Genomic DNA, 56230 nt, shown 5'->3' on the forward strand with positions numbered 1-56230 from the left:
GCCCCGGTAACCACGTCGACCCAGCCCTCAACGAGCGCGAGGGTGGTCTCCAGTCGAGCCAGCGTCGCGAGTTGAGCGTCAGTCTTCGGCGGAATCAGCGACCCGTCGACCATTGCCTGGCGCAACTCTTCGGGGTTGGCGGGGTCAAAGCTGTCGGCGAGTCCCTCGAGACGTTCCGTATCGATACGGATGCCACGGGCAAACTCAGTGATGGACGAAATCAGGTGCAACCGCAACCAGCGTGCGTGCCGGAAGAGTCGCGCGTGCGCGAGTTCGCGCACCGCCAGATAGATCTGCACCTGGTCATCGGCAATGTCGAGACCTTCGCCGAACGCCGCGACGCTTTGGGGGAGGAGCGCGGCCTGGTTGTCGTCGAGCAACGGAATGCCGATGTCGCCGCCGGAGACCACTTCCTTCGACAGCTGGCCAACCACCTGTCCCAGCTGCATGGCGAAGAGCGCACCGCCGATGCTGCGGAGCAGGCTGCTCGCGCCCTGCACCATGCTCTGCATTTCCTCGGGCGCCTGCTCACTCAACACTCGAGTGAGCGCGTCAGAGATGCTCGTGGCAACGGGCTCAGCGAGCTGGGTCCAGACCGGCATCGTGGCTCGGACCCACTCGCCGCGGGTCATCAGCTTGGGAACACTCGTGAGCTCGGTGATCTGGGTCACATCGTCGAGCCAGAGGGCTGCGATGTGGAAGGCCTGGTCGAGCTGGGCGCGCTGCTCGGGCGACGTGGGAACAGCGCTCGCCGTCGCGATCTGAACGGCCTGGTCGGTGGCGACCTGCCAGTTGATACCGCCGTCACTTGCTCCGCGCATGGCGTTCTGCAGCTGGCCGAGCATCGCCTGGATGCTGGCCGGATCGGCGGGCAGGCCTGCGGCGCCAGCAAGCTGGCTCGGATCGACCCCGCCCTTCCCGGACAGGAAATCCCGCAGCATGTCGCGGAACTCGTCCTCGGGATTGTTGTCAGGTACGTCGGGCACTGAGGCCACCTTTCAGACATCGTGCGGTTGCTCGATCTACGCTAGTGCGTGAACCTCTGAGTTTCGCGTGGCTTCCCCCTGCTGGTGTCCGCCCGCCGCGAACAGCACGAAAGGCCGCAGTGACCCTCTTTCCCCCGACGCCATCGGACACCGACGAACAGCACGCGGCAACTCCCGCTGAGCGCGCCCGAGCCGAGCGGGCCCGCATCCGCTCCCGCCGAGGCTGGCTCGCTCTGGGCATCTCGTTCCTCGTGGTGCTCGTGCTGGCACTTTGGCCAACGTCGTACGTGATCCAGCAGCCCGGTCCGGTTTTCAACACCCTGGGCAGTGTCGAGGTCAAGGACAAGACGGTCCCGATGATCACGGTGGACGGCGCCGAAACCTTCGAGACCGATGGTGCACTCGATATGCTCACCGTCCAGGCGGTGGGTAACCCCGAGCAGCGACCCAACTGGTTTGAAATCAGCCTCGCCTGGTTCAACCCGAGCAAGACAGTAGTGCCGCTTGAGGCGATTTTCCCGGTCGGCGAGACCACCGAGGAACGCGATGCCGAGAACGCGGCACTCATGGTGGACTCGCAACAGGACGCCGTGGCCGCCGCGCTGTCGACGCTCGGCTACGACTTTCCAGCCCAGCTCACCGTTGGGCAGGTGGCCGAGGGCACTCCCGCCGATAGCCAGCTCAAGGTCGACGACGAGCTCGTCAGCGTGAACGGGGAAGCGGTCTCCGATCTCCCGTCGCTCCGTGCCGCCATCGCCGCAAACGGCACCGAAGCAGCAGCCGTGTTCGGCATTGTGCGTGGGGGAGTCCCGATGAACATTTCGATCACGCCGACGCCGGCCACCGCCGCCGACGGCACTGAGACCGGCATCATTGGCGTCGCCACCAAAATGGTCTACGACTTCCCGATCGACGTGACCATCCAGCTCGACAATGTTGGTGGACCAAGCGCCGGAATGATGTTCGCACTCGGCATCATCGACAAGCTCACCGAGGGCGAACTCAACGGCGGCCAGCACGTTGCGGGAACCGGCACAATCGACGCCAGCGGAACGGTGGGTGCCATCGGCGGCATTCGGCAAAAGCTGTTTGGGGCCCGAGACGCAGGAGCACGCTACTTCCTTGCTCCCGAGTCGAATTGCACCGAGGTCGTTGGACATGTCCCCGACGGCATTCGGGTCTTCAGCGTGGGCACGCTTGAGCAGGCCGTCACCGCGCTCGATGCGATCGCCGACGAGTCGGGACTTGACGCCCTGCCTACCTGTGAGTGAGCGGTGACCGTGCCCTTCCCAGCTCGGGCCGGTGAAAGTGCCCAATAGACTGGAATTCCGACCGAGTATCGACAGAGGCCAAAAGTGACTTCCGCTACATCTTCCAACTCCACAGCACCGAATAGATCTCGAGCGCCCCTGGCGATCACCGCAGCGGTGGTCGGAGCGCTCGTCGTGGCGTTCTTCATCTTCGCCGGGCTGTACTCAGACTTCCTCTGGTTCCAGCAGGTTGGCTTCACGAACGTCCTCACCACGCAGTGGTATGCCTCAGCGATCATGTTCGTCGTCGGCTTCATCGGCATGGCCGTCCCGGTCTATGTCGCCATCCAGCTGGCCTACCGCCTGCGCCCGGTTTACGCGAAGCTCTCGAGCCAGCTCGACCGCTACCAGGAACTCGTTGAGCCGCTGCGCCGCGCCGCAACCTACGGCATCCCCGCACTGCTCGGACTTTTCGCCGGATTCTCAACGGCCACCCGCTGGGAAACAGTCTGGATGTGGTTCAACCGCACCTCCGCAGGAAGCACCGACCCTCAGTTCGGCCTCGACGTGTCGTTCTACATGTTCGAGCTGCCGTTCTACCGGGGCCTCGTGGGCTTCGCCTCCGCCGTCATCCTGCTCGCCACGCTTCTCACCGTTGCGGTCTGCTACCTCTACGGTTCGATCCACGCCTCGGGCCGTGAGCTTCGAATCTCGAAGGCCGCCCGCATCCAGATCGCTGTGCTTGCCGGGCTTTACCTCGCTCTCCAGGCTGTCTCGATCTGGCTCGATCAGTACGTCACGCTCAACCAAACCGGTGACCTCATCACCGGTGCCAACTTCACCGACGACAACGCGACTATTCCGGGCCGGGTCATTCTTGCTGGCATCGCCGCCCTCGTCGCGGTGTTCTTCTTCATCACGGCCTTCATCGGCCGCTGGCGCCTGCCGGTCGTCGGTACGGCACTGCTTCTGGTCGCCGGCCTGCTCATCGGAACCGCATACCCCTGGGTCGTGCAGAGGTTCCAGGTTGACCCGAACGCGAAGAGCCTCGAGCAGCCGTACATCCAGCGCAACATCGACCTCACCCGTGATGCGTACGACGTCGATGACGTCGAAGAGATTCCTTACAATGCATCAACGGATGCCACGGCTGGCGCGCTTCGTGAAGATGCCGAAACCACTGCATCCATTCGAATCATCGACCCGGCTCTCGTGAGCCCGTCGATTTCGCAGCTCGAACGGTTCAAGAACTACTACGCGTTCTCGGCGGACCTGGACGTTGACCGGTACTCGATCAACGGCGAGAGCCAGGACACCGTTATCGCCCTGCGTGAGCTCAAGCAGGACGCCACCGACAACTGGGTCAACAACACGCTCGTGTACACGCACGGATACGGTCTGGTGGCCGCTTATGGAAACCAGCGTTCCGTCGACGGTCAGCCGGTCTTCCTTGAGTCCGGTATTCCGACCACCGGTGCCCTCGGCGACTTCGAACCGCGCATCTACTTCGGCGAGGCCTCTCCCGACTACTCGATCGTTGGCGCTCCCGCTGACGCATCGCCGGTGGAACTCGACTACCCGTCGGGTGACGAGGGTGCATCGGAGACCTACAACACCTTCGATGGTGACGGTGGTCCGAAACTCGACAGCGTACTGAACAAGCTCGTCTACGCCCTGAAGTTCCAGTCAGAACAGATCTTCCTTTCCGACGCAGTGACCGACAAGTCGCAGATTCTCTACGATCGCGACCCGTCGACCCGCGTGCAGAAGGTCGCGCCGTACCTGACGCTCGACTCCGACCCGTACCCGAGCGTTGTTGACGGTCGCGTTGTCTGGATCGTCGATGGATACACCACGTCGGATGCGTACCCCTACTCACGTACGGTCGGACTCTCGACGGCCATCGCCGACAGTGAAAACAACGACCAGCAGTTCGCGCTCGACAACATCAACTACATCCGCAACTCGGTGAAGGCGACAGTCGACGCTTACGACGGTTCCGTCACGCTGTACGCCTGGGACACCGAGGACCCGATCCTCAAGACCTGGCAGAAGATCTACCCGTCGACGATCGAGCCCATCTCCAAGATGAGCGGTGACCTGATGAGCCACGTTCGCTACCCGGCGGACCTGTTCAAGGTTCAGCGGTCGATCCTCGGTCAGTACCACGTGACTGATGCAGGCAAGTTCTACTCGAAGACTGACGCGTGGTCGACTCCGGCCGACCCGCAGTCTGAAGCAGCTCAGAACCTCCTGCAGCCGCCGTACTACCTGACCCTGCAGATGCCCGGCCAGGAATCGCCGACTTTCTCGCTGTACTCGACCTTCGTGCCCCGCGGAACCGGAGACAGCGCATCGAGCGTGCTCACCGGATATCTCGCGGTGGACGCTGACGCCGGTGCGACCGACGGTACGGTCGGGAAAGACTACGGAAAGCTCAGGCTTCTGACGCTCCCGAAGGAAGCGACGGTTCCCGGTCCGGGCCAGGTGCAGAACGCGTTCAACACCGACCCCGAGGTGTCATCCCTCATCAACCTGCTGAAGCAGGGGCAGTCGAAGGTGCTCAACGGTAACCTGCTGACGCTCCCGGTCGGTGGCGGACTGCTTTATGTTCAGCCGGTGTACGTACAGTCCACGGGTGAGACCAGCTACCCGCTGCTGCAGAAGGTACTGGTCGCATTCGGTGACCAGATCGCCTTCGAGAACACCCTCGACGAAGCCCTCGACTCGCTGTTTGGCGGCAACTCGGGAGCGACCGCCGGTGACACCAACACGCCCCCGAGCGAGGAACCCGTCACTGCGCCGGACACGGACGGTGGCACTGACACAGGCACCGACGCGGGTGACGGAAACACCGACGGTGGTTCAGGAACCGGAGACCCCGCCCAGGACGCCGCACTCAAGGCAGCACTGGATAAGGCCAAGACCGCCATGACCGACCGCGACGCCGCACTGCAGGCTGGCGACTGGACGGCCTACGGCGAGGCCGACACCCGGCTGTCCGAGGCGATCGCTGAGGCAATTGCCCTGATCAACGAATAGCGGTACGCGATAGCGTGGGGTGGTGATCGAGAATTCGTTCCCCACCCCACAGTCCGTTAACCCGCGCGCAGCGTCCGTCACTTCGCTCGATGGCGCTGATGAGCCGCACGCGGTGTCCATCAACCCGCGCGACGGCGAGTGGCTGGACGCCAACCGAGCCCAGTGGGACGAGCGCGTTCCCCTTCACCTGGCCAGCGACTTCTACGACCAGTCCGCGCTTCGGGCCGGGGACGGTCGACTCACGCCTATCGATGAAGCTGAGCTACAGGGACTGTTCCCCGGCGACGACGGACGTTTCCGGCTCGACGGCAAACGGGTGCTGCACCTTCAGTGCCATTTCGGTGCCGACACGTTGACGATTGCGCAACGCGGAGCATCCGTCATCGGTCTCGATTTCTCCCCGCCAGCGATCCGAGCCGCCCGCGCCCTGGCAGCGGACGTGGGCCTCGCCGAACGGACCCGCTTTCTCATCGCGAACCTCTACGACGCGCGACATGCGCTCCCCGAACCCGATTCCTTTGACGTGGTCTTCACGACCTGGGGCACGATTGGGTGGCTGCCAGACGTGGCCGAGTGGGCCCGGATTATCGAGTGGTTTCTCGCGCCGGGAGGAACCCTCTACTTCGCCGACGGCCACCCTGCAGCGATGGTGTTCGACTCGACCAGCTCACCGTCGGCTCCTCTGCCTGAATTTGCATACCCCTACGGTGATCGCAATCCCCTCATTCTTGATCAAGCGGATGACTACGCTGACGGCGACGCCGTACTCACGCACACCCGATCGTGGGAGTGGGCGCACCCCACCAGCGAGATCGTCGGGGCGCTGCTCGAGGCCGGTTTGCAGATCGACAAGCTGGGGGAGCACTTCGAAGTGCCGTGGAAGATGTTCGACCAACTCGTGCCGACCGGCGACGGGATGTTCGGCTGGCCGGACGGTACGCCGTGGCTGCCACTCGCACTCGAGGTCGTCGCGTCGAAGCCGGGCGGAGAGCGCTGATGCGTGCCGTGCAGTTCAACGCGCCAGGCGACGTGAGCGTCGTCGACCGCCCCGAGCCGACCCCCGTAGAAGCGACCGACGCGATTGTGCGGGTGGTGGCGACGTGTGTCTGCGGGAGCGACCTGTGGCCGTACCGGGGCGAAACGGAACGGCTGGCGGGAACGCCGATCGGCCACGAGTTCGTCGGTGTGGTCGAAGAGATCGGCCGCGAAGTCTCGGTTGTCCGCCGCGGCGATTTTGTTATCGCTCCGTTTCAGTGGAGCGATAACACCTGCGCCAACTGTGTGCATGGGTTCTCGAGTGTCTGCATGCACGGCGGTGGTTGGGACGCAGCGACCGGAGGCGGGCAGGGTGAGTTCGTGCGGGTGCCTCTCGCCGATGGCACCCTCGTGACCGTTCCCGGTGGGCGACCGGACGAAACGATGATCGCGTCGCTCCTGTCGCTCTCGGATGTCTTTGCGACAGGCCACCACGCCGCTGTGTCGGCTCGTGTGGGGCCGGGGGCGACCGTCGCGGTCGTCGGTGACGGTGCAGTGGGCTTATCCGGTGTACTGGCCGCACAGCGTTTGGGGGCGGAACGGATCATCACTTTTTCGCGGTACCCCGACCGGCAACGGCTCGCCATGCGGTTCGGTGCCACCGACATCATCGCCACGCGAGGGGATGACGCGGTCACAGAACTGCTGGATCTCACCGGTGGCGTTGGGGCGGACGCGACGCTCGAGTGCGTGGGCACGGGTCAGTCGATGACGACCGCTTTCCGCGTGGCGCGGGCTGGATCCATCGTCGGCTTCGTCGGGGTCCCGCACGGCGTCGAGGTTCCCGTCGGGGCCATGTTCCGACGGAACGTTGGACTGGCAGGGGGAGTCGCGCCGGCACGATCCTATGCCGAGCAGTTGTTGCCCGACGTCCTCGCCGGCTCAGTCCGCCCGGGCGAGGTTTTCGATTACCGAGTGGAGTTTGATTCGCTGCCCGAGGGGTATCGGGCGATGGACGAAAGACGTGCAATTAAGGCCTGGTCGATCGTGTCTTGAGCTCTCGATTGGCGCCGTCGAAAATCCCGTGCTATAGTCATTTCTTGTGCCGCGGGGTGGAGCAGTTCGGTAGCTCGCTGGGCTCATAACCCAGAGGTCGTAGGTTCAAATCCTGCCCCCGCAACAATAAAGGCCCGGAATCGTGAAGATTCCGGGCCTTTTGCTTTGCTCCCGAGCGCCCAGTCCGGCAATGCGCAGGATGTCGCAGTCAGTCGGATCATCCGGTCACAGGATGCGCGCAGTTCTGACAACGCACCGTGGTTATTGGAAGTAGGGCTTGCGGCGGATGGTTTCGGCGATGGTGATGATGGGGGTGCCGTTGACCATGGTGACGGTGAAGATTCCGGTTTCGACCATGCGGTGGTGGAACCAGCAAAACAGGACACCGTTGTCGATATGGGTCGGGCCGCCTTGGCTGTGTTCAATGACGTGGTGTGCTTCGCACCCGGTTGCGGGGATTTGACAGCCTGGCATGGCGCAGGTGGGGCCGTCTCGGGCGATCATGCCCATGCGTTGGGTGCGGGTGAACTCGCGTTGTTTGTTGCCAAGTGCGACGACGGTGCCGTCGGGGTCGAGGAAGACGGGTAACACGGCGCCGTCGCAGAGGATTTGCCGGATCGTGGATACCGGTACAGGGCTGTCTATGCCGACGATCTGACCGGTGCCCGTGTTGCTGGCAAGGACGTCGGCGGTGACGGTGACGACGACGGTCGGTGATGCGCCAGACACGGACGGAACGTCGCCGGAGCGGGCGAGGGAGTCGATCATTGCAGCGAACACGTCAGCACGCTTCTGTCCCGCCGTTCGCGGATCCTCCAGCCGACCCTTCCGCGCGCTGTCCGCAACCGAAGCCGGCTCAGAGCAGTCTTCTCCCGTCGTGTCAGTGTCGGCACCAGCGCTCCCCCCGTTCTCGCCGCTGTCGCCGTTGGGTTGGAAGCGGGGCCCGGTGCGCGGGTTCAGTATTGCGTCGAATAGGGCGTGCAGTTTCGCGCCAACATCGATGGTGACCTGACCGCCGAACTTCACTAACCCGTCGATCTCGTTGCGGGCAACCCAGAAGTCACGTTTCTCGAACGCTCTCCTCGACCGTGGTTCGATTCCGTTCGCATCCAGGCGTTCACGCCACTGCCGGGCCTGGATCGCGATCAGATCCGCCGATAATGGCAGACCGGGCCGGAAACCGGCGCCGGTGGCCTGCCCGACGAGTTCTTGCTCGGCGATGCGCACATGCTCCACCTCAGCCCGAGGAGCAGCAAGCGACAGCTCACGGGTGATGTATTCCGCCGTTTCGATCCCGATCAACCCGTCGTGCAACGCCGCACCGACGGTGGGGAACAACGGCGGTAACGGTAGGCCTGCGTCGCTGACCCGCACGCACGTGCGTTGCCCGACCCGGATCAACCTGCCAGCGGATGCCGCTGACAGCCCGGTAATCACCTCGATCAACTGCGATGGACGCTGATACGTCAACCGGGCAGCGAGGCCTTCACTGCCCCGGGTGGGGTCGGATCGGACCGCGACCTCAGCACTCAGCGCGGCAAGAGCCGCTTCGCTACCCCGCATCAGGTGAGCGACCTGCCCCATCTGGGTCAGCAGTTCGTCGCCGGATAGCCGGTCAAGATGGTCCACATCGACAACCTCGAGCACCTGACCCAAATGCTGCAACAACCCGGTGAGCGCAGCCTGCCCCTCCGGCTCCAGAGGAACCGACGCAAACGCACTCACCGGAGCAGTCATGACAACCCGACACCACCGTCGTCACGGGCAGGCAGGGGAGTCGGGGACGTGCACACCGCTGTGGTGCGGGGAAGTGAGTGTCGAACTTCGATGTCCATGAATTGAGTACACCACCCACCTCTGACATCGACTTGTCCGCAGGCGCAGGCCTTAGATTGGCTCTGACGGCGGTTCGCTCGGGTGCTCATGGCGTAAGCGCATCACAGGCATCCGGCATCGCAAGAAAACCTGCCAACCGGATGCCTCAGAACGCCCGCAGGCCGCACCGGCGGTGTACCGGCACACCGCACGACCCGAACGCGGGGAAAACGTCTTAGACGACGACGCCGTGCTCGCGGAGGAAGGGAGCGGGGTTCGTGTGCTCGCCGTCGACGTTCACCTTCAGGTCAAGGTGGCATCCGCTGACAACGCCGGTAGCTCCGACTTCAGCAATGACGTCTCCGCCGGCGACCGTGTCACCAACGGCAACCTTGAACGAGCCGCTCAGGATGTGTCCGTAGATGGTCTCGATGCCCTCGCCGTGGTCGATGATTACACGGTTTCCGAACGCTCCAGCGTTACCGACGAATGTCACGCGACCAGGAGCGGTTGCCTTGATAGGGGTACCGCATGCGCCGCCGAAGTCCATTCCTTCGTGGAAGGAGTTGGAGCAGCCGACACTGTTGCAGATCAGTCCACGAGGACCGTATTTGGAGGTGATCGCGCCGGGAAGCGGACGCCACCAGCCACTTGCTGAGGGGGCGAGGTACGCGGCCATGGTCGACGTTCCGTCGAAGATGTAGGTGCTCGACGCGTACTGGGCGTCAAGTTCCTCGGCGCTTGTTGCCGAGTATCCGTCACGCTCGAGCTGTGCGAGCGTGACTTGGTCGCTGACCGTGAGCGACTGACCCTTGACGGCCTGGCTCACGATTTGGTTGTTGGCATCGGCCACGGCACCGTCAGCCGGAGCGAAGGCGTATGCCGGGAGAGCAATGGTCGCGAGGAGTCCGGGGACAGCGAGTGCCACGATGCTCGTCGAGCGGAGAGTGCTCCACCGGCTCTTGCGCTCGGTCGGTACGACGTTCTCGGTGTCCTGGGCGACGGCTGCGGCGGAAACCGCTGAATTGATCGCGGTGTCGGCCGACAGGCGACGGGCGGTCGCCCGCGGCGGGTGTGCAGCGGAAGGCGGGGCGATGAATGCGGCTGCCAGGTGAGCGCAGTTGTCATTGGCGAGCACGGGGGGCTCGTTGCGCGTGGCCTCGGAGGAGGAGTCGGCGGCAACGCTCGATACCTTTTCCGCACGGACGTCCTCGGGCGAGTCGGTCCACGCCGGAGTCGGGAGCGCAACTTCGTCGATGGTCAACGGCTGCGGTGCAGCGTCACGAGCGGTGGCCGGGGGAAAAACTGTGGTGGTTTCACTGGTCTGCGCGACCGCTGACGCCGCCCTGCGGTCCCGACGGCGGCGAAGAACGGGCGCCTCGGTAACGACAGGCGACTCGGTGGCGACGGGTGCTTCGGCTGAGTGAGCTACCGAGGTTGCGACAGCCTGTTCGGCCCGAAGTGCTGCTTCCGCCTGCAACGCTGCCTGCATGCGGAGGCTGCGGCGGCTGGGAAGAGTGGCCTGGGTAGGCGACTGCTGCTCGGTGTCTCGAGGGGTCGATGAGCCGTTCGATGACAGGGGGGCAGCAGTATTCGCCAAAGTGTGTTCTCCGGGGCCTCGGGGACAATTCGTTCGAATTGCGTCGTCATTCAGCGTGGTTCAAGTTCGTCCCGTGAGGAGACGACAAGAGGCACCTCACGCGAGGTCCTGTGGCACTGGGAGGCCGTTGGACTCGTCCGAGGTTACGCTAAATCGCAACTATTTGCATCTCGTTTTCGAAATTTGTAACAGATTGGTAACGCACGTTTGTGCAAGTTTGTACCGTTTTTGCGGGATGCGACGGTCGTGACGTGTTCGAAATGTGCGCTCTACGCAACGGACCGGCCATTTCCCGGGCCCGGGGATGCGTGCATCCCCGGACCACATGCACAGGGGTTTCTAAGCCGATCCCGGCCTGACCGGTGGCATCTTGTCTGCGTCGGCCTCGCTGACGAGGTGAAGACCACGGGGGCCGAACGACGAGTCGGCGAGAACCTCGAGCCAGTGGCGGTTCAGCTGGGGTGGCTTGCTGCCGACGAAGCGGAACTGAATTGGGATAGCGGGGGACACCCAGACCGAGACACGGCCGGATCCGTCTTCTGGCCGGTGCTCCCAGCTGACAAAGAATCCCTCCTGTCGGCGGAGCTTCGAGCCAATAACGATCTTGAGGTGTGCGAGGGCGCGGTCATCGATTTCGTATTCCGTGCCATCGCCGTAGACGAGGTATCCCATGCACTCATTCTGCACGAGAGAGGAGCGATCCGGAGAACCGCGACGAACTGTGTTCTCCTGTCTAAGCTGGGCACATGACCGAGCACGCTCCCGTCGGCATCGCCGTCGCACAGTTCAGTCCGACCGCCGACGTCGACGTGAACCTCACTCAAATCCGCCGACTTGCTGAGCGCGCAGCCGAGCGTGGAGCCAGTGTCGTCGTCTTTCCGGAGTACTCGAGCGCCTTCGTCGACCCGATGAGCGCTGAGCTTGTGGCTCGTGCGCAACCTCTGGACGGCGACTTCGTTGAGGCCACGGCCGGCTTCGCGCAAGACCTCGCCCTTCATCTCGTGGTTGGAATGGCTGAGGCTTCGGCCGACGGCTCAAAGTTCTCCAACACGATTGTGGCGCTGTCGCCGCAGGCGGAGATCGTAGCGACCTACCGAAAGCAGCATCTCTACGACGCGTTCGGCCAGACCGAAAGCGAGTTCGTTGTGCCCGGCGAGCTGACCGATCCCGAAACGTTTGGGGCAGGCGGTCTCACCTTCGGAATTCAGACGTGTTATGACATCCGCTTTCCTGAAGTGACGCGACGCATCGTCGACGCCGGCGCTGACGTTGTGCTCGTGCCGGCCGAGTGGGTGCGTGGCCCGCTCAAGGAACATCACTGGAAGACGCTCGTGACCGCACGCGCCATCGAGAACACCGTCTATGTGGCCGGAGCAGACCACACGCCACCGATCGGCGTCGGCAACAGCCTGATCGTCGATCCAGCCGGTATCCAAGTGGCCGGGGTCGGCGTGGAGACTGATGTGTCTGTTGCATTCGCTTCAGCCACGCGCATTGCGAGCGTGCGTGCGTCTAACCCGGCGCTCGCCCTGCGCCGGTACGGAATCGTTCCGTTGAGCTGACGCGCCTTCGTGTGCTCCGACTACCGGCCCAGGCGCGCCAATTGCGCTGCGGCACGCTCGAGCACGTCAACCTTCTTGCAAAACGCGAAGCGCACCAGCGTGGCATACTCGCTGAGGTGCTCCTCCGCCACAAATGCACTGAGCGGAACCGCAACCACTCCAGCAAGATCGGGGAGGCGACGACAGAATTCGCTGGCGTCTTCGAATCCGAGCTCCGTGGCATCCGCAACAATGAAATAGGACCCGCTCGGAATCGAGAGTGTAAATCCTGCGGAGCGAAGACCGGATGCCAGGACGTCGCGTTTGTGCTCTAGATCCGAGGCAACAGCGGCGAACCAGGGGTCGCTCAGGCGCAGGCCAGTGGCGATGGCCGGCTGGAAGGGTGCGCCGTTGACATAGGTCAGGAACTGCTTCACCGTGGTGATCGCGGTGATGAGCGCTGCGGGGCCGACCGCCCAGCCGATCTTCCAGCCGGTGGTGTTGAACGTCTTGCCGGCTGACGAAATGGTGATCGTGCGGTCCCAGGCGCCAGGAAGCGACGCAACCGGAATGTGGCTGACGCCGAATGTGAGGTGTTCGTAGACCTCATCAGTGACGATGATCGCGTCGTGTTCGTGCGCGAGTTCAACGATGAGCTCGAGTGTCCCTCGCGACAGAACGGCGCCAGTGGGGTTGTGTGGGTTGTTGACGAGGATGATGCGGGTGCGGTCAGTCACCGCCCGACGGAGTTCATCGTGGTCGGGCTGGAAGTCGGGCCAGCGCAGTTGCACCGTGGTGTGGCGGGCGTCGGCGAGGCCGATGAGTCCGCCGTAGGCATCGTAGAAGGGCTCGAATGTCAGCACCTCGTCGCCGGGCTCAGTGAGGGCGAGGATGGCCGAGGCGAGGGCTTCGGTCGCGCCCGCCGTGACGAGAACTTCAGTGTCGGGGTTCGCCGTGATGCCGTAGAACCGGTGCTGGTGTTCGGCAATCGCTTCGCGCAGGTCGAGGATGCCTCGCCCGGGTGGGTACTGGTTCACGCCGTCGGTGATCGCGCGACGGGCTTCGGCGAGCACCTCTTCGGGGCCGTCCTCGTCGGGGAAGCCCTGGCCGAGGTTGATGGCGCCCGTCGACGCGGCGAGTGCGCTCATCTCCGCGAAAATGGTGGCTGCGATCGTGCCGTCTGGTCGCAAAAGTCCAGCGCCTTTGGCGGTCCGTTGCCATGAGCCGTGCAGAGTCATTCCTCGTCCTTCCACGGATTGGCTTCTACCGCGCCGCGTTTCAAGGCTATCCGGCATGCCGGTGGCTGTGGATAACCCATGCGACATCAGGGGAATTGTTCTAACGTGGCGGCATGGAATTTGGCGTGCGAGCCCAGCAACGGATGCTTCGGCGCGCGCTGGCCGTGGCCGTCACGTCGATCGTCGGTGTGGCGGTGGTCGGCTGCACCACTCCTGCGCCGAAGCCGTCGCCCACCCCGACCTCTATCTTCTCGTCCGAGGACGAGGCGCTGGCGGCGGCCACGGACACGTATCAGCAGTACACCGCTGCGCTTGATGCAGTGTATGCAGGCGGCGGAGTCGATCCTTCGCCGCTTCAGCCCCTTGTGACGGAGAAATACTGGACCGTATTAAGCGAGGACAGGACCTTGAGTGATCGGGGATGGCGAACAAGCGGCGTTACGACATTTGACACGGTCTCTGTAGTCGAGGTGGCGCTTGGAGAATCACCTGTGAGTATCGTCACCACGCTATGTAAGGACGTCACCGCGGTCCGCATTGTCGACACGACCGGGGCGGACGTTACACCGCCCACACGGCGAGATAGATATCCATTGCTGGTTACATTCCAGTCGGCTCCAGGCGGAGCGGCACGGGTTTTGGTTTCTGAGAGCGATCCATGGGCGGGTGATGATCCGTGTTGACGAGACCTTCGGTCGCCGTGCTTCTTTTGGTCGTCTCGGTAGTCGGATTGACCTCGGCGACAAGTGGTTCTCAAGCAACAGCAGCTCCATGCACGGAAGTTGAGCAAGACTTGGACCTCTGCCCGACTGGAAGCATTGAAAACGGCGAGGCAGTCATCCGGGGTGACCAAAACAACGGTGGCGGCGGCGGCGGTGGAAACAACGACGGCGGCGGCAACGAAGACGGTGGCACCGGCGACGGCGGCAATGCTGATGGGTCTGACGGTCCCGGTGGGATCGACCGAGACCTCACCTGTACGTCAGGCGCTCTGTGCCTCCCGGAGCTTGTGACGCTCAGCGACCTGGCGCGCTTCCGTCCCAACGCACCAACCCTCACCATGGAACCGGACGGCTGGCTCCTCATCGGCTTCCCCGCCAATTTCATCGCCGACACGAATCGACACGTCCAACAAGGTTCCCTATTCGACGTCCCGATTGAGGTTCGGTTCACGCCAGACGGATATAACTGGTCATGGGGAGATGGAACGAGCTCTCGAACAACCGTCCCCGGTGCGACGTGGGCGGAACTCGGACTACCTGAGTTCTCCGCCACTCCGACGAGCCACGTTTTTGCTTCGACCGGGGTCTACTCCATCACCGTCACGGTCGCCTTTACTGTCGAGTATCGCGCTGTCGGCGGCTCGTGGATCGGCATCGCCGGTACCTTGTCGGCGCCAGCGGTTACCGTCGCCGCGCTCGCCGGAGATGCGAAGACGGTTCTTGTCGACAAAGAGTGCAACAGAAACCCCAGCGGTCCCGGCTGTTAAAGGGAAGTGGATAGGCTGAAGGCCGCAGAAAAAGGTCGATCAGCGACGTCGCCAGCCGACCTAGCGATGTCTCGGCTGGGGCATAGGCCGCTCACAGACAGCACGAATGAAAAGTCCAGCTAGGACCGCCAAGCTAGCTGTGCTTGGAAGGAGCACCATCATGACCGATCACCCTCAGGATTCAAACGGCGAGAACCGTCAGGTTCCTTCCGCCGGAAACACCGATGCGAATGCCGCATCCCCCCAGGCCGGCTCCGCCTCAGGTGTTGACTCCACCGCCGGACACCAGGGTTACGGAAACGTACCCCCCGCTCCGCCGCTGCCGAATTCGTCCGCGCAGCAGTCGAGCGATTCGAGCGGACAGGCATCGGGTCATGGGTCTTCCGACCAGGCACCGGCGGCTGAGGATCGCCCCTCCGCAGCCGCCGCTCACGACTTCAGGACGAACTCGGGCGGACACCAGCCCTCTCACCAGGACACTGCAGCCACCGACGTCTACCCGCCAGCCGGTTATGGTGCGGCCTTTGGAGCGTCTCAGGCACCGACCGCTAACTATGGCTCGAACGGTTACCAGGGATCCGCACAGTACGGTGGACAGCACCACCAGCCATACGGAACCCCCAGCGATGGCAGTGCCGCTTACGGACCGACCGGTTATGCGCCGAACACCCACCCGCAGCCCGCGGAGCGTCGTGAGAAGCGCCGCTCCAACATCGGCCTCCTTGTGGCCGGACTCGCCGTGGGTGCGCTCGTCGGTGGTGCAGCCGGGGCAGGAACGTCTGCCCTCATCACGACGAACCAGAGCAGCACCGTCAGCTCGAACGCGGTCGGCTCCGAAAACGTCACCATCAACGACCCCGCCGACGTCACTCGCGCCTCTGCGATTGCGGCGAAGGCTTCCCCAAGCGTTGTCACCCTGTCGGTGCAGGGCGGTCAGAGTGCAGGCAGCGGCTCCGGCGTCATCCTCAGCAAAGACGGCTACGTCCTGACGAACAACCACGTCGTCACCCTCGACGGCCAGCTGTCCGACCCTGACATCCAGGTCACCAGCAATGACGGCAAGCTCTACACGGGCACCGTGGTCGGCACCGACCCGGTCTACGACCTCGCCGTGATCAAGCTCGAAGGGGCAACCGACCTCACCCCCATGGAGTTCGCCGACTCGAGCAAGCTCAACGTCGGTGACGTCGCCGTCGCCATTGGTGCACCGCTTGGACTCGCCGGAACGGTGACAGACGGAATCGTCAGCGCCCTCAACCGCAGCATCACGGTCGCATCCTCCGCTGTCCCCGAAGACAGCTCGCAGGAGGACAACACCCAGAAGGACCCCTACGACGTTTGGGGCTTCGACATTCCTGGTCAGACGCCAAACGCCACGCCTAGCCAGCAGGCGGTCATTTCGCTCTCCGTCATCCAAACGGATGCTGCCATCAACCCCGGAAACTCCGGAGGTGCCCTCGTTGACGACCAGGGCGAGCTCATCGGCGTCAACGTCGCGATCGCCAGCGCGTCGAGTTCAGACTCGTCAGGCCAGGGCGGCAGCATCGGAGTTGGTTTCGCGATCACGTCCAACATCGCGGAGCGCGTGGCCAAGGAGATCATCGAGAATGGCGAAGCGACGCACGGACTTCTCGGTGCGACGGTCGGCGACGCAGCCAGCGCAGACAACAGCCCGGTGGTCGGAGCGCTCATCAACGAAGCCACCCCCGGAGGAGCAGCGGAGAAGGCCGGACTCACCAAGGGCGACATCGTGACGAGCTTCAACGGCTCGCCCGTCACCAACGCCACCGACCTCACCGCTCAGGTGCGAGCGTTGGCGGCCGGAGCTGACGCCAAGCTGACCTACGTCCGCAACGGCGACACGAAGGAAGCAACAGTGACACTCGGAGAGCTCGTTCTCTAGACGCTCTCGCCCCGAAGCGCCCGTAAACGTCCGGTTTACGGGCGCTTCGTCGTGCACGAGCGCTTGGCTCCCTCGCGTGTGTCTCGCAGGAGAGGTTCAAACACGCACTGCTAGGCTCAAGCCGACCGATTCAGCGAGTGGAGACCATGACTGAGAACTCATCAGTTGGCGGAACCGCCGAGCTCATCGGGGTCTCCTACGTCATGCCCGTTCTCAATGACGTCACCCACGTGACAGCCGCTGTGATGAGCTTGCTCGAGCAGGACTACGCCGGCCCGTTCGAGGTCGCGATCGCCGTTGGACCGAGTATTGACGGTACGAACGAGCTCGTGGATGAGCTCTCACGTGCCGATCGCCGTATTCGGGTACTCCCGAACCCGGTCGGATCGACGCCTGCCGGTCTCAACATCGCGATCGCGGCAACCCGCTACCCGGTGGTGGTCCGGGTCGACGCCCACTCAGTGTTGCCACGCGATTATGCGCGCATCGCCGTCGAGACACTCAACCGGACGGGAGCCGATAACGTCGGCGGCATCATGGATGCCCAGGGCACAACGGCATTCGAGCGAGCGGTGGCCCGTGCGTACGGCAGCAAAGTGGGCTTGGGCGGCACACCGCACCACGTCGGCGGCGCCGAAGGCCCCGCAGACACCGTTTACCTCGGCGTGTTCCGGCGGGAGCCTCTCGAGCGCGTCGGCATGTTCGACGAGCGCATCAAGCGGGGGCAGGACTGGGAACTCAACCGGCGTCTCCGTCACGCCGGAGGAGTCGTCTGGTTCACGCCCGAACTCCGGGTGACCTACCGGCCACGACCCCGACTGTCCGCCCTCGCGCGCCAGTTCTTCTCGACCGGCATGTGGCGTGGTGAACTCACGCGTCGCTTCCCGAGTGCGAACACCCTGCGCTACTTTGCTCCGCCGGTCATGGTGCTTGGCGTCGCAATTGGTGTGGTGCTCGGCGTCATCGGTATCGTGCAGGCCGCTTTGGGCGGATCCGCCGTGCTTACCCTGGGCTGGGCGATCCCCGCGGTGTACGCGCTCCTCGTGATCGCGGCCACTCTTTTGGTGGCTCGACGTGACGGCGTGCGCTCGCAACTCTGGTTTCTCGTAGTGTTGCCCTGTATTCATTTCTGCTGGGGGGTGGGCTTCGTGCTCGGCTTCCTGTCGCTGGCCAGCAACATCTCAGCGCTCAAGAACGAAAGAAGCGGAGGCACGAGTGTCGGAAGTGTCGGCTGAACGGCCACTCAAACCCCGCTCCATCTCAGAGCTCCGCGATGTCGCCCAACCTCCCGAGGTTCGCGGGCGCCGTAACGCCGAGCACTGGACAGCGTCGCTCTACCTGCGCACCATCTCGCCGTACCTGACCTGGCTGCTGCTGCGAACGCCCATCTCGGCAAACGGCGTCACGGGGCTCATGATCCTTACCGGGTGGTCGGTCGCGGGCGCCCTGCTCATCCCCGGCATCTGGGGCGCCCTGCTCGGGCTCGTGCTCGGGCAGCTGCAAATGCTCGTCGATTGCAGCGACGGTGAAGTTGCCCGCTGGCGCCGCACGTCGTCTCCTGCCGGTGCATTCCTCGACGCGGTTGGCCACTACTCGACTGAGTCGCTCATTCCGCTCGCACTCGCGATTCGGGCAGCTGGCTACCCCTTCGACGCACCAGCCGATTACCTCTACACGACGCTCGGTGCGTTGCTTGCCCTCGTCATCGTGCTGAACAAGGCACTCAACGACATGGTGCGCGTTGCCCGCGCGAACTACGGCGCGTCCAAGCTCACCTACAGCGAGAGCGAATCAGCACCGCGTGGTGGGGCTCTCGCACTCGCCCGCAAGGTCGCCAAGTTCCTGCCGTTCCACCGCATCTTCCACTCGGTCGAACTCACCATGGTGATCTTCGTTGCGGCGGTGGTTGGACTTTTCATCGGAGACGTCCTCGCCATGCGCTGGACCCTCGTTCTCCTCCTCGCCCTCGGCCTGGTGACCCTGTTCGGGCACTTCGTCGCCATTCTGTCGTCGAAGCGCCTCAGTGCCTGAGAACACCCTGCCCACGGTCGGAGTCGTGGTGCTGACGCAAGGCACCCGACCCGATGACCTGGCCCGAGGCATCCGTTCGGTTCAGAATCAGCAGGGCGTTCAACTCGACATCGTTGTTGTCGGCAACGGCTGGCAGCCCACCGGGCTGCCCGACGGCGTTCGTGCGCTCGGGCTCGCGGAGAATCTCGGCATTCCAGCTGGCCGTAATCGCGGCGCAGAGGTGGTCAGCGGCGACTGGATCTTCTTCCTCGACGATGACGCGTCAATTCCGGATGCCACGTTCCTCCGTGAGTGCATCGCTCTCGTTTCGAAGCAACCCGATATCGGACTGATCCAACCCCGGCTCGACGATCCGACCGGCATCGAGTCTCCACGTCGATGGATTCCACGGATTCGAAAAGGCGACCCACGGCATCCGGGCAATGTCTTCTCCTGTCTGGAAGCCGCCGTGTTTCTCCCGCGGCCGGTTTTTGACGCGGCCGGTGGCTGGGCCGACGAGTTCTTCTATGCCCACGAGGGCATTGAGCTTGCCTGGCGGGTCTGGGACCAGGGAAAGCGTGCGTGGTACGCCGGTGACCTCGAAGCCAATCACCCCGTCGTACAGCCAACCCGGCATACCGAGTACTACCGCCTGAACGCCCGCAACCGGGTCTGGTTGGCTCGGCGAAACCTCCCACTGCCATTGATTCCGCTCTACGTGGGTAGCTGGACCGGCATTCAGTTGCTGCGCTGGTGGCGGCAACCCTTGGTGCTTAAAGCGTGGTTCGGCGGCTGGCGTGAGGGCTGGAACACATCGCCGGGGCAGCGGCGACCGATCCGGTGGCGCACAGTCGTGCGGATGACACAAGCCGGGCGACCGCCGGTCATCTAATGGGTACCCTTAACCGTATGGGTGTACTCCGCGACGCGCGCAAGGCCGTCAAGATCGGCAGGGACCTGCTGGCGAACCGGCGAGCTCGAGGCGAACTGTCGCAGCGGCTCTCGCAACTGCCGCCGCTTGACCCGGGCAGATACAAGATCGCCGTCTATTTTGCTGACGGCCAGGTCAACATGTACCAGATCCGGCAGTGGTACAAACCGCTCGAAGAGCTCGCGCGCACCTGGCCGGTCGTCGTGCTCAGCCGGGGAGCGACCGCCGCCACGAAACTCTTCGAAGAGTCGCCGCTACCGGTGGCGTATGTGCGAACCGTCGCGGCGCTTGAGCAGACTCTCGCCGAGCAGGACATTCGCATTGTGTTCTACGTGAACCAGAACACCAAGAACTTCCAGATGTTCCGGTATGGCCAGCGCTGGCACGTTTTCATCAACCATGGTGAGAGCGACAAGATGTACATGACGACGAACCAGTTCAAGGCATACGACTACAGCCTTGTTGCCGGTGACGCCGCGCTCGCGCGGCTGTCAAAGGTGCTCTGGGACTACGACTTCGACAAGCGTGCCATCAAGATCGGGCGACCGCAGGCGGACCACTATTCGCGTGAGTTGCCCTTCACCCCAGACGAACGCACCGTCGTTCTCTACGCGCCGACCTGGGAGGGTGACCGTCGGTCGGCGGCCTACGGATCCATCTCGAGCCACGGGGTGAACCTGGTGCGGGCGTTGCTCGCGACGGGCTCGCACCGCGTCATCTACCGGCCGCATCCCCGCAGCGGTGTCGTCGACCACGCTTACGGTGCAGCGAACCGCGAGATCATCGGGATGATTGCGGCCGCGAACAGCGCAGACCCGACCGCGCAGCACGTGCACGACACGGGAGCAGAACTCGGCTGGCAGCTCTCGTCCGCCGACGTTGCCATCGTCGACATCTCAGCGATGGTCTATGACAGGTTGGCCAGCGGCAAGCCGCTCATGATCACCCAGCCGGTCGACCCGGAGGCGAAGATCGACCTCGGCGGCTATCTCTCGGACTGCGAGTGGCTCCCTGCCGATGAAGCGCAGGACATCGTGCGCCACACCGATCGACTGTTGTCCGATCCGGATGCCGTCGGTCGCCTGGCCATCTGGGTCGAGAGATACTTCGGAGACGTCACACCCGGTGCCGCAACCGCTCGGTTCCACGCCGCAGTGCAGCACCTCATGGATGAGTGGGAACATTACTCGGCGCTGCACGCCGAGGACGACGAGCAGCAGATCTCCGCATCACGCACTCCGGCCCCGACATCGTCGGGCGCAGCGGGCGGTTCGTCCGCCGGTGCAACAGGCGAGGACGACGACGACCTTTCGTAAGGGCTACCTGCCCGAATCGGAATCCGTACGATTCTTCGATTTCGTGAGGGATGGCATCCGCTTCTGCAAAGCTCGCAGGGTCGTGCCAACCGCGCTGGAGCGTTCTTTCGGCTCAAGTTCGAGCGGCAGGACGACCGGTGCCGGGCCGAATGCGCTGCGCGCGGATTGCACGACCTGCTTGCCGGCAATGTGGTTGCCGATGCCGCCGATCGCAGCGCCGATTCCGAACGGCATGGCTTTGCCGACGAATGACGACCCCTGGTTCACCGCGAAGTGCTTGAGGAAGCGGCGCTTGAGCTGATCTGCGACCGGACCCATCACTGCTTGCGGAACGTTCGAAGCGATGAGCTGACCCCAATAGCGGTCGCGGGGGAGTCCGCCGCGGAGCGCCTGGCCGGTGAACTGCTTCACGAGGTCGGTGCCGGACTTGCCCAGCATGAGCGTCATCACAAGCGCACGCGCGCGAACCGGGTCATCGACAGCGATGCCGTGCACCTCGGCGACGGACTGGGCGAACAGTGCTGTCGTCTCCAGAAAGCCGAGGGTTTCGGCTCCGGACAGGGCGATGGTGATGCTGGTGCCGAAGCCGGGCACCATGGCCGTTGCACCGACCGCTGCGCCGCCGGAGGTGATGGCGGTCAGGTAGCGACGTTCGAGCACCCGGACGAGCTGGTCAGGTGTTGCACCGGGGTACATGCGGCGAAGGCCGCGGATGTGCGCGATGACGACGGGGCGTTGCACAGATAAGGCGCGGTCAACGCCGCGCAACCAAAGTGGGCCGTTCGTCGGGTCAACCGGAACCGAGCGGAACTCCGCCTCGTCGACAATAATGACGCGTTCAGACTGCGTTTTCATGGTCACCCCTTCATGCGCTCGAAGCGCAGAAGATCAATTTTAGAGTCGTCCGCTGTGAGATCGGTGGGCTTGACAGTCCACTCGCTCAGCTGTGGTACTGGGCGTTGTAACGGTCGAGAACCTCGTCGATTGGGCCGTCGAGGACGAGCTTTCCCTTGTCGAGGTAGAGACCGCGAGTGCAGAACCGACGCAGGTCCTTCTCGTTGTGCGAGACAAAGAACAGAGTGCGTCCCCCGGCAAGCATCTCCTCGATGCGCCGGTAGCACTTCTCCTTGAAGCTTCGGTCACCGACGGCGAGCACTTCATCGACGAGGATGATCGGTTCCTCGAGCATGGAGATGACGCTGAACGCGATGCGCACCTTCATGCCGCTGGAGAGATGCTTGTACGGCGTATCGACAAAGTCGCCGATTTCAGCAAAGTCGATGATGTCGTCAAATCGCTCTTCGATCTCGCGCTTCGTCATACCGTGAAGGCCAGCGGTGAGGTAGACGTTGTCGCGAACGGTGAGGTCGTTGACGAAGCCGCCGGTGATCTCGATGAGGGGTGCCACCCCGCCGGTGACCTTCACGACGCCCTCGTCGGCGATGACAACGCCAGCGACGAGCTTGAGCAGCGTCGACTTGCCCTGCCCGTTGCGGCCAACGACGCCGATCGCTTCGCCGGGGAGAACATCGAAGCTGACGTTGCGGAATGCCCAGAACTCCCCGGGACGGGAGCGTCGGGTATTGCCGGAGAATAGATCCTTGAAATTGCGGCGGCCTCCACGGTTACGCCGGAAACGGATGCCGGCGTCAGCGACACGGATGACGGGGGTCGGCATCACAGCTCCTTCAAGACGGTGCGTTCGGATTTCTTGAAGACCCAAAGCCCAACCACCAGGAAAATGACGCTCATGATTGCCGAGATCACCACGGGGTACCAGTTGAGCTGCTCAGGGAAGAACGCCGATCGATACAGCGAAAAGATGCCTCCGAGCGGATTGAATGCGGCGAGCGGCTGGAGCTCGACAGGAAGGTCGCTGAAGCCATAAACGATGGGGGAGGCGTAAAAGAGGAACCGAAGGACGAGCTTGACGGCGCGCTCGAGGTCCCGGAAGAACACGACAAGGGGAGCGACGATGAGACCGATGCCGATAGTGAGGACGGCCTGCATGACGATGGCCAGGGGAAAGAGGAGTGCGTTCCAGTTGAGCGATCCGCCGGTGAACAGGGCGAACGCGAGGAGGACGGGCAGAGCCGCGACGTATTCGATGCCCTTTGAGAGAACGAGGCGATTGACCCAGATCGTTCGCGGGATCGAGGTGGAACGCACGAGCTTCGCTTCGCGGATGAACGCGCGTGTGCTGTCAGAGACCGCCCCGTTGAACCACATCCACGGCAGCAGGCCGGCGAGCAGAAACACGATGTACGGATCTTCACCGACCGATCCGCCACGCTGGAAGACAACCACAAACACGAAGTAGTAGATGAACGCCATTACGAGCGGGTCGAGGATCGACCAGACGTAGCCCAACGCGCTCGTTGAATACCGAACCCGGAGGTCCCGCTTGGTCAGCAACCAGAGCGCATGGCGATATCTGGTCAGGTGCGACCGCTGTGTGCGGCGCACGCCGAAATCAGAACTCACAGGCACAAACATATCCGCAAACGAAGACCGGCACGGTCAAGGACGCGTGCCGGTCTGTCGAAGCAAAGACGGTCAAACGAAGAGGTTTGCCCGCTCGAGGTCTTCCGCGAAGTCAACCTCGACCGCATACAGGTCAGAGATGTCGACGGGCTCGACGAGCATCCGGTCCTGTTCGATGGCGAGCTCAATGCCGCGCTCGAAGTAGTCCTGGTCATCGACGCGGGCAAGCTGACGAAGCAGGTTTGCCTTGTCGTCACGAGAAACGTAGTTGATTCCGACGGCCTCGCCGAGACCACCCTTGACCGTCTTGGAGAGTTCCTGAATGTAGCCCTCGGCGCTGGTCGTGTACTTGACCTCTTCATCGGAAACCTTGGAGGTGTTCACAGTGACGAAGGACTGGTCGCGCGCCATCATGACGGCTGCACGATCGAGGACGGTCGGGTCGAAGACCACGTCTCCGTTCATCCACAGGACACCACCTGGCTGCGAAGCGTTGAGAGCACGCATCAGGCTCTTCGAGGTGTTGGTCTGGTCGTACTGCTCGTTGTAAACGAACGATGCCTCGGGGAACGCTTCGATGATGTGGTCGAGCTTGTAGCCGACGACGATGGTCACCTTGACGTTCTTGCCGAACGCGTGGTGGATGTTGTCGAACTGCTGCTGCATGATGGTGCGGCCGTCGCTCAACTCGGTCAGCGGCTTCGGCAATGAACGGCCGAGACGGCTTCCCATTCCTGCTGCCAGAATTACTACCTGGGTGGTCACGAGATTCTCCTCAAGATCGATTCAAGGCCGTTCCGGCCGCCGTCTGTGGCGGGCTTTACGCGGAATTAACCTGAAAGTAGACGAAATGACACCCCGTTATGCCAAGGTCAACGTTAGCGCGGCACCCTTATTGGGGTCAGTATCTTGACGTTTGTTGTTGTCGTATCGTAATAAGGCACACGGCGTATTAACAGGTTCAGCACCGGCACAAAACGACATCCGCCTCGAATCACTCGCGGGCAGTTGGTAGGTTGTATCAGTGACTATTGTGCCGCCCGCTTCCCCCGACGACACACCAGAAGACCCCGCGCTGAGCGCGCCGGATTCCGGGTCGTCAAACGAGTCCGCTGCCGCACCGGTCAGTCCCCATGAAGAGGGATCGGGCACAGACGGTGGAAGCCAGTCGGCCGGTCCGGCGTCGAAGCCGCGCACACCTGCGAAGCCGCGGTCATCTACCCCAACGTCGCCGAAGAAGAAGCCTGCTGCTCGGTCTACGACAACGGCTCCGGGCGCGACCGAGTCCGTTCCTGGAACGTCCTCCGAGGGCGCTTCTGGCGGGGAAACCACTTCACCGGCGCCGAAGAAGTCGGCTGCCCGAAGCTCGTCTTCGACGGCCAAAGCCAAGGCGCCACGAACGACGACGAAACCGGCTGCTTCCTCGAGAGGTGCAACGGCCGCGACTGCGGCTGACGGTGTCCCTGACACGTCGTCAACCGGAGATTCACCCGTCAAGGCTCCGGCAGTTACGAGCACCGCGGCAAAGAAACCTGCGGCGAAAACGCCAGCGCGAAAAGCTCCGGCGAAATCGACGACTGCGAAGTCGACGACTGCCAAGTCCACGACCGCGAAGTCCACCTCCTCCAAGTCGACGACTGCCAAGACGAGCGGCGCCGCCGCCAAGAAGACAACGGCCAAGAAACCGAGCAAGCCGGTCGAGTCCGAAGCCCTACCGACTCCCGGTGTCGCGGATACCGAGAAGATGCCGGCGAGCCTGGAACAGAACGCAACTGCATCCGTCGACGTGACCGCTGCGGGGACCCCAGGGGAGTCCTTAAGTGGTGAGGCCTCCACGCTGGCGAAGCCCTCTGGCGCGCCCAAGAAACGCACAGCGACGAAGGCCGTGCAGGCGCCGGCTCCACGAGCTCGCGTGGCGGCATCCATGGCAAAGTCGCCAGATGAAGTCGCTGAGCACGTGGCACCAAAGGTGGCACTCGACACCGCTCAGATCCCGCCCGTACCGCCGCTTCCCGTCGTTCCCCCTGTGCCGCCTCTGCCCAGTGAGAACGAGCCAGCTGAGCCAGCTGAGCGGACCGAGGTCGACCCAGAAGCGCCGACGGAAGAGGAAGCGGTATCAAACGAGTACGATCTCACGTCGGAGCCCATGGTGGCGGGGACAAACCCCGAACCGTCGTCCGCCGACGCTGCGGCGTCAAGCGACGAACGTCCACCGCTGCCCGAAATGTCGGCAGAGGAAGCCGCTCTGCAATTCGAGACGCTTCCCGACTCTGCCGAACAGGCTTCCGGTGTGGAAAACCACGAACCGATGAAGTTCGTCTGGAGCAAGCGCTGGCCGTTCCTCTCGCTGGTTCCTGTCACCTCGGGCGAAAAGCCTATTGGCGCTGACAGTCCTGCCATAGAGGACCCTTACGTCGATACCAGCGACATCGAGGACGCCGAGGTGGATCGCGCGCCAACACGGGCGCCAGCACTTGACGACGAAGCGGTCGAAAACTTCTTCACCGTCACGGAACAACCCGCGGAGCCGTCCAAGGTCGAGCTTAAGGAAGCCGAACACGGTGCTCCCGTTGGGTACGAACCAGATCACGTCTCCGTCGACGACGTGGAGAGCTCGCCTGCGTCTGCCTCGCCAGCGGATCAGGTTGAGCCGTTCAGTGCGTCCACGACCCACGATGTTCCTGAATTGGCTGACGAACCTGCGGACCCGCTGGCCGACGAAATCGCCTCGGAAACTTTCGCGGGGGCTGCTTCTCTCCCATCCGGGACTACCCAAACTGAGACCACCGTTGGCTACAGCCACGAAGTCCGTGCGACACCTGACGCAGTTCCGACCCGCGCCGGCGGTGCCGCCGATCTGACGGACGCGCCGATCGTGCTGAGCATCAGCAACCTGTCCCGCAGCTTCGGTGACACGGTCGCTGTGGACGGGATCGATCTCGAGGTGCGTGAGGGCTCGTTCTACGGCATCGTCGGGCCCAACGGGGCTGGTAAGACGACGACCCTGTCCATGATCACCGGTCTCCTCCGTCCGGACTCTGGAAGCATCACCGTTCACGGCATCGATGTATGGGAGACCCCGGATAAGGCCAAGCGCGCGATTGGCGTTCTTCCCGATCGCCTTCGGCTGTTTGATCGACTCACCGGCGCTCAGCTCTTGTACTATTCCGGCGTCCTTCGCGGACTTGACGGAGCAACGGTGCGGTCTCGCGTGAAGGATCTTGCCGTGGCCTTCGGTTTGGAAGACGCGCTCAATCGTCTCGTCACCGACTACTCGGCGGGTATGACCAAGAAGGTCGCGCTCGCGTCCGCCATGATTCATTCGCCGCGGCTCCTCGTTCTTGATGAGCCCTTCGAATCGGTGGATCCCGTCTCCGCGGCAAATGTCATTGAGATTCTCCAGAAGTACGTTGCACACGGCGGAACCGTGGTGCTTTCAAGCCACGGAATGGACCTCATCCAACGCGTGTGCGACCACGTGGCTATCGTTGTGAACGGTCAGGTTCTTGCTGCTGGCGCGGTGGACGATGTCCGCGGTAACGGCACACTTGAAGACCGGTTCGTCGAACTCGCAGGCGGGCGCAAGGCCGCAGAAGGTATGGAATGGTTGCACAGCTTCTCCGACTAAGGCTGCAGCTGCTGGCCAACGTCTTTCGGCGAAGCCCCTGGCAGATCTTCGGCATCCTTCTTGCGACCGTCGCCGGCGCAGGGCTCGTTTACCTGCTTGGCGCGGCGCTTGTTGCTCTGCGTTTCGCTCCAGATGAGCTGACGCGCAACATTCTCGTCTTCATCGGCTCCTTCGTGATCCTCGGTTTCGTCTTGCTTCCTCTGATCTTCGGTGTTGACGATGACATGGACCCCCGGTGCTTCGCCCTGTTCGGAACCCGCAGTAGGACGCTCTCCACCGGCCTATTGGTTGCGGCGCTCGTGAGCGTGCCTTCCGTAGTCATTCTGATCCTCAGCCTGCTCACCGCGGTGACCTGGTCGCGGGGATTCCTGCCCTTCGTTCTGGCGCTTTTGTCCGCTGTGCTCGTCGTGGCCACCTGCGTGGTCGCCGCCCGTGTGACAACGGCTGTCGCGTCGCTGCTCCTCTCAACGCGCCGCTCCAGGGAGTTGACCGGTGTGATCGGCATCGTGGTGCTCGTCCTCCTCGCGCCAGCAGCCATTCTTCTTTCGAGTGTCAACTGGGGTCGGGACGGTGCAGCGGTACTCGGAAGTGCGGCCGACGTGATCAGCTGGACGCCATTCGGCGCCGTTTGGTCGTTTCCTGGCGACGTCGCGATGGGCAACATTGGCGCAGCGTTCCTCAAGCTTCTGATCTCGATCGCCACTGCGGGGCTTCTCTGGCTGGCGTGGGATCGCCTCGTCGCGTACATGCTGGTTACCCCTGAGCGGGAACCGGTGGTGAAGACCTACGGCGGCATGGGATGGTTTGACGTGTTGCCTTCCCGCCCCAGCGCGGTCATCGCGGCACGAAGCATCACCTACTGGGCACGTGACCCTCGCTACCTGGTCTCCATCGTGATCATCCCGATCGTTCCGATCATCATGATCGTTCCGTTCCTGGTGGTCGGCGTCCCGCTGCAAACACTTGCCCTGCTTCCGCTTCCCGTGATGGCCATCTTCCTCGGCTGGTCCCTGCACAACGACCTCGCGTTCGACTCGACGGCCGTCTGGCTGCACTTCGCATCGGGCGTGCGCGGGTACGCCGACAGGCTCGGCCGGATGTTCCCCGTCGTGCTCATCGGTATTCCGCTGATCATCATCGGTTCCATGGTGAGCATCACCTTCTACGGGGACTGGGTGGTGTTGCCTTCAATGATCGGCGTCTCCACCGCCTTGTTCCTTGGGGGAGTGGGACTGTCGAGCTACATCTCAGCGCGGTTCCCGTATCCCGCAGCCCTGCCAGGTGACAGCCCCTTCCAACAGCCCCAGTCGTCCGGCGCTTTAGGCGGTTTGTCTCAGACGTTCGGCTTGGTCGGTTCGCTCCTGGTTGCTACCCCAGCGCTTGTGCTGGCGTGGTTCGGCTTCACTGACGACCCGTCGTGGCACGCGCTCGCGCTGTGGGCGGGAGTGGGCCTCGGAGTGGTCGCGCTCATCGCCGGAGTCTGGATCGGCGGGCGGGTCTTTGACCGGCGCGGCCCCGAGATCATGGCCTTCGCCGTCAGCCACTAGGCCCAACCGACCGCGTACAATTGCACCATGATGAACGTACGCGTGAGCATTGCAGATCCAGGATCCCGGCCGGACGCCGGCGGCACATCGGTTCTCGACCGCGAACTCGAAGAACTCCTCAACAGTGAGGGAGTCGAGCCCGGCGATCACGAACGTTTTTCCCACTACGTGAAGAAAGACAAGATTCTCCAGTCGGCGATCAGCGGTAAGCCGGTCAAGGCGCTGTGCGGCAAGAAGTGGACGCCAGGGCGCGACCCAGAGAAGTTCCCGGTCTGCCCGACGTGCAAAGAGATCTACGAAAAGATGAAAGCCGAGTAGTTCGGTTTTTAGCTGACGAACCGCGTCGGCAACGCGGGGTCCCCCCGGCCGAGCCGCGAGGCATCCGCCGGCAATTCGGCAAGAACGCGCGCACGGTGTTCGCGCGCCTTCGCTGTGCCGGCCGGTCCGGTGTATTGCGGGTCGATCTCGCCCGACTCGACCAGCTGCACAAGCAGAGGACGTTCATGATCGTTTGAATGAACGGATGTTTCGGGGCCGTCGCCCACGTACACAACTTCTTCGATGGCGACTTTCGCGTCGTTGAGTCGGCGGACCGGGTACTTGCGCCCGCCGATGCTGACCTTGCCCTGCGACGTTTTCGCGACGGACACCCAGTTGCCGTCGTCGTCCTTGCGGGCGACCAGCTTGTAGACCATTCCGGCGGCGGGGGAGCCCGACCCGGTGACGACCGATGTGCCTACTCCATACGAATCAACCGGCACGGCTGCCAGCGCGGCGATCGCGTGTTCGTCGAGGTCGTTGGTGACGGTGATCTTCGTGTTCATTGCGCCGAGCGCGTCCAGCTGCTTGCGCACCTCAAGCACGAGCGTGGGCAGGTCACCCGAGTCGAGTCGAACGGCACCCAGTTCTGGCCCGGCAACACGAACCGCTGTTTCGATGCCTTTCTCGATGTCGTAGGTATCGACGAGGAGGGTGGTTCCCGGTCCGGACGCTGCGATCTGGGCCCGGAACGCTTCCTCTTCGGTTGCGTGGAGAAGGGTGAACGCGTGAGCTGCAGTGCCCATGGTCGGGATACCCCAGCTCCGGCCTGCTTCGAGATTGCTTGTCGCGTCGAAGCCGGCGACATACGCCGCGCGAGCGGCCGCGACGGCGGCGTGCTCGTTCGCGCGCCGAGAACCCATCTCAGCGACCGGCCGACCGCGGGCCGCCGTGACCATGCGACTCGCCGCGTTGGCGACCGCCGTGTCGTAGTTGAGCACACTGAGGATGAGTGTTTCGAGGACGACGCCCTCGGCGAATGACGACTCGACGGTCAGCACGGGAGAGTTCGGGAAATACGCCTCGCCCTCCTGATAGCCCCAAATATCGCCGGAGAACCGGTAGTCGCTCAGCCAGTCGAGTGTTCTCTGCGCCACAACGGCGTTGTCGCGCAGCCAGGAGAGCTCTGTCTCCTGGAAACGGAAGTCGCGGATCATTTCGAGGAGTCGGCCGGTGCCGGCAACAATCCCGTACCGGCGAGCCCCAGGGAGGCGGCGTCCGAACACCTCGAACATGCACTCGGTGTCGGCGGTGCCATTGGCCAGCGCCGCGTCCACCATCGTCAGTTCGTAACGATCGGTATAGAGGGCTGTTGAGTTGTGCGGTGATGTCGAGAGGCTCACCCCGCCAGCCTAGCGACGGCGTCCCGCTTTGTGCGCTGGGCTTGCGGCGCCCGCGCCTCACCCATACGGCGCTGTAGGCTTGAACCCGTGAATGATGCGCCAATCGGAATCTTCGACTCCGGAGTCGGCGGGCTCACCGTCGCTCGTGCGATCCAGGATCAGCTCCCCAACGAAGAGATCCTCTACGTCGGGGACACCGCGCACTCTCCCTACGGGCCCAAACCCATCGCTGACGTTCGTCGCTTTTCGCTCGAGGTTCTGGATGACTTGATCGCCCAGGGTGTGAAGATGATCGTTATCGCGTGCAATACCGCGTCTGCGGCCATGCTGCGCGACGCCAGGGAACGATATTCAGTTCCCGTCATCGAGGTCATCCAACCCGCCGTTCGGACGGCTGTGGCGAGTACACGAAACCAACGGGTCGGCGTCATCGGCACCGAAGGAACCATCAACTCACGCGCGTATGAAGACGCGTTCGCTGCGGCCCCAGACCTCTCGCTCTTCACCGCCGCGTGCCCGCGCTTTGTTGAGTTCGTCGAGGCCGGGATCACGTCGGGGCCGGACGTTCTCGCGACGGCCGAGCAGTACCTCAGGCCGCTCGCCGATGCCCGGGTCGACACGGTCGTCCTCGGCTGCACGCACTACCCGTTCCTCAAAGGGGCCATCTCCTACGTCATGGGCCCGGGGGTCACACTCGTGTCGAGCGACACCGAGACGGCGAATGATGTCTACCGAGTGCTGGTATCGAGTGGACTCGAGCGCACAAGTCCACGCCCTCCTTCGCACCACTACGAAGCAACGGGACCGAGTGAAGATGAGTTCCTCGAACTCGCTCACCGCCTCATCGGTCGCGAGATTTCGCACGTGGACCTGGTCCAGACCGGCGTCATCGACCTGGCCGCCATGCGGTCATACGGGTCATAGCTTTCCCCCACCACCGCCGGTTTTCGGCACAGCCTCAAGGAGTTCTCGTGACAGATACCATTCGCAAAGACGGTCGTAGTACCAATCAGCTCCGCGAGGTCACCATTGAGCGCGGCTGGAGCGACCAGGCCGAGGGGTCCGCGCTGATCTCCTTCGGCAAGACCAAGGTTCTCTGTACGGCGTCCTTCACCAACGGCGTCCCGCGTTGGCTCGCAGGCAAGGGCAAAGGGTGGGTGACCGCTGAGTATTCGATGCTGCCGCGTTCGACCAACAGCCGTATGGACCGCGAGTCAGTGAAGGGCCGCATCGGTGGCCGCACCCACGAAATCTCCCGATTGATTGGACGCAGCCTTCGTGCAGTGATTGACACCAAGGCTCTCGGCGAGAACACGATTGTCATCGACTGCGATGTTCTTCAAGCTGATGGCGGGACCCGAACAGCAGCGATCACGGGTGCGTACGTCGCGCTGGCTGATGCCATCGAGTGGGCCCGGGGAAAGAAGTTCATCGGACAGAAGTCAACACCACTTATCGATAGCGTTGCCGCCGTGTCGGTCGGCATCATCGACGGTGAGCCCATGCTCGACCTCGCCTATGTGGAAGACGTTCGCGCCGAAACCGACATGAACGTGGTCGTTACAGGCCGGGGCCTGTTCGTCGAAGTACAGGGCACTGCGGAGGGCGCTCCATTCGACCGTAAGGAGCTCGACTCCCTCCTTGACCTCGCTGTGGGTGGCGCTGCCGACCTGACCGCTCTGCAGGTTGCGGCGCTCGGGCGAGCGTCAGCATGACCATCGAGGTCGTGCTGGCCACGCACAATCAGCACAAGGTGCAGGAGTTCCAGCGCATTCTCGGCGCTGCTATGCCCGAGGTCACCGTTCTAGCGTACGACGGGCCTGAACCGGTGGAAGATGGTGTCAGTTTCAGCGAAAATGCGTTGATCAAGGCTCGAGCGGCTGCCGCGCATACCGGTCGAATTGCGATGGCCGATGACAGCGGTATATCCGTGGACGTTCTCGGCGGAGCGCCCGGAATCTTCTCCGCACGGTGGGCGGGTCCTGGACACAGGGACCGCGACAATCTGGAGCTGTTGCTCGCCCAACTGGCTGACATCGCCCCGAAACATCGTGCGGCGACCTTCCTCTGTCACATCGCGCTCGTCGTCCCGGAAGCCTCTGGTCAGCCGGGTTTCGAGCACGTCTCCGTCGGGGTCTGGCCGGGAGCGTTGGCGACCGAAGCGAGCGGGGAGAACGGCTTTGGTTACGATCCGATTTTCATCCCCCATGGTTACGAGATCTCGGCGGCTGAGTTGCCACCGGAAACGAAAAATGACATCAGTCATCGGGCCCGTGCGTTCGCAGACCTCATTCCCACTCTGAAATCGGTGGCACGCGCCTGAAGCGTTATCGCGCTGAGACGAGAATGAGAACGGCCATCGTTACTATCAAGGCCAGCAGTCTGGTGAAGCGTCTCGCTCCCGCATAGCTTTGAGTTATGTCCCACGATCACACCCGCGACGTTCACCGTTCACGCCTGCTTGTCGTTCTCGTTATCGTCGCCGTCGTTTTTGTGGCGGAGGTGGTCGGCGGGTTCCTGACCGGCTCCTTGGCGTTGCTGGCTGACGCCGGACACATGCTCAGCGACCTGACCGGGCTGGTCATCGCACTCGTCGCACTGGGGATCGCGTCACGGCCAGCAAGCCAACGGCACACCTATGGATACCGCCGAACGGAAGTCTTCGGCGCCCTGCTCAATGGTTTGCTGCTTCTCGGAGTGGCCGTTGGGGTCGGATACCAGGGCGTTCAGCGTCTGATCGACCCCACCGGCGTCGAGATTTTGGCCGCACCCATGCTGATCGTCGCCACTGTCGGTCTGTTGGCGAATGCGGTCTCGATGGTGATTCTGCGGAGCTCCGCGAAAGAATCCCTCAATATGCGCGGGGCTTACCTTGAGGTGTTCGGCGATCTGCTCGGATCAGTCGGTGTGCTTATTGCGGGCATCATCATTCTCTTCACCGGGATCGTGCAGGTGGACGCCATCGCCTCCCTGCTCATCGCGGCCGGGATTCTTCCACGGGCGTGGGTGCTTCTCCGTGACGTCTGGCGAGTGCTTAACGAATCCACCCCGCCGGACACCAATGTTTCACACATCCGGGACCATATCCGGCAAGCGCCAGGAGTCGTCGACGTCCATGATGTCCACGTCTGGTCCATCACCTCTGGTGAACCAGTGTTCACCGCTCACGTCGTGGTGGCGGCCGAGGTTTTTGCGGAAGGCCGCACGGGGGAGATGCTTGACACCCTGTCGGCCTGTCTCAGCGGCCATTTCGACGTCGACCATTCGACGTTCCAGCTCGAGCCGGCGAAACATGCCGGCCACGAGCATCCGCAACACCCCTAGGGACGTTCGTGCTTTTTCTCGAACGTGTCGTGGTCGAGTACCAGTTGCGCGGCTTCTTCGGCGTCGGTGCGGCCGTCCGGGCCGGCGGCCATCTCGTGTTTCGCCTTGCGGCTTGACTGCACGTAGTGCCACACCGTCGGAATCAGGGTGATCACAACCGCACTAATCAGAATGACGTCGATGTAATCCTGTACGAACGCAGCGACCGGAGGAATATAGCCGAGGAAATAGCCGAAGTAGGTCAGGCCGACACCCCAGATGATCGCGCCGATGAAGTTGTATAACGAGTACTTCTTGTAGTTCATGTGGCCAACGCCAGCGGCAACGGGTGCGAACGTGCGAACGATCGGAACGAACCGCGCGAGGATCACGGCCAGCCCACCGAAGCGGGTGAAGAACGCGTTGGTGCGTTGCACATTCCGCACGCTGAAGAGGCCGGATTCTTTGCGCTCGAAGACCCTCGGACCAGCCTTATGGCCAATCAGGTAGCCCACTTCGCCCCCGAGAAAGGCCGCGAAGCCGATGGCGAGCGCCACCCACCAGATGTCAAGGTCGAGGCCCTCGGCCGTGCTTGAGTGCATTCCGTGAAAAGTCAGGAGTCCGGTGATGACGAGAAGTGTGTCGCCGGGAAGCAGGAATCCAACGAGCAGACCGGTCTCAGCGAAGACGATGAAGCACACCACGAGCAGAGCCCATGGGCCGGCCGAGCCAATGATGCTTTCGGGATCGAGCCAGGGAATGAGGCCTGTCGAAATCATGGGCGGCTACTACTCCGTAAGTCGTTGCTCGTCGATGGTCGCTGCAACCGCTTGGTCGCGCGATCCGTGCGGAAGGTGGGACTTGAACCCACACGCTCGAAAGCACAGGAACCTAAATCCTGCGTGTCTGCCAATTTCACCACTCCCGCTGGCGAATCAAGTCTAGAGGGAAGCGCAGCGTGGTGAATCGAATCATGGTCTCGCTCGGCGCGCCCCACCACCCCCAATTGGGGCTGTGGATAACTTAAACGCGTCAGATGGCGTTTCCGAGAGAATGCGTCCATGAACTCGGCGACAGAGATCATCACGAATCGGATTCGCGAGCGCGTGCGCCGTGACGGAGCGGATCTCGGGTCATCGGGCCTCGCGCAAACGTACGTCAGGGAAGAAGTTCGCCGATACAGCGAGCGCGCGCTCGGCGGCACCCTGCCTCTGCTCGTCGATGAAGACGCCACCGAGCGCGAGATCGTTGCCACCCTCACCGGCTTGGGCCCGCTCCAGCAATACTTGGACGACCCGGGCATCGAGGAGATCTGGATCAACTCACCGACTCGCGTGTTCGTTGCCCGAAACGGCGTTGCCGAGCTCACTACAACGGTGCTCACCGAGTCTGGCGTGCGTGACCTGGTCGAACGCATGCTGCAATCGACAGGTCGGCGCGTCGACCTGAGCTCACCCTTCGTGGACGCGTCGCTCCCTGATGGCTCCCGTCTTCATGTCGCCATCCCTGACGTGACGCGACGACACGTTGCCATCAACATCCGGAAGTTCCGTCGAAATGTTCGGGACCTCGGACAGCTGGTCGCGCTCGGCTCGCTCAGCGCGCACGCCGCCGAGTTTCTCCGAGCCTGTGTGCGAAGCGGACAGAACATCCTCGTGTCGGGCGGAACGCAGGCAGGAAAAACGACCTTGCTCGGCGCCTTGCTCGGCACAGCACCGTCACACGAACGCATCGTCACCGTGGAGGAGACCTTCGAGCTCGACCTGTCAGCGCCCGATGTGGTTGCCATGCAGTGCCGCCAACCGAACCTCGAGGGGACTGGTGAAGTCACACTCCGTCGTCTCATCAAGGAGGCGCTTCGGATGCGACCAGACCGGTTGGTGGTGGGTGAGGTGCGAGAGGCGGAGAGTCTTGACTTGCTCATTGCGATGAACTCGGGGCTTCCTGGAATGTGTTCCATTCACGCGAACTCCGGTCGAGACGCCTTGGTGAAGCTATCGACACTTCCCTTGTTGGCTGGTCGCAACATCGACTCCTCGTTTGTGCAACCCACCGTCGCTTCATGCATCGACGTCGTTGTGCATCTGGAAATCGATGGCGGGGGATTCCGGCGCGTGAACGAAATTCTTGCGCTGAGCGGTGTTCTCAACGGCCCGGTGATTGAGGCCAGCAGAATCTTCGGGCTCCGTGACGGTCTGCTCGAAGCGACCGGGAGCCACCCGACACGACGCGGGAAGTTTGAGGCCGCCGGAGTTGACACGGGAGCGATTCTTCGGAAAGGGAGGCCATGACGCTTCTCCTCGGATGCCTTCTCGCGGCAGGCGTGGTCCTCACGGCCTCACCGTGGCTTTTCCCCGCCGGACCCTCCCGCAATTTGTCCCGGTCGCACGGCAGCGGACGTCTGCACTCGATGCTCGGGGCGGCCGGCCTGGGGAACGTCCCGGTGCCGGTATTTCTCCTGCTGTCTGTACTCTGCGGCGTTCTCCTGGCGGCGCTCGCGACAGCGCTCACCGGCGTCGTCGCCCTCGGCCTGTGCGCGGCCGTGCTTGGAGCGACGCTCCCACTCGTCCTCGTTCGCTGGCGCGCTCGCGTGAGGCGAATGGCCCACCGCGCCCTGTGGCCGGACGTCGTCGATCATCTCATCGGATCCGTTCGGTCCGGCCTCGCGCTGCCTGACGCTGTCGCCAGTCTCGCACGAACCGGCCCCGAGGGGGTCCGTGAGGAGTTCATCGGCTTCGAGCGGGACTACCGCAGCACCGGATCATTCGGTGGCAGCCTCGACCGGCTCAAGGACCAGCTCGCTGACCCGGTGCCGGACCGCATCATTGAAACGCTGCGCATGGCGCGGGAGGTGGGTGGTGCCGACCTCACGACCGTGTTGCGTAGTCTGTCGTCCTACCTTCGCACCGACCATGCCGTACGTTCGGAAGTTGAGGCCAGGCAATCGTGGGTGCGAAGTGCCGCGAAGCTGGGGGTCGCCGCCCCGTGGTTAATCCTGCTTTTGCTGTCAACGCGGCCCGAAGCATCCGTCGCCTATAACTCGCCCGGTGGAGCAGTGCTCATCGGGATCGGGGCGGCCGTCTCGATTTTCGCTTATCGCGTGATGCTGGCGCTTGGCCGGCTGCCGCAGGAGAAGCGGTGGTTCACGTGAGCACCGCACTGGCATGGGGCGTGTTATTCGGCGCAACGCTCGGTCTGGGTCTCTGGTCGATCGTGGCTATGCTCCCTCGTTTTGGTGGGCCGACACTGGCCGACCGTGTTGCCCCGTACCTCGTGGACGTATCTGAGGGTGCACGACACTACGTGGAGAAACGCTTCACCGACCCGCTGCCCATACTCGGGCGGATGCTGGGCCCGGTCCTGCGTCGGCTGAGCGTGAGGCTGAGTGCCGCACTGGGTGGCAACGCTGCGGTGCAGCGCAACCTTGACCGAGCCGGAGTGGACGGTGACGTGCAGCACTTTCGACTGGAACAACTGTTGTGGTGCCTCGCCGGTGGAGCAGCTGGACTGACTGCGGCGGGCGCGGCGGCGATCTACGGCACGCTTCCGTTGGCCGTGATCATCGCGCTGCCACTCGCCACCGGAGTCACTGGACTGGTGCTGCGCGATACCGTTCTCAGCCGGCAGGCGACTGCCCGGTCCAACCGCATTACGGCAGAGCTGCCCACGGTTCTCGAATTCCTCAGCCTGAGCCTGTCAGCGGGGGAGGGCATCCTCGACGGATTGCGTCGCATGGGGACTCTCGGTTCGGGAGAGCTCAGCACGGAGTTCCGGGCGGTTCTCGCAGCCGTTCACACCGGAGTCCCACTGGCTGCCGCCCTCACGGACGTCGCACGACGGGCTGACATTCCGGCGCTGACCCGATGCGTCGAGCAGCTCGTCGCGGCCCTCGAGCGCGGATCACCTCTCGCCGAGGTGCTTCGGGCCCAAGCGCAGGATGCCAGGGATGAGGCGAAGCGCGGCCTCTTGGAAGTCGCTGGGAAGAAGGAAGTCGCAATGCTCGTCCCATTGGTCTTCCTCATCCTGCCGCTGTCCATTTTGTTTGCCATTTTCCCCGGCATTTTCGTCCTCCAGGCCGGCTTCTGACGAAAGACCCCGACACCGTTCATTTGAAAAGGAGAATTCCCATGAAAACACTCCGCCGATTACGCCACTCGTTCGCCGACCGCCTCTCGGACGACACCGGGGATGTGCCCGGGTGGGTGCTGATTACATTAATGACCGCCGGACTGGTGATTGTGATCTGGGGGCTCGCGGGCCCCGCCTTGAGCCAGATCTTCGAGCAGGCCATCAGCAAGGTCTCCGGGCTCTGAGGTGCGCGGTTGGCCAGGCTGGCGCAACGACGACGGTTCTGCCGTTGTCGAGTTCACCATGGTCACCGTCTTGCTGACACTGCTCACTGTGTCGGTTCTCCAGTTGGGGCTCGCCTTGCACGTTCGCAATACAGTGACCGATGCGGCGGCCGAGGGGGCGCGGTTCGCGGCGCTCGCCGATAACGGGCTCGATGACGGAATCGAGCGCACCCGTCAACTGATCACAACCGCGATCGGTCCGCAGTATGCCCAAGAGGTCTCGGCGAGCTACAGCAGTTACCTCGGCCATTCGAGCACGGAGATTCGGGTGGTGACCCCGCTGCCCGTCATTGGATTGCTCGGGCTCGACCAGGGGTTGGAGGTGAGCGCTCATGCGGCTGTTGAGAGGCTCGACGAAGAGGAGTAGCCCGGCGCTTCCTCAACTCCGAACGTGGCGCGCGCTGCGAGACGACAGTGGAACAGCCGCACTGGAGTTCATCACGGTCGGACTCATCCTTCTGGTTCCCCTGGTCTACCTCGTGCTCGCACTGGCTTCACTGCAGGCGGGGGCCCTAGCGGTTGAAGGAGCCGCTCGCCAAGCCGCACGCGTCTTCGTGCAGGCGCCGAACGCCGATGAGGCAGCCGCTCGCGCCTCACGTGCCATCGAGTTCGGCCTGGCCGACTACGGGCTCGACGCGGCGTCCGCCTCCACAACCGTCCGTTGCACCGGTGCTGCTAACTGCCCGTCCCGCAACGCCACCGTCACGGTGACGGTGCGCGTGAATGTCCCACTACCGCTTGTGCCCGATGTCCTCGACTTCTCAACGGCCGCCAGCGTGCCGATCGAGTCGTCGGCCACCCAACGGGTGTCTCGCTTTTGGACCGCCGAATGATGTTCCAGCCGCGGGTACGAGATGACGACGGCTCCACGCTCATCCTTGCCATTTTCTACGGGATGCTCGCGCTCATCCTGATTCTCATCGTCGCAGCGGCCACATCCCTCTACGTGGAACGCAAACGGCTTTTCAGCCTTGCGGATGCTGCCGCTCTCGTTGGAGCCGAATCGTTTGAGTTGTCGACGGTGTCGGTCACGGACGGCGTGCCGCGCGTGTCGCTGGCATCGAGCGACGTTCATGAGGCGGTGGAGGAATTCCTCGTCAACAACCCTGTGGGCAGCTTCGATGATCTCCGCCTGGAACAGGCAGCCTCCCTCGACGGAAGGAGTGCCACCGTCACGCTGTCGTCATACTGGCGACCGCCGGTGCTGACCGCATTCGTGCCCGATGGCATCCGTTTGGATGTGACAAGCGTCGCTCGCAGTGTCTTTCGCTGAAGCTCATTCAGTCACCATGGCTGTCAAGGGGTTGAGGGACGCACCGGACACGGTGTTGCGTGGCAGGAGAGCTTGCACCCACGAGTGCCCAATCGAAGGAGACATGTCATGAGCTTTGAACCACGATTCGCGATTGTCACCGGAGCCGATTCTGGGATCGGTCGCGCGACAGCCGTTGCGCTCGCCGAAGCAGGGATGGACGTCGGAGTCACCTGGCACAGCGACGAAGAGGGTGCAGAAGAGACCGCTCGCGAGGTTCGGGAGATTGGACGCAACGCCGTCACCAAAAAGCTCGACACCACCGACCTCGACTCATGCGGCGACGCTGTGGACGCACTCGCGGAGGAACTGGGCGGACTCGACGTCTTTGTCAACAACGCGGGAACCGGTGACAACGGTCCGTTCCTCGAGATGCCGCTTGAGGACTGGCGTCACACCATGTCCGCCGACCTCGACGGAGCGTTCGTATGCATTCAGCGTGCCGCCCGACGCATGGTGGCAACGGGCAACGGCGGACGCATCATCGGCGTGACCAGCGTGCACGAGCACCAGCCCCGGGTAGGTTCAGCCGCCTACGATGCGGCCAAGCATGGTCTCGGCGGGCTGCTCAAGACCCTCGCCATCGAACTCGGCCAGTACGGCATCACGTCGAACGCTGTGGCTCCCGGAGAAATTGCCACGCCGATGACGGGTCAGACGGACCAGGATCCGCATGAGGTGTCGCGCCCAGGAGTGCCACTCGGTCGCCCGGGCGATGCCCGTGAGGTCGCCGCGGTTATCGCGTTCCTCGCGTCGCCGGCGTCGAGCTACGTGACCGGGGCGTCCTGGCCGGTCGACGGGGGCATGCTGCAAATGGGCCCGCAAGCGGGTTCGCACATTGAGAACGACACCTGGCGGGACGCGAGCCAGCAGTGACCGAGAGCCGTGATCGTCCGGAGAACGATCCCACTCGAATGCGGAACCAGCCGGCGCTGCAAACGTCAACCGGCGGCATTTGGCTGGGGCTTGGCGCCGTTCTGACGATCGTCGTGCTCGTCGTGTTGGTACCGATGCTGGCGCTCAACACGGTCATCGCCGGGGCAGGCGTTGGACTCGTTGTGCTCCTGTTTGTCGCGCTGGTCGTCACGCGATTCGCGACCCAGCCCGGGCGGAGACGCCTGACGACGATGGCGACGCTGTTCGGCGGGATCGCGTTCGTCGGTCTCGTCACGGCCTTTGTGGTGAGCAGCATCGAAGCAAACGCTCTTCGCTAATCAGGGCAGGGAACGCCCGGGCCTCGGTTGGAGGTAACGCGGCATGATGCGAGCCAGTTGGACGGCTCCGAGGACGCCGACCACGCCGATGAGCCCCGCCGCAAAGGACACCGAGAGGACCGCCGTGAGGCCTCCAACGACGAGGGGTGCCGCTGCGGCGCCCAAATCTCCGGTGAAGCGCCAGGCGCCCAGGAACGGAGCGGGGGAGCCGACCGGGGCGAGATCGGCACCGAGGGTCATCAGGATGCCGCTGCCGATGCCGTTAGCGACGGCCAGCAGTCCGGCTGCTGCAATGAACCAGCCCACTGCGTTTGGTGAGTCATGTGTGAAGGCGAGAACCAGCATCCCGCCGCCAAGTCCGAGCATCGAAGGCACCGCACTGAACATCCGCCCGAACCGGTCCATGATCTGGCCACTCGCATAGAACAGGGCGAAATCCACACCGCCGGCGATGCCGATGATGAGCGCCGTGTTGACTTCGCTCACTCCGAGACTGACCGCCCAGAGCGGAAGGATGACGGTTCGGGTGGCGCGCATGGCGGAAATGAGTGCTGCACCGGAACCCATGCGGAGGAGAACTCCGCGGAATTTCCAGATGGTGTGAAAGAGCCCGGCCGACGCTTGCTTCTGTTGTGCTGTCCTCTGGTCGGAAGCCGCGGACTTCACCGTGCCGAAGAGCGCTTCCGGATCGGGCAGGAAGACGAGGATGAGGACTGCGGCCAGGCAGGAGACCACCATGATCCAGAACGCCCCCTGCGCGCCTCCCGTGAAGTGGATCACGGGAGCCGCGACGAGTGGACCGATGAACAGGCCGGCGCGGAAGACGCCACCGAGCGTCGAGAGAGCGCGAGCACGGTACTGGATGGGAACATAGCTGGTCATGAATGCGTGGCGGGCGAGCGCGAAAACCGCCGTGGACAAGCCGAGGACGAAGATCGCCGCGGCCAGAACCCACACGTTCGGCGCGAGCACCGCCCCGAGGACAGCGAGTACCGAGATGGCGGAAGCGCCGATCATCGCAACACGTTCACCGATCGTGTTGACCAGCCAACCGCTGGGAATGTCACCGACGAGTTCACCGATCATGACCATGCCTGAGATCACACCGGCGATAGCCAGGCTTGCCCCGAGGTTCGTTGCGGCGACGGGAATGAGCGGTATGAGCGCGCCCTCGCCGATCGAGAACAACAACGTCGGCAGAAAGACAACGACGGCTACGGAGCGGAAGGAGAACTCAGCTGATCTGTCGGTGGTCATCACTTTTCAGTGTATGCCGCTCGGGGCAGATGCCCCGTCGAAGGTAGGCTGGAGCGGACATGTTAGATCTAGACCTGAGCGCCCAAATCGCCTCCATCCGAGCCACCTTCCAGGACATTCGTGAGGTCGTCGACCTGGACGGGTTGCGTGCTGACATCGCAGACCTCAGCGAACAGGCCGGTGCTCCTGATCTGTGGGACGACACCGAGAAGGCGCAGGAGATCACCAGTGCGCTCAGCCACCGCCAGTCGGAACTGGCACGCATCGTCGCTATCGAGCAGCAGCTCGACGACCTTGAGGTGCTCGTGGAGCTGGCGAACGCGGAGGGTGATGAGGACTCCGCTGCGGAGGCTCGCACCGAACTGGCCGACCTGCAGAAGCAAATCGGCAACCTTGAAGTCCAGACGCTCCTGAACGGTGAGTACGACCCGCTGCCAGCCGTCGTCACCATTCGCGCCGGCGCGGGTGGGGTGGATGCAGCTGACTTCGCAGACATGCTGTTTCGGATGTACCTGCGTTGGGCCGAGCAGCACAAGTACAAGGCCACCGTGCTCGACACCAGCTACGCCGAAGAGGCGGGCATCAAGAGCGCAACCTTCGAGATCGACGCGCCATACGCCTTCGGAACGCTCAGCGTCGAGGCGGGTACCCACCGACTGGTGCGGATGAGCCCGTTCAACTCCGCTGGGAAGCGCCAGACCAGCTTCGCGGCCGTCGAAGTTGTTCCGCTCATGGCTGAGACGGAAGAAGTCGACATCCCGGACAACGACATTCGCGTCGACGTATTCCGTTCATCGGGTCCCGGCGGGCAGTCGGTCAACACCACGGACTCTGCCGTGCGTATCACCCATCTTCCGACCGGAATTGTGGTGAGCTGCCAGAACGAGAAGAGCCAGATCCAGAACCGCGCTGCGGCGATGCGAGTCCTGAAATCCCGGCTGCTCCTCGTGCAGCGTGAGCAGGAGAACGCGAAGAAGAAGGAACTCGCCGGAAACATCACGGCAAGCTGGGGCGACCAAATGCGCTCGTATGTCCTTGCGCCGTATCAGATGGTAAAGGACCTTCGTACGGAGTTTGAGGTGAACAACCCACAGAACGTCTTCGATGGTGACCTGGACGGATTCATCGCCGCAGGCATCCGTTGGCGTAAACAACCCGTCGACTAACTCTCGATCCTCCCGGAGTCTCGGCCGCAGGCGTGTCATGGGGGTCATTGCTCCGATCGCTGCCTAGGCTCGGAGAGTCATGATTCGGTTTGAGAACGTCACGAAGAAATACTCCGGCACCAAACGTCCGGCAATCGACAGCATGGACCTGGAAGTGGCCCGCGGAGAGTTCGTCTTTCTCGTCGGTGCTTCGGGCTCCGGGAAGTCGAGCTGCCTGAGGTTGATCCTCAAGGAGGAGAAGCCGACCACGGGGTCGGTCTTCGTACTCGGCAACGACCTCGGGTCCATCTCGAGTCGCAAGGTGCCGTACTTTCGCCGCAATGTCGGCGTTGTCTTTCAGGACTTCCGGCTGCTGCCCAATAAGACGGTGTTCCAAAACGTGGCGTTCACGCTCCAGGTGATCGGCAAGTCGCGCGGGTACGTGCAGGAAGCCGTTCCCGACGTGCTGAAGATGGTCGGACTCGAGACCAAGGCTGACCGGCTCCCACACGAGCTTTCCGGTGGTGAGCAGCAGCGCGTCGCCATCGCTCGCGCCGTGGTGAACAAGCCGCAGATCCTGCTGGCTGACGAGCCCACCGGAAACCTTGACCCCGCCACCAGTGCGGGCATCATGCAAATTCTCGAGCGCATCAACGCCGGCGGAACCACCGTGTTGATGGCTACACACGAGGCGGGCATCGTCGACAAGATGCAGCGTCGCGTGATCGAGCTCGTTGACGGCGTCATCGTTCGTGACGAGCGCGAGGGCGGATACGGCACGACCGGTGTCGTCCCCGAGCTCAGGCCGGCGGTCGCGAAAGGCGAGTCCGCGAAGATCGCCCGCGAAGAAGTGCGCGAGGCCACCGCTGTCGCGGACGCAGAAACGAAGGCACACCAGATTTTGATTTCGACAACGGATGCTGTCGCTCCCGTTCCCGCTCAAACCCGCGCCCCCGCTGTGAACGACGCGGTCGATGCTGAGGGCGCATCACATGCGTCGAACGCCACTGGTGCGATTTCGCTGCCGCGCCCCGAGGCGACGAGCGACCTTTCCGAGCATCTCTCACTCGCTGAACGACTCGGACTGCGCGGCACCGTTGATCCGGAGACGGGCGACGAGCAGAACGTGGGTCCGGTCAAATGAGGCTCTCACTGATCTGGCAGGAGGCCACGACCGGCCTCCGCCGAAACGTCTCCATGGTGATCTCCGTCATCCTGGTCACCTTCATCTCGCTCACCTTCGTGGGTACAGCCGTGCTGCTACAGATGCAGATCGGCCAGATGAAAAACTACTGGTACGACCGCGCCCAGGTGGCCATCTACCTCTGCACGGGCGACTCTCAAGCTGAAACCTGTACGGCAGGAGCGGCGAACGACGAGCAAAAGGCCGGTGTGCTTGGGCAGCTTGAGTCGGAGACGCTCGTTCCGTTCATCGACAAGAGCTACTTCGAAGATCACCAGCAGGCGTACGACAACTTCCAGAAGCAGTTCGAGGGCAACCAGCTCGCTCAGCTGGTGACCCCGGAGCAGCTCAACGAGACCTACTGGGTCAACCTCAAGGACCCGTCCCAGTCGGAGGTGCTTGTTGAAGCGTTCTCCGGCACCCCCGGTGTGGAGGAGGTGACCGACCAGCGCCAATACCTCGATGCCATCTTCCGTGTGCTCAACGTGGCCAGTTACACGGCGATCGGTATTGCGGCGCTCATGCTCATCGCGGCCGTGTTGCTCATCGCAACCACGATCCGGCTCTCCGCCTATTCGAGGCGGAAGGAGATTGGGATCATGCGACTGGTTGGTGCATCGAACCGGTTCATCCAAACCCCGTTCATCCTGGAGGGCGTGTTCTCGGCGGTGATTGGATCGGTGCTTGCCGGTGGGGCCGTGATCGCGATCGTGCACTTCTTCATCGACGGCTACCTGGCGCCGATGATGCCGTTCGTAAATTTCGTCGGAATCTCTGACGCGATCATCGTGGTTCCCCTTCTGCTGCTTGTGGGCATCGTGCTTGCCGGTCTCTCCGCGAACTTTGCGATCAAGAGATATCTGAAGATCTAACCGGCGCGGTGCATGCCGTGTTGTTAGACTGATGGGCTGCCGGGCACCGTGCCCGGCGCATTCACGCAAGCGGATAGCATCCGCTCAGAACAATCAACGGAGTAGCTCGTGCCCAGGGAACGTGGTCAAAACGTTGTGGCCACCAATCGCAAGGCGCGCCACGACTATCTCATCGAAGACACCTTTGAAGCCGGAATGGTGCTCACCGGTACCGAGGTGAAGTCATTGCGGGCCGGCCGAGCGTCGCTGGTTGACGGGTACGCCTTCATCGAGGGCGGCGAGGCCTGGCTCGACGCCGTGCACATTCCCGAGTACACCGGTGGTACCTGGAACAACCACCCGCCGAGGCGCAAGCGGAAGCTGTTGCTGCACAAGGCGCAGATCCTCAAGATCAGCCACAAGGTGGCACCGGGCGGGTACACGATCATCCCGCTGAAGCTGTACTTCAGCGACGGCAAGGCCAAGGTCGAGATCGCGATTGCCAAGGGTAAGAAGGAATACGACAAGCGGCAGACGCTGCGCGAGCGGGAAGCCACGCGCGAAGCCGCACGAGCCATTGCCGCCAAGAACCACCTGGGGGAGTAGTGACGATCGCGCCGAAGCTGCCCGTCTCGGGAACGTATAACTTCCGTGACGTCGGCGGTTACCCCACACTCGACGGCCGCGTGCGTTACGGCAGGTTGTTGCGCTCAGACGGGCTCTACCGGCTCGGTGAAGACGGGAAACAGCACCTCCGTGAGTTGGGCGTCGGCACCGTGATCGATCTGCGCGACGACTTTGAGGTGGGGGTCATGCCAGACGACCTCGATGGGCTCGACGTCCGCACCGTGCACCTGCCGCTGTTTGAAGGCTCGGGCGCCTCCCAGGGGGAGGCCGCCGTGAGCCTGGCTGTGCTGTATCGACGCATCGTCACCCAGCACTCCGAAGTGGTCGCGCGAGCCCTGCGGGAGCTCCTGGTTATGGACGAGTCCCCGGTCCTGGTCCACTGCACGGCCGGAAAGGATCGCACCGGCATCGTGGTGGCACTTGCGCTGCTGGCTGTCGGCGTGGATCGCGAGCTCGTGGTCGAAGACTATGCCCGCTCCGAAGGCAACCTCAGCGGCGAATGGCTCGAGAACATGATCTCCATCATCGTTGAGCACGGCGGCACCGAGACGCCCGAGCTGCGGACCCTGATGGGCGGCAGCCCCGGTGAGGTGCTCGATGCCGTGCTCGATGAGCTCGAAGCCGAGCACGGCTCGGTGCGTCAGTACCTGTTGCGCTCGGGCCTGACGCTCGAGGAACTCAGCATGCTGCAGGACGCACTGGTCGAAGAGGTCTAGCTGGCTGAACTCGCCTCGAAGCGAGCGTGCACCTCAACCGCGATGCGCACAGGCTCCGGCGCGAACTCGGTGGGACCTGAGGTTCCCGCGGCGAGCGACATTGTCCGCAACGGTCCCGGCTCGGGCGGCTGCGGCGACAAGACCCCCGGCTCCGCGAGATCGATCAGATGGACCGTGTTGAGGCCCAACGCTGATGCATAAACGGATGTTTTCGCCACCGCGTGAGCCACAGCATCCCGTTGACATTGTTCTTCGAGTTCGTGCCGCGTCGAGTCAGTCAGGCTCCAGTCCAACCCCGAGATGCTGATGCCATCGAGCTCCGAGACCTGATCGGTCCAGGCACCGACGGCGTCGATACCCGCGAAAATCGCGTCGAGCGTGGACCGGGAGTGAAAGACCAGGGGCACGTGCACCCCTTCCGCGCTCCACGGGCGCTCGCTCCACACCTGCAACCCGCTGGCCGACCAATCGACGAGGGCCCGGTCGTCAGCGTCGTGGGCGGCTCGCGCCGCCGCTATCACCCGCTCGCGTGCCTCGGCCGCCCGGTGAAGCACCGCCGCCTTGTCGGGCCCGTCGATGTCGACTCCCACGTGCACAGTGACCCGCTCGGGAATGACGTCCGCAGAGGCCTCTCCGCGTACCGAGATCACGACAGGGCTGGTTCGGGCATCTGCGCTCATGGTGCGAGACTACAAGTGAGGAATCGTTTCCCCTAGACGCCTGGACGATGTATAATGAAAAGCTGCATCAGCACGATGTGGCAACGCCGGATTGTACCGTTTGGCAACTCAACAGCGCGTGATAGTGATTCACTTCGAAGCGTCGCCTGCTCGCAGGTCGACGCACACGATGTTGCATGGGGATGATCGGTTTCGACACTGCCTGCGCAACTGTGAGAAGCGGGTCGAGGATCCAGGGTTATCTCGTAAACGATCTCTGGAAAACAATAAGTGCCAATTCAAAGCGCACTGACTTCGCCCTCGCTGCCTAAGCGAGCGCACTAAAGAAGTCCGTCAGGCCGGGAATGCTCTCTACCCGGGTCCTGGCGCCATTTAGAGAGCTTGCTTCTACGTCGTGTCTCAGGGCGTAGAGGGACTCTTACTGAGGCTGGGCTCGTCGGAGTAGGTGCCAGTGGCAAATTCCGGAGCCGAGTAGAACGTTTTCACTGGATACACCCGTAGAAGGCACACGACCACAGCAGTGGACCGGGGTTCAATTCCCCGCATCTCCACTTCCGAATCGCTCTCACGCGCTGTTGAAAAAAGGGTCATCCTTCGGGGTGGCCCTTTTTTGTTGCCGGCTGCTTTCTGCTTAGCTGGCCTCATGGCAGAAACCCGGCGGCTCGAGCTCACCTTGCGCAGACCCAGACTGGGCTGGTGGCCGCGTCCAACCGTGGTCTTCAACGGCCGCGGTCAACCCGCGCAGTGGGGCACCGGCACCTGGCAAGTCCCTGCCGATGCCCCGACCGAGGTGTCTATTTTCCTTTTCAACCGAGTGTGGAAGTTTGGTCAGGCTCGCGTCGTCCTCAGTCCTGGCGATGACCGCCCGTTGCGGTATCGACCACCGCTACTGCCGTTCGGAGCCGGTCGGCTCACACCAGCGCCAGCCCCCATTTCCAGCGAGCGGATGCCACGGGGCCGGTAACAATCGCACCTGTCGTGGTTAGGACGGAAGAGTCGCCGCCCACGCGGCATATTCCTCGGTGATCATGCGCTGTACGGCTGCGTCGTTCGCGGTCGATTCGCCGTCGCCCGCCTGTGCACCGTAGTTACCGAAGTTGGCGTGGTTCGCCCCCGGTATCTCTCGAACGGTCGCTGTTTCGGGAAGGTTGCCACCGGCATCCGCAATCTTCTCCGGTGTACTGAGGCCGTCGTTCTCACCAACGAAACTGAGGGCTGGGAGCCCGCTGCCGGAAAGATCTGACGCGCAATAGCTGCCGAAGAGGAGTAGACCGTCGACGCGGTCATCGGTCGCGTACTGGCAGGCCTTCACTCCGCCGAGGGAGTGTCCGCCGACGACCCAGCTGTCGACGTCCGGCACATCATCGGTGAAGGTCTCGAGGGGGCGGAGATCGGCGAGAGCGAGGTTGAGCGTCGGCTTCGTGATGACCACCGTGGTGCCGGCTTCCGCAATTCCCGAAAGCTTGAACAGGTAGGCGTACGGGTCGACTCGGGCGCCAGGCACAAAGACGAGTCCGTGATCGCTCGAGCCGGAGGTTGGCGCGAGAATTACGCTGTGGCCGGTGTCGGTGATTGAGAGGGCATCAGTGCGCCAGACGGTGAGCGCGGCCTCCCGGTCGCCAGCCATGACGGTATGTGCCCACATCAGGGCGGCGAGGACAGCGAGCACAACAAACGCCAGCGCCCAGAGGACAACAGTCCTAATCCGGGCGGCGATGGTCATTTCGACCGGGCCTCCGCCTCACGGGCCTTGCGCCGCTGGCGCTCGGCCTCACTCACGGCGGCTTCCTCGGGGGTCGGTGCGGTCCCGCCGAGATGGGCGGGCTGCCACCAGGTGCCGGTGCCGTCGTCGGGGTAACGGGCCTGCGCGGTATCGAGCAGAGCCTGCATGGTGGCGCGAAGCTTGAGTGTGCTCTCGCGCGGGTCAGCACTCGGGTCGACGGAAAAGGCCTCACCAACTACGTAGCTAATGGGAGTCCCCCATGCCTCGCGGAACGAAGGTTTGCGGCCTTTGGTGAGCAACCGGTGTCCGCCCCAGACCGCGATCGGAATGACGGGTACGTGTGCCTCAGCGGCCATCCGGATGGTGCCGGTCTTCAACTCACGGACGGTGAAAGACGTGTTGACGCCGGCCTCCGGGAACACACCGAGCATTTCACCGGCTTTGAGCGCGACGATCGCCTGGGAGAAGGCTTCTGCGCCCGCCTTCATATCGACGGAGATGTGGCGCATGCCCCGGAGGAGCCACCCAACGACCGGCTTATCGAACGCACCCTTTTTCGCCAAAAAGCGGACCCGGCGCCGGTTTCGCCCCCAGATCATCCACTCGGTGAGCGCGAAGTCCATGTACCCGAAGTGAGTGATGGCCAGAACTGCACCACCCGTTGCGGGAATGTTCTCAGCACCGGTGACGATCTGCTTCAGCCTGAGTGCACCGAACAGGGCGCGTCCTGTGGCGATGGCTGTGCTGTATACCGGTTCACTCGGGCGCTTTCTCATAAGGGAATATTAGGGGCGACCGATGGGAGTTCGCCTCTTTAGTGACCGAGGTTGCGAAGCACCTGGTCGTGAAGTACACCGTTGGTCGCGAGTGAGCTTCGCGCGGCGATCGAATCATCACCGTTGACCGCGGAGAATCGGCCTCCCGCTTCACGAACGAGGACGACAAAGGGGGCGATGTCGTACTCCTTGACGTCGAACTCGCCGACAATGTCAATGAGGCCCTCCGCGAGGAGCCCGTATGACCACATGTCTCCATACGCCCTATCCCGCCACACTGTGCGGGAGAGCGTGATGAGTTGGTCGAGGTAGCCGGCCTCATCCCACTGGGCGATGCTCTGAAAGCTCAACGAGGCGTCTTCCAGCTTTTCAACGCCGGAGACGTGGAGACGCCGGGGCTCGGCGTCGTTCTCGACCAGCCAGGCGCCCGACCCTTCGGCAGCCCACCATCTCTTCCGGAAGGCCGGGGCGCTGGCCACGCCGACAACGGGATCGCCGTCCACCGCGAGGCTGATCAGGGTCGCCCAGTTGGGAACCCCACGGAGGAAATTAGCGGTTCCGTCGATCGGGTCGATAATCCACTGTCGAGCGGTCGACCCCTCTGTGCCGTATTCCTCACCGAGAATGCCATCGTCCGGACGCTCGGCAGCAAGGATCTCCCGGAGTGCGCGCTCGACGGCCAAGTCTGCGTCTGTGACGTGCGTGGCATCCGGTTTCGTAGAAATTTCGAGGTTTGAAGAACGGAAACGGCTGAGCGATATGGCGTCCGCGGCATCCGCCAACCGGAGAGCAAGAGAGAGGTCATCCGTGAGCGAAGGCGTCGGGGGAGTGGTCATGGTTCAACGATACCGAAACCCCAAAATGCTGAGGTCTCCTCGATTCGCTAAGGTGGCGAAACGCATGCTATTGTTTTCCACGGTTCGAAGCGCGAGTTTCGAACGAGAAACGCACCTCTAGCTCAATCGGCAGAGCAACTGACTCTTAATCAGTGGGTTCCGGGTTCAAGTCCCGGGGGGTGCACCGCGAAGCCCCGATCATCAGTCGATGATCGGGGCTTTCCCGTTGTGCGGGCGATCGGATGGTCTAGCCTTCGAATCACGCAGTTGCGTGCAGAGTCCGCAGGAAGGCATCCGAGTGAATATCGAGTCCGTCCATCCTGAACTGCGACCCGCCCTCACCAAGCTGCCATCGATGGATCACAGCACCCGGTTCGCCCGGGCTCTCGGCCGATTCGGGCCGCGGCTGTTGCGCACCCCGCCGTCGGCCGATGTGGCGATCGAGCGGGCGAAGGCAGGCACCCTGCGGCTCCGCGTGTACACCCCGCGACACGGCGTCTCCGGCGCTGGTTTGCTGTGGATCCATGGCGGCGGGCTGGTGATCGGTGCGGCCAAGCAGGACGACCGACTGTGCATCAGCACGGCGTCACGACTCCGGATTCCCATCGTCTCGGTGGACTACCGCCTCGCTCCGGAGGCACCCTTTCCTGCAGCGCTCGATGACGCGCACGCGGCGTGGGAATGGATCGGCGCACATGCCCACAGCCTCGGTATCGACCCCACTCGCCTCGTGATCGGCGGCGAGAGTGCTGGCGCCGGTATCGCCGCAAGCCTGGCGCACCGTTTGCACGACGAGGGCGGCACTCAACCCGCCGCGCAGTGGCTGTTTGCTCCCATGCTCGACGACCGCACGGCCGCGAGAGCAGAACTCGACGACCTCGACCACCCGGTCTGGAACAACTGCGCCAACCGGTTCGGGTGGGCCTCATACGTCGGCTCAGCGCCGGGCGCCGACGTGGTTCCGCCCTACGCGGTTCCGTCCCGGCGCACCGACCTCACGGGCCTGCCTCCCGCGTGGCTCTACGCCGGCGACATCGAACTCTTTCACGACGAGATCGTCGCCTACGCGGAACGGCTGCGGGCGGCTGGCGTGCCCGTCGGGTTCGAGACGGTCACTGGGGCTGCCCACGGCTTCGAGAATTGGGCGAGTGACACGATCCTCGCCCAGGGTCTCATCGAGCGCGCACAAGGCTGGCTGGCTGACACCCTCGGCATCGAGATCCGGAAGCCCTGACCTCGCCCATGGCCACTTCCGGCTGATTCGTCAACGGGTTGTGCTTCAGTATCGCTGTCGTAGGGTCAGATCATGACGCGACCCGCAACGACTCTCTTTCTCCTCGGTGGTGGAGGCGACCTCTCGTCGCGATTGCTCCTCCCAGCTCTCGGTCAACTCCTCACCGCGCAGCCTGAGCGGCAGGTGAAGCTGGTTGGCGTTGGAGTTGAAACACTGACGGATGCCGCGTGGCGCGACATCGTGACGTCCTCTTTCGCAACCGTGCAGGCATCCGGTTCAGCCGTCGAAAGTGTGCTCAGCCAGACCATCTTCCGCACGGCAGACGTGACGGACGTTGGCGGTCTCCGTGAGCTCCTTACTGAGACCGAAGGCACCCCCGCGCTGTACTTCGCCCTGCCGCCAGCCGTGACCGTCAAAGCCTGTGCTGCGCTTGAGCACGTGGGGCTTCCGGACTCGACAGTGCTCGCCCTCGAAAAGCCGTTCGGGACCGACGCTGACAGCGCCGCGGCGCTCAACCACCAGCTGACGAAGCTCGTGCCAGAGAACCAGATCCACCGCGTCGACCACTTCTTGGGTCGCTCCACTGTCTTCAACCTGCTCGGCTTGCGCTTCAGTAACCGAATCTTCGAGCCGCTCTGGAACTCCGAGCACATTGAGCGCGTTGACATCGTCTACGACGAACAGCTGGGTCTGGAAGGTCGCGCCGGGTACTACGACAAGGCGGGCGCGCTCGTCGACATGATTCAGAGCCACCTGCTCCAGGTTCTCGCGATCGTCGCCATGGAACCTCCGTCGACGCTCGACGCCGCAGACCTGCGCGACGCGAAGGGGCTCGTTCTGCGCGCCACTCGACCGTGGCAGGGCGATCCGGCCGCGTCAGGGCGTCGCGCCCGATACACCGCTGGTTCCATCGGCGATCGTAGCTACCCGGCCTATGCGGAGGAAGAGGGAATTGATCCCGCCAACCGCACCGAAACCCTGGCCGAGGTGACACTACAGGTCGACAACTGGCGTTGGGCGGGGGTTCCCTTCACCCTTCGGTCGGGCAAAGCGCTTCGCGATCGGCGGCGGGAAATCGTCGTCACGTTCAAACCGGCCAAGTGGGTGCCCACCGGATTGAGTGGGGGAGCGGACCGGACAGTGCTCCGGCTCTTCCTCGCCCCCGACAAAATGTCGCTGTCGCTCAACATCAACGGTGCCGGCGACCCCCACGATCTGGAACGGGTGACGTTCGACGCCGAATTCAGCCCAGGACAATTCAGCGCCTACGGTGAGGTTCTCGAGGGCATCCTCGATAACGACCCGTCGCTGTCCGTCCGGGGCGACACGGCCGAGCAGTGCTGGCGCATCGTTGAGCCCATCCTGACGGCATGGCGAAATGACACTGCTCCGCTGGAGGAATACGCCGCGGGATCGGTGGGTCCCGACGGCTGGGCGCGCATCGGCGCCCCGGAGTAGCCGCGAACCCGTCCCGGGCTAACCTACGAAGCGTGCGCGATGGGCCGGGAGTCGGCGGGGGCCGGCGGGTTTACGAGGCTGGCGTCGACGTGTGACGGGTCGTGACGCTTCGGGTCTGCCCACACCGCGATGGCGTTGAGCTCGAAGGTGACCTGGTCGGCGATGGGGCGAGTGACGAGGCTGTCGAAGTCAGGGGCGTCGAACGGTTCTGCATCGAGAACGGATGCCCCGAATTCAGCAAGTCCGGATGGCACGTTTTCAGCAACCGGGCTTGCCTGCGCGGTTGACGTGCTCGTTCCGAGGATCGAGGCGGTCACATCCCGAGCGAGCGAGAAGGCGGCCATGTCCTGGAAGAACTCATCGGTGTCAGCGTCGGCACGCCGCACGAGTGTCCACTCGCCGGAGGCGCCCATGAAATCCTCGAGGCGCTGACGCACAACATCGAAGAGCTGCTCCTCAGAGAGCTGGACGGCGGGAAGTGGCACCTCAACCGGGGCCGGAGGTGCGACGTTTACCGGTGCGCGGTGTCGGCGGCGACCAAACATGTCCGGAGCTCCCTAGGACTGGTGCGAGTGATAGCTCCAGTGTGAAGGGCGCGCCCCTCATATGGGGCTTGACACGCCGACACGCCGCGAATGACGCGAAAGTAACCTGCTTTCGGCTAAGCCTTCAGCTTCTTCTGGTCGCTTTTCTCGCTCACGGTGGCGACGGCGTTGGCGACGGAGACGAGCCAACCGATCCACAACAGGGCGAGTCGCCAGTCGCGTGGAGCGCTCTTGGAGGTCTGGATGAGTGAAAACGCTCCGGCGATCGCGCTGAGAACACTGAAGTTCAAGACGTACTTACGCATGTGGGATTCCCTTCGTTGCCCCAACGGTATCGACTAATTATCGTTCCGGTGGCACGCTTGACAAGGCTGGAGCGCACAACATAGGTAGCCATCAGCCGAACCGTGTCCTACCACAAAGTCGACGGGAACGCCCCCGGCCCGGCCGGAAAACGACCGGCTGCTAGCCTGAGAAGCCACGAAACAGTGGCCAGAGAAGGAGCAGCGTGGCATCGCAAAGCAAAGATGAGCCGAACACTTACGACTTCATCGTTGTCGCCAACCGGCTGCCTGTCGACAGTGTGACTGACGACACCGGACACCAGCAGTGGCGGATGTCGCCCGGCGGCCTTGTCGCCGCCCTTGAGCCCCTCATGAAGTCGACAGACGGAGCGTGGGTGGGCTGGCCTGGAGCGGCGGACGTGGTGCTTGACCCGTTTGAGCACGAGAACATCCAGATGGTGCCGATTGCCCTCAACGAGGAAGAAGTCGAGCGCTACTACGAAGGATTCTCGAACGACACACTGTGGCCGCTCTACCACGACGTCATTGCGCAGCCGAGTTACCACCGTGAGTGGTGGGAAACCTACGTTGCCGTGAACCGACGGTTCGCCGACGCAGCGGCACGGATCGCTGACCAGGGTGCAACGGTGTGGGTCCACGACTACCAGCTTCAGCTGGTCCCCGGCATGCTGCGCGAGTCCCGGCCTGACCTCACCATCGGATTCTTCAATCACATTCCGTTCCCCGCGTACGGCATCTTCTCCCAACTCCCGTGGCGGCAACAGATCATCTCCGGACTGCTCGGGGCGGATGTCATTGGGTTCCAGCGGGTTGCCGACGCCGGCAACTTCACTCGAGCCGTTCGGCGCCTCTTTGGTTACGAGACCAAGGGAACCCGAGTCTGGGTTCCGGTTGGTGACTCGTCCGATGCAACCACCGGTGACCGATCGCATGTTCGCGGCGCCCCGGTGCGGCGCGTGATCGCCCGGGCGTACCCCATTTCCATCGATGTGACGAGCTACGTCGAGCTCGCGCAGAAGCCCGAGGTGCAGGCCAGGGCTCGAGAGATCCGCGAAGAACTCGGCAACCCGAAGACCATCATGCTCGGTGTTGACCGGCTCGACTACACCAAGGGCATCGGCCACAGGCTCAAAGCATTTGGTGAGCTCCTCGCCGAGGGGCGTCTCGACGTGCAGGACGTCACGCTGGTCCAGGTCGCCAGTCCGAGCCGTGAGCGGGTAGCCAGCTACATGCAGCTTCGCGACGAGATTGAACTCACCGTCGGCCGCATCAACGGTGACTTCGGATCGATCGGGCACGCCGCCGTCAACTACCTGCACCAGGGATACCCCCGGGAAGAAATGGTTGCCCTGTACCTCGCGGCTGACGTCATGCTCGTGACGGCACTCCGTGATGGCATGAACCTTGTGGCGAAGGAATACGTAGCCACGCGGGCCGACCTGGGCGGTGTTCTGATCCTCAGTGAGTTTGCCGGAGCATCCGACGATCTGCGCCAGGCGCTCCTCATCAACCCCCACGACATTGAAGGGGTCAAGGACGCCGTGCTCCGGGCGATCGAGATGCCCGCCACCGAAAAGCGTCGCCGAATGCGTGCCCTGCGCAAACGGGTCCTCGAGAACGACGTGATCAAGTGGTCGCGCGTCTTCCTCGAGGAGCTGAAGCACGCGACGACCAGGCACCCGGTCTCGCACGAGTACCCGGATGACAGGCGATGACTGCCATCCCCGCCGAACTCGAAGCTGCGCTGACCGGACTGGCCGAAACAGAGCACTTGCTCGTCGCGCTCGACTTCGATGGCACCCTGGCCCCCTTCGTCGACAACCCTGATGACTCGCGGGCCATCCCCGAAGCGCGACAGGCTGTCGCTGCCCTGCTGGAGGTGTCACACACGACGGTGGCATACGTTTCAGGTCGCGCCATCGATAGTCTGCAACGGGTGGCCGGTTCCGCGGATGGGATCCTCCTCGTCGGGTCACACGGCGCCGAGTACCGGTTCGACGGTGTTGACACTCATCCGCCGCTCAGTGAAGACGAACGCGCCCGCGTCCATACCCTGTCGACTGCCCTGAGTTCAGTGAGCTCGGCTCACCCAGGAACCTGGGTGGAGGCAAAGCCGGCCGGGTTCGCGCTGCACACCCGGGGCCTGTCTGCTGAAAAGGAACGCCTCGCCGCCGACGCGGCTCGTGACGCCGTCACCAAAACAAGACTTCCGGTGACGGTGCGCGACGGCAAGGACGTTCT

Annotated in this window: 56 protein-coding genes, 3 tRNA genes and 1 other RNA gene (2 of these 60 only partly in view); 40 read left to right on the plus strand and 20 right to left on the minus strand. The window is 63.3% G+C overall.

Annotation, left to right across the window (positions count from 1 at the left end; genetic code table 11):
* Positions 1 to 986: the 5' portion of a zinc-dependent metalloprotease gene (locus L1277_RS02490; RefSeq protein ID WP_374110146.1), read on the minus strand. The gene continues 385 nt to the left of window position 1, outside the view; 986 of the gene's 1371 nt are visible here — the first part of the coding sequence; the start codon lies at positions 984 to 986; its stop codon lies beyond the left edge, outside the window.
* 119 nt (positions 987 to 1105) lie between these two features.
* Between L1277_RS02490 and L1277_RS02495 the strand changes: the two genes are divergently transcribed.
* From L1277_RS02495 to L1277_RS02515, 5 genes are all read left to right on the plus strand, one after another.
* On the plus strand, positions 1106 to 2257 hold the full coding sequence (locus L1277_RS02495) for a S16 family serine protease (RefSeq protein ID WP_253374763.1): 1152 nt from the start codon (positions 1106 to 1108) through the stop codon (positions 2255 to 2257).
* Positions 2258 to 2341: 84 nt separating this feature from the next.
* On the plus strand, positions 2342 to 5278 hold the full coding sequence (locus L1277_RS02500; protein ID WP_253374764.1) for a UPF0182 family protein: 2937 nt from the start codon (positions 2342 to 2344) through the stop codon (positions 5276 to 5278).
* Positions 5279 to 5300: 22 nt separating this feature from the next.
* Positions 5301 to 6275 (plus strand): methyltransferase domain-containing protein, encoded by a 975-nt coding sequence (locus L1277_RS02505; RefSeq protein WP_253374765.1) that lies wholly within the window; start codon positions 5301 to 5303, stop codon positions 6273 to 6275.
* On the plus strand, positions 6275 to 7309 hold the full coding sequence (locus L1277_RS02510) for a zinc-dependent alcohol dehydrogenase family protein (RefSeq protein ID WP_253374766.1): 1035 nt from the start codon (positions 6275 to 6277) through the stop codon (positions 7307 to 7309). Before L1277_RS02505 ends, L1277_RS02510 begins: the two co-directional genes overlap by 1 nt.
* Before the next feature lie 50 nt (positions 7310 to 7359).
* Positions 7360 to 7433: transfer RNA gene (locus L1277_RS02515), tRNA-Met, on the plus strand.
* Between the two features lie 137 nt (positions 7434 to 7570).
* Here the strand turns inward: L1277_RS02515 and L1277_RS02520 are convergent.
* From L1277_RS02520 to L1277_RS02530, 3 genes are all read right to left on the minus strand, one after another.
* Positions 7571 to 9046 (minus strand): HNH endonuclease signature motif containing protein, encoded by a 1476-nt coding sequence (locus L1277_RS02520; RefSeq protein WP_253374767.1) that lies wholly within the window; start codon positions 9044 to 9046, stop codon positions 7571 to 7573.
* 313 nt (positions 9047 to 9359) lie between these two features.
* Positions 9360 to 10724, minus strand: a complete 1365-nt coding sequence (locus L1277_RS02525; protein WP_253374768.1) for a peptidoglycan DD-metalloendopeptidase family protein — start codon at positions 10722 to 10724, stop codon at positions 9360 to 9362.
* 339 nt (positions 10725 to 11063) lie between these two features.
* Positions 11064 to 11396 carry a hypothetical protein gene (locus L1277_RS02530; protein WP_253374769.1) on the minus strand — a complete coding sequence of 111 codons (333 nt, stop codon included), beginning with the start codon at positions 11394 to 11396 and terminating at the stop codon, positions 11064 to 11066.
* 74 nt (positions 11397 to 11470) lie between these two features.
* On the opposite strand from L1277_RS02530, the gene L1277_RS02535 reads away from it, so the two are divergent.
* A complete protein-coding gene (locus tag L1277_RS02535) occupies positions 11471 to 12286 on the plus strand; it encodes a carbon-nitrogen hydrolase family protein (RefSeq protein ID WP_253374770.1) in 816 nt (271 codons plus the stop codon).
* 20 nt (positions 12287 to 12306) lie between these two features.
* Here the strand turns inward: L1277_RS02535 and L1277_RS02540 are convergent, their stop codons facing one another.
* Positions 12307 to 13503 carry an aminotransferase class I/II-fold pyridoxal phosphate-dependent enzyme gene (locus L1277_RS02540; RefSeq protein WP_253374771.1) on the minus strand — a complete coding sequence of 399 codons (1197 nt, stop codon included), beginning with the start codon at positions 13501 to 13503 and terminating at the stop codon, positions 12307 to 12309.
* 113 nt (positions 13504 to 13616) lie between these two features.
* Here L1277_RS02540 and L1277_RS02545 point away from each other — a divergent pair, with 113 nt between their 5' ends.
* The 7 genes from L1277_RS02545 to L1277_RS02575 all read left to right on the plus strand — a co-directional run bounded on the left by L1277_RS02545 (position 13617) and on the right by L1277_RS02575 (position 21152).
* The gene (locus tag L1277_RS02545) at positions 13617 to 14186 is read left to right on the plus strand and encodes a hypothetical protein (RefSeq protein ID WP_253374772.1); all 570 of its coding nucleotides are present in this window, start codon (positions 13617 to 13619) and stop codon (positions 14184 to 14186) included.
* A 110-nt stretch (positions 14187 to 14296) separates the two neighbouring features.
* Entirely contained in the window at positions 14297 to 14992 is a 696-nt protein-coding gene (locus L1277_RS02550; RefSeq protein ID WP_253374773.1) for a hypothetical protein, read from the plus strand.
* A 160-nt stretch (positions 14993 to 15152) separates the two neighbouring features.
* Positions 15153 to 16895: a S1C family serine protease gene (locus L1277_RS02555; protein ID WP_253374774.1), complete on the plus strand. Its 1743-nt coding sequence runs from the start codon at positions 15153 to 15155 to the stop codon at positions 16893 to 16895.
* 146 nt (positions 16896 to 17041) lie between these two features.
* A complete protein-coding gene (locus L1277_RS02560; RefSeq protein ID WP_253374775.1) occupies positions 17042 to 18130 on the plus strand; it encodes a glycosyltransferase family 2 protein in 1089 nt (362 codons plus the stop codon).
* Complete coding sequence (locus tag L1277_RS02565; protein WP_253374776.1) at positions 18111 to 18926, plus strand: CDP-alcohol phosphatidyltransferase family protein; 816 nt, start codon at positions 18111 to 18113, stop codon at positions 18924 to 18926. Before L1277_RS02560 ends, L1277_RS02565 begins: the two co-directional genes overlap by 20 nt.
* A complete protein-coding gene (locus tag L1277_RS02570) occupies positions 18919 to 19797 on the plus strand; it encodes a glycosyltransferase family 2 protein (protein ID WP_253374777.1) in 879 nt (292 codons plus the stop codon). The genes L1277_RS02565 and L1277_RS02570 overlap by 8 nt, the downstream gene beginning before the upstream one ends.
* A gap of 17 nt (positions 19798 to 19814) precedes the next feature.
* Positions 19815 to 21152 carry a CDP-glycerol glycerophosphotransferase family protein gene (locus tag L1277_RS02575; RefSeq protein WP_253374778.1) on the plus strand — a complete coding sequence of 446 codons (1338 nt, stop codon included), beginning with the start codon at positions 19815 to 19817 and terminating at the stop codon, positions 21150 to 21152.
* Between the two features lie 3 nt (positions 21153 to 21155).
* Here L1277_RS02575 and L1277_RS02580 read toward each other — a convergent pair whose 3' ends face one another.
* From L1277_RS02580 to L1277_RS02600, 5 genes are all read right to left on the minus strand, one after another.
* A complete protein-coding gene (locus L1277_RS02580) occupies positions 21156 to 22007 on the minus strand; it encodes a hypothetical protein (RefSeq protein ID WP_253374779.1) in 852 nt (283 codons plus the stop codon).
* A gap of 85 nt (positions 22008 to 22092) precedes the next feature.
* Complete coding sequence (locus tag L1277_RS02585; RefSeq protein ID WP_253374780.1) at positions 22093 to 22830, minus strand: ABC transporter ATP-binding protein; 738 nt, start codon at positions 22828 to 22830, stop codon at positions 22093 to 22095.
* Entirely contained in the window at positions 22830 to 23648 is an 819-nt protein-coding gene (locus tag L1277_RS02590; protein WP_374110147.1) for an ABC transporter permease, read from the minus strand. The genes L1277_RS02585 and L1277_RS02590 overlap by 1 nt, the downstream gene beginning before the upstream one ends.
* A gap of 60 nt (positions 23649 to 23708) precedes the next feature.
* On the minus strand, positions 23709 to 24401 hold the full coding sequence (locus L1277_RS02595; RefSeq protein ID WP_253374782.1) for an NTP transferase domain-containing protein: 693 nt from the start codon (positions 24399 to 24401) through the stop codon (positions 23709 to 23711).
* A gap of 96 nt (positions 24402 to 24497) precedes the next feature.
* Positions 24498 to 25562 (minus strand): hypothetical protein, encoded by a 1065-nt coding sequence (locus L1277_RS02600; RefSeq protein ID WP_253374783.1) that lies wholly within the window; start codon positions 25560 to 25562, stop codon positions 24498 to 24500.
* Between L1277_RS02600 and L1277_RS02605 the strand changes: the two genes are divergently transcribed.
* Genes L1277_RS02605 through L1277_RS02615 form a run of 3 tightly spaced genes read left to right on the plus strand, consistent with a single transcriptional unit; the run spans position 25561 to position 29129 of the window.
* Positions 25561 to 27264 carry an ABC transporter ATP-binding protein gene (locus tag L1277_RS02605; RefSeq protein WP_253374784.1) on the plus strand — a complete coding sequence of 568 codons (1704 nt, stop codon included), beginning with the start codon at positions 25561 to 25563 and terminating at the stop codon, positions 27262 to 27264. The genes L1277_RS02600 and L1277_RS02605 overlap by 2 nt on opposite strands.
* A complete protein-coding gene (locus L1277_RS02610; protein WP_253374785.1) occupies positions 27240 to 28811 on the plus strand; it encodes a hypothetical protein in 1572 nt (523 codons plus the stop codon). The genes L1277_RS02605 and L1277_RS02610 overlap by 25 nt, the downstream gene beginning before the upstream one ends.
* 30 nt (positions 28812 to 28841) lie before the next feature.
* Positions 28842 to 29129 (plus strand): DUF3039 domain-containing protein, encoded by a 288-nt coding sequence (locus L1277_RS02615; protein ID WP_253375271.1) that lies wholly within the window; start codon positions 28842 to 28844, stop codon positions 29127 to 29129.
* Positions 29130 to 29137: 8 nt separating this feature from the next.
* Here the strand turns inward: L1277_RS02615 and L1277_RS02620 are convergent, their stop codons facing one another.
* Positions 29138 to 30409, minus strand: coding sequence for a nicotinate phosphoribosyltransferase (locus L1277_RS02620; protein WP_253375272.1), 1272 nt, complete (start codon positions 30407 to 30409; stop codon positions 29138 to 29140).
* Between the two features lie 150 nt (positions 30410 to 30559).
* Here L1277_RS02620 and murI point away from each other — a divergent pair, with 150 nt between their 5' ends.
* The 4 genes from murI (at position 30560) to L1277_RS02640 (ending at position 33796) form a co-directional block, all read left to right on the plus strand.
* Positions 30560 to 31396 (plus strand): glutamate racemase, encoded by an 837-nt coding sequence (murI, locus tag L1277_RS02625; RefSeq protein WP_253374786.1) that lies wholly within the window; start codon positions 30560 to 30562, stop codon positions 31394 to 31396.
* Between the two features lie 47 nt (positions 31397 to 31443).
* Positions 31444 to 32187, plus strand: coding sequence for a ribonuclease PH (rph, locus tag L1277_RS02630; protein ID WP_308215073.1), 744 nt, complete (start codon positions 31444 to 31446; stop codon positions 32185 to 32187).
* On the plus strand, positions 32184 to 32795 hold the full coding sequence (rdgB, locus tag L1277_RS02635) for an RdgB/HAM1 family non-canonical purine NTP pyrophosphatase (RefSeq protein WP_253374787.1): 612 nt from the start codon (positions 32184 to 32186) through the stop codon (positions 32793 to 32795). Before rph ends, rdgB begins: the two co-directional genes overlap by 4 nt.
* 95 nt (positions 32796 to 32890) lie before the next feature.
* A complete protein-coding gene (locus tag L1277_RS02640; protein WP_253374788.1) occupies positions 32891 to 33796 on the plus strand; it encodes a cation diffusion facilitator family transporter in 906 nt (301 codons plus the stop codon).
* Here L1277_RS02640 and L1277_RS02645 read toward each other — a convergent pair.
* Both L1277_RS02645 and L1277_RS02650 read right to left on the minus strand, forming a co-directional pair.
* The gene (locus L1277_RS02645; protein WP_253374789.1) at positions 33793 to 34554 is read right to left on the minus strand and encodes a DedA family protein; all 762 of its coding nucleotides are present in this window, start codon (positions 34552 to 34554) and stop codon (positions 33793 to 33795) included. The two genes, L1277_RS02640 and L1277_RS02645, sit on opposite strands and share 4 nt — an antisense overlap.
* 67 nt (positions 34555 to 34621) lie before the next feature.
* Positions 34622 to 34703 (minus strand) — tRNA-Leu (locus L1277_RS02650).
* Between the two features lie 133 nt (positions 34704 to 34836).
* On the opposite strand from L1277_RS02650, the gene L1277_RS02655 reads away from it, so the two are divergent.
* The 9 genes from L1277_RS02655 (at position 34837) to L1277_RS02695 (ending at position 40653) form a co-directional block, all read left to right on the plus strand.
* The gene (locus L1277_RS02655) at positions 34837 to 36066 is read left to right on the plus strand and encodes a CpaF family protein (protein WP_253374790.1); all 1230 of its coding nucleotides are present in this window, start codon (positions 34837 to 34839) and stop codon (positions 36064 to 36066) included.
* Positions 36063 to 36926 carry a type II secretion system F family protein gene (locus L1277_RS02660; protein WP_253374791.1) on the plus strand — a complete coding sequence of 288 codons (864 nt, stop codon included), beginning with the start codon at positions 36063 to 36065 and terminating at the stop codon, positions 36924 to 36926. Before L1277_RS02655 ends, L1277_RS02660 begins: the two co-directional genes overlap by 4 nt.
* Positions 36923 to 37861, plus strand: a complete 939-nt coding sequence (locus tag L1277_RS02665) for a type II secretion system F family protein (RefSeq protein WP_253374792.1) — start codon at positions 36923 to 36925, stop codon at positions 37859 to 37861. The genes L1277_RS02660 and L1277_RS02665 overlap by 4 nt, the downstream gene beginning before the upstream one ends.
* Positions 37862 to 37902: 41 nt before the next feature.
* A complete protein-coding gene (locus L1277_RS02670) occupies positions 37903 to 38088 on the plus strand; it encodes a hypothetical protein (RefSeq protein ID WP_253374793.1) in 186 nt (61 codons plus the stop codon).
* A gap of 1 nt (position 38089) precedes the next feature.
* Complete coding sequence (locus L1277_RS02675) at positions 38090 to 38494, plus strand: TadE/TadG family type IV pilus assembly protein (protein ID WP_253374794.1); 405 nt, start codon at positions 38090 to 38092, stop codon at positions 38492 to 38494.
* On the plus strand, positions 38460 to 38960 hold the full coding sequence (locus L1277_RS02680) for a hypothetical protein (RefSeq protein ID WP_253374795.1): 501 nt from the start codon (positions 38460 to 38462) through the stop codon (positions 38958 to 38960). Before L1277_RS02675 ends, L1277_RS02680 begins: the two co-directional genes overlap by 35 nt.
* Entirely contained in the window at positions 38957 to 39400 is a 444-nt protein-coding gene (locus L1277_RS02685; protein WP_253374796.1) for a Tad domain-containing protein, read from the plus strand. Before L1277_RS02680 ends, L1277_RS02685 begins: the two co-directional genes overlap by 4 nt.
* Positions 39401 to 39508: 108 nt before the next feature.
* Positions 39509 to 40315: an SDR family oxidoreductase gene (locus L1277_RS02690; RefSeq protein ID WP_253374797.1), complete on the plus strand. Its 807-nt coding sequence runs from the start codon at positions 39509 to 39511 to the stop codon at positions 40313 to 40315.
* Between the two features lie 38 nt (positions 40316 to 40353).
* Positions 40354 to 40653 carry a hypothetical protein gene (locus tag L1277_RS02695; RefSeq protein ID WP_253374798.1) on the plus strand — a complete coding sequence of 100 codons (300 nt, stop codon included), beginning with the start codon at positions 40354 to 40356 and terminating at the stop codon, positions 40651 to 40653.
* Here the strand turns inward: L1277_RS02695 and L1277_RS02700 are convergent, their stop codons facing one another.
* A complete protein-coding gene (locus tag L1277_RS02700) occupies positions 40654 to 41910 on the minus strand; it encodes an MFS transporter (protein ID WP_253374799.1) in 1257 nt (418 codons plus the stop codon).
* Positions 41911 to 41969: 59 nt separating this feature from the next.
* Between L1277_RS02700 and prfB the strand changes: the two genes are divergently transcribed.
* The 5 genes from prfB to L1277_RS02725 all read left to right on the plus strand — a co-directional run bounded on the left by prfB (position 41970) and on the right by L1277_RS02725 (position 46432).
* Positions 41970 to 43076, plus strand: coding sequence for a peptide chain release factor 2 (gene prfB / locus L1277_RS02705; protein ID WP_253374800.1), 1107 nt, complete (start codon positions 41970 to 41972; stop codon positions 43074 to 43076).
* A 79-nt stretch (positions 43077 to 43155) separates the two neighbouring features.
* Positions 43156 to 44199 carry a cell division ATP-binding protein FtsE gene (ftsE, locus tag L1277_RS02710; protein WP_253374801.1) on the plus strand — a complete coding sequence of 348 codons (1044 nt, stop codon included), beginning with the start codon at positions 43156 to 43158 and terminating at the stop codon, positions 44197 to 44199.
* Positions 44196 to 45110, plus strand: a complete 915-nt coding sequence (gene ftsX / locus L1277_RS02715) for a permease-like cell division protein FtsX (RefSeq protein ID WP_253374802.1) — start codon at positions 44196 to 44198, stop codon at positions 45108 to 45110. The genes ftsE and ftsX overlap by 4 nt, the downstream gene beginning before the upstream one ends.
* A gap of 108 nt (positions 45111 to 45218) precedes the next feature.
* A complete protein-coding gene (gene smpB, locus L1277_RS02720; RefSeq protein ID WP_121658140.1) occupies positions 45219 to 45695 on the plus strand; it encodes an SsrA-binding protein SmpB in 477 nt (158 codons plus the stop codon).
* Positions 45695 to 46432 carry a tyrosine-protein phosphatase gene (locus tag L1277_RS02725; protein WP_253374803.1) on the plus strand — a complete coding sequence of 246 codons (738 nt, stop codon included), beginning with the start codon at positions 45695 to 45697 and terminating at the stop codon, positions 46430 to 46432. Before smpB ends, L1277_RS02725 begins: the two co-directional genes overlap by 1 nt.
* On the opposite strand, the gene L1277_RS02730 is transcribed toward L1277_RS02725, so the two are convergent.
* The gene (locus L1277_RS02730; RefSeq protein ID WP_253374804.1) at positions 46429 to 47112 is read right to left on the minus strand and encodes an SIMPL domain-containing protein; all 684 of its coding nucleotides are present in this window, start codon (positions 47110 to 47112) and stop codon (positions 46429 to 46431) included. The two genes, L1277_RS02725 and L1277_RS02730, sit on opposite strands and share 4 nt — an antisense overlap.
* Before the next feature lie 178 nt (positions 47113 to 47290).
* Here L1277_RS02730 and ssrA point away from each other — a divergent pair.
* Positions 47291 to 47666: a transfer-messenger RNA gene (gene ssrA, locus L1277_RS02735) on the plus strand.
* Between the two features lie 428 nt (positions 47667 to 48094).
* Here ssrA and L1277_RS02740 read toward each other — a convergent pair.
* From L1277_RS02740 to L1277_RS02750, 3 genes are read right to left on the minus strand one after another with little or no spacing between them, the layout of a single operon-like run.
* Positions 48095 to 48835, minus strand: coding sequence for an alpha/beta hydrolase (locus L1277_RS02740; protein ID WP_253374805.1), 741 nt, complete (start codon positions 48833 to 48835; stop codon positions 48095 to 48097).
* Positions 48832 to 49611, minus strand: coding sequence for a 1-acyl-sn-glycerol-3-phosphate acyltransferase (locus tag L1277_RS02745; protein ID WP_253374806.1), 780 nt, complete (start codon positions 49609 to 49611; stop codon positions 48832 to 48834). The genes L1277_RS02740 and L1277_RS02745 overlap by 4 nt, the downstream gene beginning before the upstream one ends.
* A 38-nt stretch (positions 49612 to 49649) precedes the next feature.
* On the minus strand, positions 49650 to 50447 hold the full coding sequence (locus tag L1277_RS02750) for an inositol monophosphatase family protein (RefSeq protein ID WP_253374807.1): 798 nt from the start codon (positions 50445 to 50447) through the stop codon (positions 49650 to 49652).
* A 111-nt stretch (positions 50448 to 50558) separates the two neighbouring features.
* Here L1277_RS02750 and L1277_RS02755 point away from each other — a divergent pair.
* The 3 genes from L1277_RS02755 (at position 50559) to L1277_RS02765 (ending at position 53139) form a co-directional block, all read left to right on the plus strand.
* A tRNA-Lys gene (locus L1277_RS02755) sits at positions 50559 to 50631 on the plus strand.
* Positions 50632 to 50745: 114 nt separating this feature from the next.
* Entirely contained in the window at positions 50746 to 51681 is a 936-nt protein-coding gene (locus L1277_RS02760; protein ID WP_253374808.1) for an alpha/beta hydrolase, read from the plus strand.
* 72 nt (positions 51682 to 51753) lie between these two features.
* Positions 51754 to 53139, plus strand: a complete 1386-nt coding sequence (locus L1277_RS02765; RefSeq protein ID WP_253374809.1) for a glucose-6-phosphate dehydrogenase — start codon at positions 51754 to 51756, stop codon at positions 53137 to 53139.
* 23 nt (positions 53140 to 53162) lie between these two features.
* Here the strand turns inward: L1277_RS02765 and L1277_RS02770 are convergent, their stop codons facing one another.
* Together L1277_RS02770 and L1277_RS02775 are read right to left on the minus strand one after the other, a co-directional pair.
* Positions 53163 to 53684 (minus strand): hypothetical protein, encoded by a 522-nt coding sequence (locus L1277_RS02770; protein WP_253374810.1) that lies wholly within the window; start codon positions 53682 to 53684, stop codon positions 53163 to 53165.
* 116 nt (positions 53685 to 53800) lie between these two features.
* Positions 53801 to 53989, minus strand: coding sequence for a hypothetical protein (locus L1277_RS02775; protein WP_253374811.1), 189 nt, complete (start codon positions 53987 to 53989; stop codon positions 53801 to 53803).
* A 203-nt stretch (positions 53990 to 54192) separates the two neighbouring features.
* Between L1277_RS02775 and otsA the strand changes: the two genes are divergently transcribed.
* Together otsA and otsB are read left to right on the plus strand one after the other, a co-directional pair.
* Positions 54193 to 55704 (plus strand): alpha,alpha-trehalose-phosphate synthase (UDP-forming), encoded by a 1512-nt coding sequence (otsA, locus tag L1277_RS02780; RefSeq protein ID WP_253374812.1) that lies wholly within the window; start codon positions 54193 to 54195, stop codon positions 55702 to 55704.
* On the plus strand, positions 55701 to 56230 hold the 5' portion of the coding sequence (otsB, locus tag L1277_RS02785; RefSeq protein ID WP_253374813.1) for a trehalose-phosphatase. The gene runs 253 nt beyond the window's last position; 530 of the gene's 783 nt are visible here — the first part of the coding sequence; its start codon is at positions 55701 to 55703; its stop codon lies off the right edge, out of view. The genes otsA and otsB overlap by 4 nt, the downstream gene beginning before the upstream one ends.

Source organism: Okibacterium sp. HSC-33S16 (assembly GCF_024171565.1).
Taxonomy (GTDB): Bacteria; Actinomycetota; Actinomycetes; order Actinomycetales; family Microbacteriaceae; genus Mycetocola_A.

Excerpts from the sequence above, each read along its gene's own strand:
- L1277_RS02510 (WP_253374766.1), top strand. The coding sequence starts at position 6,275 with ATGCGTGCCGTGCAGTTCAACGCGCCAGGCGACGTGAGCGTCGTCGAC.
- L1277_RS02520 (WP_253374767.1), bottom strand. The coding sequence starts at position 9,046 with ATGACTGCTCCGGTGAGTGCGTTTGCGTCGGTTCCTCTGGAGCCGGAG.
- L1277_RS02530 (WP_253374769.1), bottom strand. The coding sequence starts at position 11,396 with ATGGGATACCTCGTCTACGGCGATGGCACGGAATACGAAATCGATGAC.
- L1277_RS02535 (WP_253374770.1), top strand. The coding sequence starts at position 11,471 with ATGACCGAGCACGCTCCCGTCGGCATCGCCGTCGCACAGTTCAGTCCG.
- L1277_RS02540 (WP_253374771.1), bottom strand. The coding sequence starts at position 13,503 with ATGACTCTGCACGGCTCATGGCAACGGACCGCCAAAGGCGCTGGACTT.
- L1277_RS02545 (WP_253374772.1), top strand. The coding sequence starts at position 13,617 with ATGGAATTTGGCGTGCGAGCCCAGCAACGGATGCTTCGGCGCGCGCTG.
- L1277_RS02555 (WP_253374774.1), top strand. The coding sequence starts at position 15,153 with ATGACCGATCACCCTCAGGATTCAAACGGCGAGAACCGTCAGGTTCCT.
- L1277_RS02560 (WP_253374775.1), top strand. The coding sequence starts at position 17,042 with ATGACTGAGAACTCATCAGTTGGCGGAACCGCCGAGCTCATCGGGGTC.
- L1277_RS02575 (WP_253374778.1), top strand. The coding sequence starts at position 19,815 with ATGGGTGTACTCCGCGACGCGCGCAAGGCCGTCAAGATCGGCAGGGAC.
- L1277_RS02580 (WP_253374779.1), bottom strand. The coding sequence starts at position 22,007 with ATGAAAACGCAGTCTGAACGCGTCATTATTGTCGACGAGGCGGAGTTC.
- L1277_RS02585 (WP_253374780.1), bottom strand. The coding sequence starts at position 22,830 with ATGCCGACCCCCGTCATCCGTGTCGCTGACGCCGGCATCCGTTTCCGG.
- L1277_RS02590 (WP_374110147.1), bottom strand. The coding sequence starts at position 23,648 with ATGTTTGTGCCTGTGAGTTCTGATTTCGGCGTGCGCCGCACACAGCGG.
- L1277_RS02605 (WP_253374784.1), top strand. The coding sequence starts at position 25,561 with ATGGCAAAGTCGCCAGATGAAGTCGCTGAGCACGTGGCACCAAAGGTG.
- L1277_RS02600 (WP_253374783.1), bottom strand. The coding sequence starts at position 25,562 with ATGGATGCCGCCACGCGAGCTCGTGGAGCCGGCGCCTGCACGGCCTTC.
- L1277_RS02610 (WP_253374785.1), top strand. The coding sequence starts at position 27,240 with ATGGTTGCACAGCTTCTCCGACTAAGGCTGCAGCTGCTGGCCAACGTC.
- L1277_RS02615 (WP_253375271.1), top strand. The coding sequence starts at position 28,842 with ATGAACGTACGCGTGAGCATTGCAGATCCAGGATCCCGGCCGGACGCC.
- L1277_RS02620 (WP_253375272.1), bottom strand. The coding sequence starts at position 30,409 with ATGGTGGACGCGGCGCTGGCCAATGGCACCGCCGACACCGAGTGCATG.
- rdgB (WP_253374787.1), top strand. The coding sequence starts at position 32,184 with ATGACCATCGAGGTCGTGCTGGCCACGCACAATCAGCACAAGGTGCAG.
- L1277_RS02640 (WP_253374788.1), top strand. The coding sequence starts at position 32,891 with ATGTCCCACGATCACACCCGCGACGTTCACCGTTCACGCCTGCTTGTC.
- L1277_RS02645 (WP_253374789.1), bottom strand. The coding sequence starts at position 34,554 with ATGATTTCGACAGGCCTCATTCCCTGGCTCGATCCCGAAAGCATCATT.
- L1277_RS02655 (WP_253374790.1), top strand. The coding sequence starts at position 34,837 with ATGAACTCGGCGACAGAGATCATCACGAATCGGATTCGCGAGCGCGTG.
- L1277_RS02660 (WP_253374791.1), top strand. The coding sequence starts at position 36,063 with ATGACGCTTCTCCTCGGATGCCTTCTCGCGGCAGGCGTGGTCCTCACG.
- L1277_RS02670 (WP_253374793.1), top strand. The coding sequence starts at position 37,903 with ATGAAAACACTCCGCCGATTACGCCACTCGTTCGCCGACCGCCTCTCG.
- L1277_RS02680 (WP_253374795.1), top strand. The coding sequence starts at position 38,460 with ATGCGGCTGTTGAGAGGCTCGACGAAGAGGAGTAGCCCGGCGCTTCCT.
- L1277_RS02685 (WP_253374796.1), top strand. The coding sequence starts at position 38,957 with ATGATGTTCCAGCCGCGGGTACGAGATGACGACGGCTCCACGCTCATC.
- L1277_RS02690 (WP_253374797.1), top strand. The coding sequence starts at position 39,509 with ATGAGCTTTGAACCACGATTCGCGATTGTCACCGGAGCCGATTCTGGG.
- L1277_RS02695 (WP_253374798.1), top strand. The coding sequence starts at position 40,354 with ATGCGGAACCAGCCGGCGCTGCAAACGTCAACCGGCGGCATTTGGCTG.
- L1277_RS02700 (WP_253374799.1), bottom strand. The coding sequence starts at position 41,910 with ATGACCACCGACAGATCAGCTGAGTTCTCCTTCCGCTCCGTAGCCGTC.
- prfB (WP_253374800.1), top strand. The coding sequence starts at position 41,970 with ATGTTAGATCTAGACCTGAGCGCCCAAATCGCCTCCATCCGAGCCACC.
- ftsE (WP_253374801.1), top strand. The coding sequence starts at position 43,156 with ATGATTCGGTTTGAGAACGTCACGAAGAAATACTCCGGCACCAAACGT.
- ftsX (WP_253374802.1), top strand. The coding sequence starts at position 44,196 with ATGAGGCTCTCACTGATCTGGCAGGAGGCCACGACCGGCCTCCGCCGA.
- L1277_RS02730 (WP_253374804.1), bottom strand. The coding sequence starts at position 47,112 with ATGAGCGCAGATGCCCGAACCAGCCCTGTCGTGATCTCGGTACGCGGA.
- L1277_RS02740 (WP_253374805.1), bottom strand. The coding sequence starts at position 48,835 with ATGACCATCGCCGCCCGGATTAGGACTGTTGTCCTCTGGGCGCTGGCG.
- L1277_RS02745 (WP_253374806.1), bottom strand. The coding sequence starts at position 49,611 with ATGAGAAAGCGCCCGAGTGAACCGGTATACAGCACAGCCATCGCCACA.
- L1277_RS02750 (WP_253374807.1), bottom strand. The coding sequence starts at position 50,447 with ATGACCACTCCCCCGACGCCTTCGCTCACGGATGACCTCTCTCTTGCT.
- L1277_RS02765 (WP_253374809.1), top strand. The coding sequence starts at position 51,754 with ATGACGCGACCCGCAACGACTCTCTTTCTCCTCGGTGGTGGAGGCGAC.
- L1277_RS02770 (WP_253374810.1), bottom strand. The coding sequence starts at position 53,684 with ATGTTTGGTCGCCGCCGACACCGCGCACCGGTAAACGTCGCACCTCCG.
- L1277_RS02775 (WP_253374811.1), bottom strand. The coding sequence starts at position 53,989 with ATGCGTAAGTACGTCTTGAACTTCAGTGTTCTCAGCGCGATCGCCGGA.